This is a genomic window from Flavobacterium chungbukense (assembly GCF_020805785.1).
In the GTDB taxonomy this organism is placed as follows: domain Bacteria; phylum Bacteroidota; class Bacteroidia; order Flavobacteriales; family Flavobacteriaceae; genus Flavobacterium; species Flavobacterium chungbukense.
In genome coordinates this window covers 519,043-576,713 of record NZ_JAJGZV010000001.1, presented here as the reverse complement: position 1 = coordinate 576,713, position 57,671 = coordinate 519,043, and the positions used below count along the sequence as shown (strand labels likewise).

The following is a 57,671-nucleotide window of genomic DNA, read 5'->3' as shown; positions in this document are numbered from 1 at the left end:
AAAAATATCTATTGCTTTTTCTTATTTTAACCAGTGTCTCTTATGCACAAACTAAAAAAGAAATCCTAGTTGGAACCTGGCAAGGAATCGATGCTAATGGAGTAAAAAATAAAATGATTTTTACTTCAGATAATTTTATTTCAATGACTATTAATAATGAATTTATCGATGGAAAAAATTATATAATCAAAGGAGGAAAAAACGATGGAAAAATTGGTTTGTTAAAATATCAAATTGACGAATCTAAAATCCCCGTAACTTTGGATGTTATCGCTGTTGCTGTAGAAAAAGGCAAAGAAGTTGAAAAAGGCAGAATTCTAGCTATTTTAGATTTTAAAAGTAATGATGAAATTAAAATCAACCTCAGTCTAAATGGTGTCAGGGCTACTGAATTTAATGAATCTAATGAAGCATATACTATTTTGCTGAAACGAAGCTAAAGCCGAAAAATGCATGTTAAGCATAGTAGAATTTAGAAATACTGATTTAAAACAATTACAGAAGATTTTCTTAGAAGAAAGAAAAAGAACTTTTATATGGAATGATATTTCTGAATTTGAGTTAGATGATTTTATCAAACAAACGCAAGGAGAATATATTTTGACTGCCCTCTGGAATGACATTCCTGTTGGGTTTATTTCGATTTGGATGCCTAATAATTTTATTCATCATTTGTATGTAGACCATAACAATCAAGGAAAAAATATTGGCTCTGAATTATTAAAAGCCGCAATTTCAAAAACTAAATTTCCGCTTACTTTAAAATGTTTAGAGAACAATACAAAAGCAATTGATTTTTACACCAAAAAAGGATTTGTCGAAAAAGAAAAAGGACATTCGAGCAATGGAATTTATATTTTGTTTGAGTTAACAAAAGAGATAAAATAATTAAATATAAAAACGATGAGTCAGGAAATTCAAAATTACAACGATTCGCAAAGTTTAGAAGACAAAGAAATCTGCGATCTTCTTTATTCCATTATAAATAAAAATTTGGCTAAAGCCGAAAGTAAAATCTGGCACGCTCATCCGGTTTGGTTTTTAGATGGAAATCCGATTGTAGGATACAGCAAACTAAAAGGTTCTGTCAGATTACTTTTTTGGAGCGGGCAATCTTTTGACGAAGCACAATTGCAGAATGAAGGTTCTTTTAAAGCTGCTGAAATGCGTTATACCGAAATCAATCAGATAAATGAAGGAGATTTAAAACGATGGCTGGAAAAAGCAAAAGAAATTCAATGGGATTATAAAAACATTGTTAAACGTAAAGGAGTTCTAATTCGATTAATCACGAAACCTTATTAATAAAAACCACAATGAAATTTTTTCAATTATTTGCCTTCATTTTAATAACCGCCACAATCTCATCACAAACCAAAATGCGACCAATAAACGAACTTATAGACCAAAACGATTCTGGATGGAAATCTTTGCAAGAATGGGTAAAAACCGCCAAAAACAAAGTAGAAATTCTTCCCGCAGATCCGCAAAAGGCTAAAGATGCTTTGTATCAGACGCAAATTACCACCGCGTCACCAATGGGCGCGATTGTTTATAAAACGGGCGGTATTTTAATCGATAACGGCTGGATTAGGATTTTAGGTTCTGGAAGCGCCAAACTTAACCGCAGTCTTCCCGATTGGAACAAAGGAAAAACATTTAAAGAATTTGGAGAAGCACCTTCTTTTCTTTTAATTGCCGATGATGCTCTCGGCGGATTTTATCTTCTTAACGGAGGCGGTTTAGGAACTGACGTCGGCAAAATGTATTATTTTGCTCCTGATAATTTAGAATATGAACCACTTGATATTACCTATTCACAGTTTTTAGAATTCTGCTTTAACAACGATTTAGACAAATATTATTTAGGAAGCCGTTGGGAAAACTGGACAAAAGAAGTTGCTTCTTTGCAAGGCGATCAAGTCTTTAATTTTTATCCTTTTTTATGGACAGAAGAAGGAAATGATATCAATAAAGTACAAAGAAAAATTATCCCTGTCGAAGAGCAGTATAATTTAAATGTTGATCTAAGAAAACAGCTTGGGCATTAAAAATCAAATTATTAAACTTCTAACTTTTTAAATTATTCCGTTTGTTTTCTATTTCTATTTAATTTGTATTTTCGTACAAAAGAAACCATTTTAAATCTAAAGAATCTGAAATGAATATTCTAATTGTTTACGCACATCCAAGCAAGAAGTCCTACACCTTTCAGATTTTAGAAAGATTAAAATCGGTTTTGGCTGCCGAAAAATGGAACGTTGAAATTTCAGATTTATACGCTTCAAATTTTGTTAGCGATCTGTCTGAAGAAGAATACGAGAGAGAAGGTTTTGCAAAAACACAGCTTCCGATTCCGCAAGATGTTTTAAATGAACAGGAAAAAATAGAAAAAGCCGACTGCATTATTTTTTTGTATCCCGTTTGGTGGAGCGATTGTCCTGCTAAGTTAAAAGGCTGGTTTGACCGTGTTTATTCTGTAGGATATGCATACGGGCAGAATGAAACTTCTAGAAAAATAAAAACTATTCCGCTTGGACTCGTAATCTGCACGGCTGGACATCCGAATGATTTTCTAGGAGAAATTGAAATCGCTCAAAGTATGGAAAAAATTATGCTTGAAGACAGGCTTGGTAAACGTTTCCAAAACAAAGAAATGATCATTTTAGGCGGAACTTTGGAGCTTGAAAAAGTGATGGAAAAGCATTTTGAACTGATCAGTAAAATTCCTTTAAAAATTAAATCAATACAATAATTCCCAACTCTTAAATTAGTACAAATGATAGAAGAAGAAAATTCAGAAAAATCAGTTTTCGAAGAAATTCCAACCGAAAAAATCTATTCTAAAACAGCTGTAAGCGCTGCCACTTTTTTTGGCGGTCCATTGGTTGCGGGATATTGCATTGCAGAAAACTTTAAAGTTTTTAATGATTTCGAAAAAGCTCGAAAAACTTATATCGTTACACTAATTTCTATCATCCTAATAACAGTTATTGCTTTCAACATCCCTGAGAATTTTCCCAGTGTTATTTTTCCTCTAGTTTATTCGTTTATTACTTCTTATTTAATTCAGTTTTACCAAGAAAAAAACATTGAAAACCACCTGAATAATGGAGGTGAATTGTTTAGTGGCTGGCGAACTTTTTTTATTTGTATACTAAGTGCGGCAATTTTGTTAGGAGTAATTTACATTATTGCTTATTTATTAGTAGAAGCTTAAATCATGAGAACAAAAAGATGAATTTTCAAAAAATAAAAGTCTACCAATTATTTTGGATTGTTTCTATTTTGATTTTAATGATTGGAATTGCGCAAAACAATAAACCACAAGCCTCTTTAGATATAAACATACATGACACTTATTTTGTAGTAGGAAATATCGAAAGCACTGTTTTTCTGTTTATTTGCTATTTTTTAATGGGACTGGGTTATTGGCTTGTTCAAAAAGTCTTTAAAAAAAGACTTATCAAATCTCTAACTGTAATTCATAGTATTATTTTGATTGGATCTTTTGTTTTTTATTGGTTTATCTTCTTTTTCAATCCGCGATACCAAGTACACAGCAATTTCCCTTTATATGATAATTACTGGTCGATTAATACGGTTTTAGTTATGGAGTTCTTATTAATAATTTGTATAGCCACGCCAATTTATAGTATCAATTTGCTAATTGGTATTTTTCACATAAAGAAAAACACAATAGATTAACCTCGAAGTCAAAATCTAAAATCTGAATTCTAAAATCATTTCCCTTGTCCGAAACGCACCTTAAAATTGTCTTTTAAACACCTCAACTATTTGATTTTTAGATTGTACTTTTATTTATCATTTTCTAAATCAAAACATTATGAGTGCACAAGATTTTACAACAACGATAATAGTCAATAAATCTCCCGAAGAAGTTTTTAAAGCCATACAAAATGTTCGAGGTTGGTGGTCGGAAGAAATTGAAGGAAAAACGGCAAACGAAGGCGACGAATTTAACTATCATTATGAAGATATTCATCGCTGTAAAATAAAGCTGATTCAAGTTATTCCGAATCAGAAAGTTGTTTGGCTCATTGAAGAAAATTATTTCAATTTCACCAAAGACGATACCGAATGGACTAATACTAAAGCAGTTTTTGATATTTCAAAACAAGAAAATAAAACCCAACTTATTTTTACACATATTGGGTTAGTTCCAGATTATGAATGTTATGAGGTTTGTAAATCAGGATGGACCAATTACATTCAAAATAGTTTAAAAAAACTCATTGAAACAGGCAAAGGCGAACCTAATGCAACTGGAAAACCGCAGACAGAAACAGAAAGAAAGCTTTCTGAAAAATAATTCTTTTTCCATCTTACTAATTTAAGCTACGTCAATCATAGATTTGGCTACATCTATTTGCTTGATGCTGCGCAACTTTGTATCATCAAAAAAATAGTATTATGAAAATTATCATCACAGGTTCTTTAGGGAACATCAGCAAACCATTAGCGAAAACTTTAATTCAAAAAGGGCATCAAATTACCGTAATTGCAAGCAGTATTGACAGACAGCCAGAAATTGAAAATCTCGGCGCTTCGGCTGCGATTGGCTCTGTAAATGACGTTACATTTTTAACACAGACTTTTACAGGAGCAGATGCCGTTTATTGCATGATTCCGCGTGCGAATTATTTTGACCCAAATCTTGATTTAGATGCTTTTACTCGTACCATTGGAAATAATTATGCCGAAGCTATTTCTAAATCGGGCGTAAAACGTGTAGTCTTTTTAAGCAGCATAGGCGCACATTTAGAAAGCAATTCTGGAATTATTCAGCGTTATAACGAAATCGAAGCCGTTTTAAATAAACTTTCAGATGTTTCGATTACATTTATGCGTCCGACTTCTTTTTATTACAATTTACTGGCTTATATTCCTCAGATTAAAAATCAAGGATTTATTGCAGCAAATTATGGTGGAGATGAATTGATTCCGTGGGTTTCTCCAAACGATATTGCAGAAGCAATTGCAGAAGAACTTACCACTCCGCTTGACGGACAAAAAATACGTTATGTGGCAAGTGAAGAACTTTCTGGACATCAAACAGCAAAAATTTTGGGCGAAGCAATTGGAATTCCTGATTTAGAATGGAAATTAATCAGCGATGAAGAAGTTTTAAATGGATTAATCTCTATTGGAATGCAACCAAAAATCGCGAAAGGTTTGGTAGAAATGTACGCTGGACTTTATAACGGTTTGCTTGCCGAAGATTATTATCAAAATCGTCCAGCGGTTTTAGGAAAAACAAAACTGGCAGATTATGCAAAGGAATTTGCTATTATTTTCAATCAAAATTAAGTAACTTGTACTATGGCAAATCAGCAACCTCTCCGATTTAAAACTATAAGCGAATTTCATGATTTTCGAGATTTGCCAAAACCCGAACATCCTTTGGTAAGCGTTTACAATTTTGAAGATTTAAAATATCTTAATAGCGAAGAACCAAAAAGTTTAATGCTTGATTTTTATTCGATTGCTTTAAAAAGAAATGCGAATGCTAAAATGCGTTACGGACAGCAGGAATATGATTTTAAAGAAGGGGTTTTGATTTTTCTTTCGCCAGGCCAAGTTTTTTCTATTGAAGGAAATTCAGAAATGAAACATACAGGATGGTCTTTATTGATTCATCCTGATTTTCTTTGGAATACGCCGCTTGCGCAAAAAATAAAACAATACGATTATTTTGGTTACGCCGTCAATGAAGCGCTTCATCTTTCTGATAAAGAAGAGAATATGCTTATTGATATTATCAAAAATATTCAGCAGGAATATCGATCTAATATTGATAAATTCAGTCAAGATGTTATTATCGCTCAGATTGAATTATTTCTAACCTATGCTGAACGATTTTACAACAGGCAATTTATTACTAGAAAAATCAGCAGTCATCAGATTTTAGCGCGTTTAGAAAAATTGTTAGAAGATTATTTTACTGATGATTCTTTAAAACAAAAAGGACTTCCTACGGTACAATTTATAGCAGAAAACTTAAATGTTTCTCCAAATTATTTAAGCGGATTATTGAAGATGCATACAGGTCAAAGTACGCAGCAGCACATTCACAATAAATTAATTGAAAAAGCAAAAGAGAAACTTTCTACCACCAATTTATCGATTAGCGAAATTGCATTTGATCTAGGTTTCGAACATCAGCAATCGTTTAGCAAATTGTTCAAAACAAAAACAAACACTTCTCCGCTAGAATTCAGACAATCTTTTAACTAATTGCTTTATTTTTCATAAATTCGTTATTTAAAAACCGAATATTATGAATCCATTTTTAAGAAATACTCTGGCCGTTATTGCAGGTCTTGTTATCGGAAGCGTTGTCAATATGAGTATCATTTTAATCAGTGGTTCTATAATTCCGGCTCCAAATGGCGCAGATGTTGACACAACCGAAGGTTTAAAAGCAACCATGCATTTATTCGAACCAAAACATTTTCTTTTTCCGTTTTTAGCGCATGCAATTGGAACATTTGCCGGCGCACTGACAACCGCTTTAATCGCTACTAAACACAAAACAAAACTGGCATTCGGAATTGGAGCATTCTTTTTATTTGGCGGTATTGTGACCATTTTCACTTTGCCCTCTCCTATCTGGTTTAATTTTGTTGATTTGATTTTTGCTTACATTCCGATGGTCTATCTGGCTTCTAAAATTGCAGTAAAAAAGAAAATCTAAAATGAGCTCCCAAAGTGTAAAACCAGCAAAAAAATGCTACGAACATATTGGTGGCAAACTTGGCGAACTTCTTTTAGAGACGTTTGTACAAAAAAATTGGATTGCCAAAAAAGAACCTTCCGACAAGAATTTTTATATAACCGATTTAGGCGAAAAAGAGTTCGCTAAATTAGGTTTGGATCTCTCAAAAATTAAATCCGAAGTCATTTAATTTTATAAATTTCTTGCGCATTTCTGCAAATATTATAGCGCTTAATTCCTTACCTTAGTTTGCTTTTAAATTTTGAATTATGACTAAGAAAGAAATCGCAAAAAACTTCCTGACATTGGCAGCAAAAGGGCATTCTCACGAAGCTTTTCGATTATATGTCGGAAAAAATTTCAAGCATCATAACACGCACTTTAAAGGTGATGCCGAAACTTTGATGCTTGCCATGGAAGAGTCTGCCAGAACAAATCCGAATAAGATTTTTACAATCCATCATCTTTTGAGAGATGGAGATTTGGTTGCTGTTCATTCGCATCTCAAACAAACTCCTTCAGATATTGGTTTTGCTGTCGTTCATATCTTAAAATTCGAATCGGATAAAATCATAGAACTTTGGGATTTAGGTCAGCCAATTCCGAAAAATAATATTAATGAAAATGGAATGTTTTAATGTTTATTTTTAAACGCAAAGTTCGCAAGGTTTTTTTCTCAGTTTGTGTTTGCCAGCCGCAGAAGAACGCAAAGCTTTGCGAACTTTGCGTTTAAATTTCTCAACGAACGTCAAACATGAAACCTGAAACTTCAAACAAAAATAACCCTATAAACAACCAATGAACTCGATTTTTAAATTTTCATCTTTTCTATCCTTATTAATAATTTTTTCTAGCTGTAATTCAACAGCACAAAAGAAAGATGATTATACAAAAAACATTGATAGTGTCATTCAAAATAGCAATCCTGATTTTAACGGCGTTGTTTTGATTTCCCAAAACGGAAAAACTTTGTATTCAAAAGTGAAAGGTTTTGCCAATTTCGAAACCAAAAAACCTTTACAGATAGATACACAATTCGAAATCATGTCGAACAGTAAATTAATTGCTGCTGTTTTGCTTTTGTTAGAAGTAGAAAAAGGTAAAGTGGATTTGAATGCTCCAATAAAAAAATATTTACCTGAATTAAAGCAAACTTGGGCAGATTCTGTCACAGTTCATCAGCTTTTAAATCATTCACACGGAATTGTCGATTTACAAAAACCTTTAATTTTTAAACCTGGAACCGACTATAAATATGGAAATCTAAGTTTTAATCTTGTTGGAAAAATTGTAGAATTTAGTACTAAAAAAAAATATAGAGAAGTTGCAGAATCACTTTTTAAAAAATTAAAAATGAATCAGACTTTCTGTTATTCAAAAGATAAAGAACAAAATTTGGCGAAAGGTAATTTTTTCAGCAATACTAAATTCGAACCCAATAATTCTAGACAGATTACCGATGAAACTTTAGGCGCAGATGGCATAATTTCTACCGTTTCAGATTTGGCTATTTGGAATAACAATCTACATAAAGGGAAAATCCTAAAACCAGAAACTTATCAATTGTTAATTAAAAACACCATTCTGTCGCAACATAATTTCTTTGGAAAAGAAAAAGATGGTTACGGATACGGAATTCGAACTATAGAAAAAGAATCGGTTAAATATCTTGGACACACTGGCTTGGGAGATGGATTTTCTTCGGTAAATTTGTATTTTCCGGAAAGCTATGTGAGTTTAATTGTTTTAGAAAATCAGATGCCCGAAGATTCTAAATTGTTTTATGCTTCTGAATTTCAAATCAAAAATATTTTACTCAAAAGCGATTTATTAAGTAAAAAATAATTCAAAATGGCTAAAAACAAAACCACTGAAACCGTAAGCAGTGTCAACGATTTTATAAATGCTGTTGATAACGAAGCAAAGCGTAATGATGCCTTTCAACTTGTAAAAATAATCCAAGAAATAACGGGGTTTGAACCCAAAATGTGGGGACCAAGCATTATTGGTTTTGGAAGTTATCATTACAAATACGCCAGCGGCCATGAAGGCGATGCTCCGTTAGCAGGTTTTTCTCCACGAAAAGCGGCAACCACTGTTTATTTTTATTTACCAGAAGAAAATAGAGACGAACTATTGTCGAAATTAGGAAAACACACGTCATCAAAAGCGTGTATTTACATTAAAAAATTAAACGATATTGACATTGAAATTTTAATAAAGATAATTTTACTTTCAATAGAATACACTCAAAATTTATATCCTTCAAAATAAATGATCACATTTTTAATCTTATTATTTTTAATAGTTTTTGCTGTTTATAGATTTCTTCAGCATCCAAAATTTGGAAAAGCTCCTTCTGGCGAAAGACAGCTTTTAATTGAGAAATCGCTTCAATATAAAAATGGAAAATTCGAAAATCAAAGTTTTACTCCCGATTTAGCCGAAGGCGAAAGTATGGCTGGAGTTTTGTTAGAATTTTTCTTTAAGAAAGTAGACCGAAAAACTCCTACCGATTTAATTCCGTCAATCAAAACCAATTTAAAAGACCTTTCTCTTGAAGAGGATATTTTGGTATGGTTCGGCCACTCTTCGTATTTTATTCAATTAGCAGGAAAACGATTTCTGATTGATCCCGTTTTTAGCGGTAACGCCTCTCCTATTCCTGGTACAACAAAATCGTTTAAAGGCTCTGATATTTATGCGGTTGACGATCTTCCTGAAATTGATTATTTGTTAATTACGCACGATCATTACGATCATTTGGATTACGATACTATTTTAAAATTAAAACCAAAAACCAAGAAAATAATTACCGCTCTCGGTGTTGGTTCTCATTTCGAATTCTGGGGATTTCCAGCTGAAAATATTATCGAAAAAGATTGGTACAGTACCATTCAATTGGATGAAAATCTAACTATTCATACAACACCTTCAAGGCATTTTTCGGGAAGAAGTTTCAAAAGATGCAATACGCTTTGGACTTCTTTTGTTTTAGAAACTAAAGATTTTAAAATGTATTTGGGCGGCGACAGCGGTTACGATTCACATTTTGCCGAAATTGGCGAAAAATATGGTCCTTTTGATGTCGCTTTGATCGATAATGGCCAATACAACCAAAAATGGAAATACATTCACAATATGCCCGAAGATGTCATAAAAGCCATGAAAGATTTAAAAGCAAAAAGAGTATTTCCTGTTCATTCGTCTAAATTTGCTTTATCACTTCACTCTTGGGACGAACCTTTGAATAAAGTCACAGAATTGAATGGCTTAAGTGAAAATCCGATTCCTTTAATTACCCCAATGATTGGCGAAAAAGTGGAATTGAAAAATGAAAAACAAGAATTTAAACAATGGTGGCGTAATGTTCGGTAATTGGTAATTGATAATTGATAATTGGTAATTGATAATTGATAATTGATAATTGATAATTATTAATTGTTAATTGCAATGTCACCCTGAGCGAAGTCGAAGGGCATTCCTATTGGCAATTGGGCTTCGACTTCGCTCAGCCTGACAACGAACTCAGCACTTGAAACAAAAAAAATGAAACAAAAAATATATTATCTAGCAATTGCATTTCTCCTAACCGTAAATCTATTTGCTCAGAACACCTACGTCTTTTTAGGTTCATACAATCGTGATAAAACGGCTGAAGCAATTCAGGTTTATCAATTGGATACTTTGAATGGAAAACTGACCAAATTCACTTCGGTTAAAAATGTCGTGAATCCCTCCTATTTAACGGTTTCTCCAAACGGGAAATATATCTACGCTTGCACGGATACGAAAACACCAAATGCAGGAAGCATCAGCAGTTTTGAATTTAATCCTGCAACAAAATCACTTACTTTTTTAAATAGCCAAAGAAGCGGTGGTGAAAATCCAGTTTATGTTTCAGTTCATAAAAACGGAAAATGGATTGCAAATGCGAATTATACAGAAGGAAGCGTTTCTGTTTTTCCGATATTAGAAAATGGAAAAATCGATTCGATCGCGCAGAATTTTCAATATATGGACGGAAGTGTTAATAAAGAAAGACAGACTAGATCTCACGTTCATTCGGCTGTATTTTCTCCTAATTCTGATTATTTATTTTTGCCCGATTTAGGCGCCGATAAAATACGCTGTTATGCTTTTGACGAAAATCAGAAAAAGCCTTTGATAGAAACTAAAAACCCATTTACAAAAACGGATTTAGAAGCTGGACCAAGACATTTTACTTTTCATCCGAATCAAAAATGGGGATATTGTATTGAAGAAATGGCTGGACAAATAAGTGTTTATAATTATGAAAATGGTGTTTTAAATAAAATTCAGCGTCTTGCGACACATCCTGATAAAATAAAAGACGGTTTTGAAAGTTCTGACGTACACATTTCGCCCGACGGAAAATTTCTTTATGCTACAAATCGCGGAAAAGAAAATAACATTGCTATTTTCTCTATCGACAAAAATGGGCTTTTGAAAAATATTGGTTATCAATCTACTTTTGGCAAACATCCTCGTGTTTTTGCCATTGACGAAAGCGGTAAATTTTTAGTTGCTTCTAATGTTCAAACCGGAAATGTAATTGTCTTTAAAAGAAATCCTAAAACAGGATTATTGAAGAAAACTGGAAAAGAAATTAATATACAAGATGTTTCTTGTGTTCAAATAAAAAAGATTTAACTATTCTATTATCTTTTGTCATTCTGAACGAAGTCGAAGAATATCTCAAGCAAAAAAACTAACTAAAAACTAAAAAAATGACAGCATCAAACTTCAATTTAAAACCAGATATTTTAGAAAATGAAATCGTAAAACTAATTCCATTAGAAGAAAAACATTTTGAAGAACTATTTAAAGCAGCTTCAGATCCATTGATCTGGGACCAAAATCCTGTCAAAAATAGATATACAAGTGAAGGATTTAAAACTTATTTTGATATCATAATTACAAAAGGATCATTCTTAATTCTCAATAAAGAAACCAACGAGATTATGGGAACAACCAGTTTTTACGATTACAAACCAGAAGAATCGAGTGTGGCGATTGGTTACACTTTTATAACTAGAAAATATTGGGGCGGACCATATAACAAATCTTGTAAAAAACTATTAATTGACTATGCCTTTCAGTACGTAAATTCGGTACTCTTCCATGTAGGAGCAGAAAATTTCCGTTCGCAAAAGGCTGTTCTAAAACTTGGAGCAGAAAAAGTAAGAGATATGTTTATTACCGCAAATGGCGTAGATATGCCTTATTTTGAATATGAATTAAAGAAATAGTGAATTAGTGATTAGTAAAATCATTTCACATTTCACATTTCACATTCTACATTTTACATTTTACATTTACAAAAAAACAAAAAATGAAAAGAATAACAGTATTCTGTGCCTCTAGTTTTGGCACTGAAAAAGTATATGAAGAACAAGCGATTTTAGTTGGAAAAACTCTTGCTGAACAAAATATAGAATTAGTTTACGGCGGAGCAAATGTAGGTTTAATGGGCGCCTTTGCTGACGGAGCTTTAAATGCTGGGGGAAAAGTTATTGGCGTTCTTCCGAACTTTTTAAGATCGAAAGAAATTGCGCATCAGGGTTTAACCGAATTGATTTTGGTTGAAAGCATGCATGAAAGAAAAACTAAAATGAATGATTTATGCGATGGCGTAATTGCGCTTCCAGGTGGTTTTGGAACTCTTGAAGAACTTTTCGAAATGTTGACTTGGGCACAACTTGGACTTCATAAAAAACCAATCGCTATTTTAAACATTAACGGTTTTTATGATTCTCTTATCACGTTATTAGAAACAATGACTGAAAAAGGTTTATTGAAAGAAGTAAATCAGAAAATGCTTTTAGTTAGCGATACCATAGATGATTTATTAGAACAAATGAAAAATTATACTGCTCCAACTGTTGGAAAATGGATTGATAAAAAAGAAGTCTAAATCATTTTAGAACCACTTTTAGGTAAATTTTCACGTTTTTACTGCAACTATTTCATAAATTAGAGGTTGCAAGAAAAAATTGAGTTTCAGTTGTAAACCAACTTCTTACATCTAACTTATAACTTCTAACCTCAAAAAAAATGAAAACAGAAAACAACAAATTTGCAAAAGCAGAAATGCTAATACGGAAACCTGTTTCAGAAGTTTTTCAGGCTTTTATAGATCCTCAGATTACGAGTAAATTTTGGTTTACAAAAGGCTCAGGAAAACTGGAAGAAGATCAAAAAACCGAGTGGACTTGGGAAATGTATGGTTTTTCACTTTCCGTAAAAACGATAGTGCTTCAAGAAAATAAAAAGATTGTTATTGAATGGGGAAATCCTGACGAAATTACTTTGGTAGAATGGGTTTTCAATCCATTAAACGAACATGAAACTTTTGTAAGCATTACCAACTCAGGTTTTCAAGGAGATTCAGACAAAATAATCGATCAAGTTCGAAATTCTACAGAAGGTTTTACGCTTGTTTTGGCTGGCGCGAAAGCCTATTTAGAACATAATTTACTGTTGAATTTGGTTTTAGATCGATTTCCGAAAGGCCTTGCTTGATGTTTATTTAAACGCAAAGAGCACAAAGGTTTTTCGCAAAGTTCGCGAAGTTTTTTTGAGAGTCATCAAAATGATAAAGATCGCAAAGCTTATTTATATATTTTTTTGCAGACAAAGCTTTGCGAACTTAATACAAAGATTTCCCAAGTCACGTAATTAAAATACCTTAGCGCACTTTACGTTAAAAAAACTCACGTTACTGATGAGAACTTGAAACCTGAAACTTGAAACGAAAAAAAAAAAAAAAATGGAAGTTAAAAAACCTGAAAATATCGATGAATATATTGGCGCATTTCCGAATGACGTTCAGGAAATTTTGGAGAAAATCAGAATGACCATTCAGAAAGCTGCGCCAGATGCCAAAGAAAAAATCAGTTATTCTATGCCGGCTTTTGAACAAAATGGAATTGTGGTTTATTTTGCCGCCTTCAAAAATCATATCGGATTGTACGCTCTCCCAAGCGGGCACGAAGCTTTCGCTGAAGCACTTTCTAAATATAAATCTGGCAAAGGATCTGTCCAATTTCCATTGAAAGAAAAAATACCTTACGATTTGATTACTAAAATTGTCAAATTTAGAGTCAAAGAGAATTTAGAGAAAGTGAAAAAGAAATAGCTTAAATTTGAAGTATTACGGACCACAAACTCTTTTTCGATGAAAAAATTAAACCTTCTGTTTATCCTTTTTATTTTTCTTGTAAGCAATTTGAGTTTCGCTCAGGATGAATCTTCAATCGAAAAAGAAATTTTAGAACTGCACAAACCAACTAAAAAAATCCGAGATTCAATTATTGGACTGCAAAAAGGAATTTTTTCCAAAATAGAAATTGAAAAAGATTCTGTAACTAAGAATCAATTAATACTTCAACTAGATGATTTAGAGAATGCAAAAGATCAAAATGACATCAATGAACTAAAACTTGATTTTGTTTTTGCTAAAAATCACCCAAATTCATTGCGTTCCCTAAGCTTAATCAGAATACCTGTAAATCGCTTTATTGGAATGAATTTTTATGACACTTTTGTTGAAGTTTTTGAAAATTTTTCGTCCGAAATAAAGAACTCTGAGAAAGGTCTCGAAATGGCAGAAAAGCTGAGATATTTTAAACAAAGTAAAGTTGGAAGCAAAGCGCCAGAATTCTCTTTAAAAGATATTAATAATAAAACTATTTCGCTAGACGAATTTAAAGGAAAACAATATGTTTTAATAGATTTTTGGGCAAGCTGGTGTGGGCCGTGCCGCGAAGAATTGCCCTATATTAAAGAATTGTATCAAAAATATCATCAACAAGGTTTTGAAATAATTAGCATTGCAAAAGACGATAAAACAGATCTTTGGAAAAAAGCTATTTCAAAAGAAAAAATAGAAATCTGGAGACACATTTTTACTTCAGAAGACACCAAAAGTGTCACTACAGATTATTTTGTTAACGGGATTCCGCATAAAGTTTTAATAGACAAAAACGGCATTATTATTGGTAAATGGAAAGGCAGTGGAGAAACCAACAAGCACGATCTGCAACAGCAATTAAAATCTATTTTTGACGCCGAATAATACATTTCTAATGAACGACCTAACAGAACATTACAACCAACTTTTTGAAACTTCTGCTAAAACAATTACAGCAGGAAAATATTCTATAGATTTAGAGCTTAAAAACCAATCTGATTCTCGTTTTGGCATCACGTTGCTTATTCGCCCAAATGAGGAAATTAAAGCCAATATTGAGCATTTTATTCATGAATTAAAAAAAGTAGAACCTGAACAATATTTTTATCCTGATTCAGACATTCATATTACGGTTATGTCTATTATTTCGTGTTCGGAAAACTTTACTTTAAATCAGATTTCGCCAAAAGAATATATCGAAATTATTTGCAGAAGTTTGGTAGATGTAGACAAAATCAAAATTCATTATAAAGGCGTAACCGCTTCTCCATCAGCTTTGATGATTCAGGGATTTCCTCGTGATGAAACTTTAAATAATTTACGAAATAAACTTCGTGAAAATTTCAAAAATTCAGGATTACAGCAAAGTATGGACACTCGTTATTCTATCTTTACGGCGCATTCTACGATAATGCGTTTTCAGGAAAAACTCCATAATCCGAAAAAATTAATTGAAATAGCGCAAAAATTCCGCGATTATGATTTTGGGGAATTTGATGTCAAAAATTTAGAATTGGTTTACAATGATTGGTATCAGCGCAAAAGCACTACAAAAGTTTTGGGTGATTTTGGTTTGAGGTGATTTTTTTTAGCCACGAATTCACGAATTATTCTCTGATATAAAGTAAAATAAAATCGTTGGGATTTGTGAAATTAGTGGTAAACTTAAATCTGTATTTTATTTGAACTTACCAAAATGCCATAAAATTCCAGATGGATCGTGCAGAAAACATTCACTTCCCCACTCTAGATATTGTATCGGACTTAACTTTGCCCCTTCATATTTTTCTGGAAGATTTAGAGCAGAAAGTTCACTATAATATTGTTCAACATTCTCAACTTCAACAAAAATCATGGTATTGTCAATCCAGTCTTGTACGTAAGCATCTTGCAGATAAAAGGCAATTTCATTGGATTTAAAAACAGACATTTTTGCGTCTAAAACCGTTTCCTCGAAACCTAAATCACGATAGAAACTTCTTGAAATCTCGAAATTTTTAGAACCAATAAATGGTCGAATTGATTTTATGTTATTTTCCATTTTAGTTTAGTTTTCAATTTAAAAATCTATGTTATCCAATTGACAAAACCAATTGGGTTGACAATCTGTAATGACGCAGCCGCCTTGCTTAGAAGTGACTTTTTCCTCTTCTTCTTTAGAAATTATTTTGCCATTTTTATCCGTCGCATTACCGTTCTTATCTCTATATTTAATTTTCATAGTAAATCCATAAACAATCGGAATTACTTGATCATTCTTTTTACATACAGGACAAACATTGCCTTTGCCTTCGCTATATGGACAAATTGAAGCATAGGGAATTTCAACATGTTTAACTTCATTCTCTTTTAAACATACTCGATAAATAATATTGGTTGGATATGTTCTAGGTGAAATGGATAATCTTAAAGTATCTGTAGCTAAATTATTAAAGACAAAACTTAAATTATGATTTACTTTTACACTATCAATTCTATTTCCTGTCTTCAATATTATATAAGTTTTTTCAGAAACACTTTTATAATTTTCAACATCTTTTAAAATTAATTTCCCAGTAAGTTTCCCATTTTGAGAAAAACTCACAAACGAAATAAAAAGAAAGTGCAAAAAAAATTTAAGCCTCATTTGTAAAAGAATTACAAGTTTATATCATTATAAGAAATTAAAAACCATTTGTTGTTTATCAATTTAAATTGTCTTTCAACTTCGAAACCACTATCTGGAATCCAAAATCTTTCTATAATTAGAGAATCTGTTTTTATTAAGGAATGTTCATATTCTCCTATTTCTGTTTTTTCTGCAACAGGAATAGCAAGGAATTCCCAATTCTTTCTTGTCCAATTGTATTGTTCAAAGCCAGAAACATGTTTTCCTTCAATTGGAAAATCAACTCTTGAAACCTGAAAAATAGAATCTGAATGAAATTTTTTATTGAATTCTTCGAAGTTTTCAGCTGTTTCTGTTTTCTTAGATTCAAAACTATTTTTCGTTTGAGAATCTAGATTTGATTCTTCTACTTTATTTTTATTACAACTTAAAAAAAAGATGCAAAAAGCAGCAAGTGTAAACGTTTTACAGCTTTTCATAAAACTAGATATTTATCCTTTTTTTAAAATACTTCCCAAACCACGACCAATCTGTTCAATCGCTTCAATTCCTTTTGCTAAAGGCGAAGCGGTAAAATCTTCATAGGCGTCCATAGCACTTTCTTTTCTATCATCTTGCGGATAAACCAAAATAACATTGTTGTCATCAAAAGATTTTTCGAATTTCTGAGGCAGTTTGTCAAAAATAGATTGGTACGAAACAGAACCTTTTCTTGAGAGATTGAAAACAACTAAATCCGTTGATTTTATTTCATCTGAAATAGATTCAAAATCTTCCCAATCCGAAACATTTTTAAATCCTAATTTAGCATTTAGTTTCAAATTATTAGCAATTTGCTGAATCGTTTCGTGTGTTTTATATTCGGCATGAATCACAATCGGGATACTTAATTCTTGAGATAAACGGCTGACTTTTTGAATTAATAAATGAAACCCAATTCCTCTTTCTGAAAAAGGAGGACAAACAAAAACCAATCTTTTTTCTTCAATAAAATTCTTTTGAAATCGGCAGATAAATAAATTTTTATCCACATTATTGATAATAGAATCTACATTTTCACCGAAAATTTTATCCAAAAATCCTGTCTTTCTCGGCCATCCTACAATCACAATATCTGACATGATTTCTTTAGAAGTTCTTGCAATTCCACTCGCAGGATTATGATCGATTCTGGCAATTGTATTGATTTTCACTTCTGAAGCCGAAGCCTGAACCACAAATTTATCAACGGCTTTTCTATATTTTAAAATATTCTTTTCCGCCTGATTATTATTCGGAACAATCGTCAATAATGTAACCGGATTTGATGATTTTTTATCTTTAATTAAAAGTGCAAAATCCAACAAACTCGCGGCCGCAGAAGTTTTAGCCAGCGGAATCAAAATATGCTCATCTAAAATCTGATCTTTTTCAGCATCGTCGTGTGAAATTTCTTCTTCGCAGATCGCAATTTTCTTTGCCGCTTTTTCTGTTGCAAAAGAAGCCACAATACAAGTTATCAGAATTAATATAATGGTTCCGTTTAAGATATTTTCGTCTAAAATTTTAGCTTTAAATCCAACCAAAATTACAGCTAAAGTTGCAGCGGCGTGCGCACTGCTCAATCCGAAAATAAGCTGTCTTTCTGTTTTGCTGTATTTAAAAACAATTTGCGTAAAGAAAGCCGCAATCCATTTACCAAAAATCGCTACAACGCTCAAAGTTCCTGCGACAATCAATGCAGTCGGACCACTAAGAATAACACTGACATCAACGAGCATTCCTACCGAAATCAAGAAAAATGGAATAAACAATGCGTTTCCGATAAACTCAATTCTATTCATTAAAGCCGACGAATGAGGAATTAAAGGATTTAACGCCAAACCTGCCACGAATGCTCCAATAATCGGCTCTACTCCTGCTACTTCGGCCAAAAAGGCTGCAAAGAAAACAACAGAAAGCACAAAAATATAATGGGCATGTTTTTCACTTTCCAACTTCTTAAAAAACCATTTTGCAATTCTCGGAATAACCAAAAACATAATCGCCGAAAAAATCGCCAACGAAACTCCCAATTTAATCCAAAATGCTTGATTTAGGTTTCCTTGACTGCTTCCCATAATAACGGCAAGAATAATCAAAACGGCAGTATCTGTTAAAATAGTTCCACCGACAGTAATGGCAACAGCTTGATTTTTTGCAATTCCTAATTTGCTTACAATAGGATAAGCTACCAAAGTGTGCGTAGCAAACATACTTGCGGTTAAGAAACTGGCATTAAAGTCATATTTCAGTAAATAAAAACATACTGGAAATCCGATAGAAAGCGGAAAAATAAAAGTGAAAAAGCCAAATAATAAACTTTTATTTCGATTGGCTTTAAACTCGTTCATGTCCAATTCTAGTCCAGCAATAAACATGATATAAAGCAATCCGATAGTTGAAAATAGATCAACAGCTGAATTTTTTGCTAAAATATTTAATCCGTGAGGTCCAATGATGACTCCAGAAATAATCAGCCCGATAATACCTGGAATATTAATTTTTTTAAGCAAAATAGGTGAAAGCAGGATAATAAAAAGTATCAACGAAAAAATCAATACTGGGTTGCTTAGCGGTAATTCGAATTCTTGTAATAGATGTTTGAAAAATTCTATCATATGGTAACTTTATCTTCTTGTGGTATTCTAATTTGTAAAAAGACATTTTCAGAATTAAAACAAAATCCAGGAAGTATTAATATTAAGAATCGAGTCTTTTATAAACTCGTTCTTTTACAAAAATACCTAAAAAAGACGAACTTTTAACGGAAACTGCATATTAAGGATTTAAAATTATTTTGTTGCCGAATTATTAAAATTTAATATATTTTTTAATAAATACGCAAGATTAACATTCAAACATGAATCTTCATTGCATTATTCAATTATCTTTGTCTTAACAAAAAACGAACAATGGAAGAATGTATCTCTGTTTTTGATATGCTTAAAATTGGCGTTGGCCCTTCAAGTTCACATACTTTGGGACCTTGGCGCGCTGCTGAACGCTTTCTTGAAGAGCTGAAAGACGAAGCAATTTTAGACGATATTACACGAGTAAAAGTAGATTTATACGGGTCTCTTTCTTTAACAGGAAAGGGTCACGCAACCGATCTTGCTGTTATGTTGGGTCTAAGCGGACAAGATCCTGAATATATTCCGGTTGAAGATATTGCGGGAATTATCAAAAAAATTGAAACTACAAACGAAATCAATTTGGGCAACCAAAAAATGATTCCGTTCTTTTTTCTTCAAGACATTGTTTTCAATAAAGATTTTCTTCCTTTCCATGCAAATGGATTGAAATTTACTGCTTATAAAGCTGATAATTCAGAATATGAATCTACTTTCTATTCTATCGGAGGCGGATTTGTGGTGAAGGAAGAACGCACGAATGCTAAACTGAAAGAAGTTATAAAATGTGCATTTCCTTATCCGGTTCAAAACGCAGCTGAATTATTAGCCTATACGATTTCTGAGAACAAATCGATTTCTGAAATTGTATATGAAAATGAAATTTCGATGCGGCCGGAAGCCGAAGTGCATTCTGAATTAATGCGTATTTGGAATACAATGTTAGAATGCATGTACATCGGTTGTCATTCGGAAGGAATACTTCCGGGCGGACTTCACGTACGAAGAAGAGCTTTCGACATGCACCAAAACCTAATCGGATTATCTAATTATAACGATCCGCAAAGCTGGTTACAAGAAATTAGAAAAACTGAGGTTAAATTTCGTCAGATTTTAAAATGGGTAAGCTGTTTTGCACTTGCCGTGAATGAAGTAAACGCATCTTTAGGTCGCGTTGTTACAGCTCCAACCAACGGAAGTTCTGGCGTAATTCCAGCCGTTTTAATGTATTATATGGTCATTGAAAATCATGATGCAGGCGAAAAAGAAATCAAACAATTTCTGATGGTTGCAGGCGAAATTGGAAGTATCTTTAAAAAAGGTTCTACTATTTCTGCCGCAATGGGCGGATGTCAGGCAGAAATTGGTGTTTCGTCATCAATGGCCGCTGCAGCACTTTGCGAATTAATGGGCGGAACTCCTGCACAGGTTTTAATGGCTGCAGAAATTGCAATGGAACATCATTTAGGTTTAACCTGTGATCCAATTGGAGGTTTGGTTCAAATCCCGTGTATTGAAAGAAATACAATGGGAGCAATTAAAGCCATAAATGCTGCTGAATTGGCTCTAGAAACTGATTCGAAAAATGCAAAAGTACCTTTAGACAAAGTAATTAATACGATGTGGGAAACGGCAAAAGATATGAATTCTAAATATAAAGAAACCTCAGAAGGCGGACTTGCAATTGCTGTAAATATGGCAGATTGTTAAAATAAGTTTGCCGCAAATTTCACGAATTTCCACGAATTTTATTGAAGTGAATAAAAAAATAATTCGTGAAAATTCGTGAAATTCGTGGCAAAAAACAAAATCAACTTCATGAAAAAACTTTACTTTTTACTTTTTTTCTGTTCTGTTCTACTGCATTCTCAAGAACGTTATTTTCTAAATTCAGATACAAGACTTTATACTTCTCCAAACTTATCTGCTGATTTTTTGGGTTATTTTAAATATGGCGCAGAAGTTCGAGTATTATCTGAAAGTCAAAATGGATGGCAAAAAGTACAGTCTGATAATTTTAATGAAGGATTTGTACAAGAGAAATACATCGCTAAAAGGTTAAATGCCAAAGATGTAAAAATAAAAGACAAAGAAAATCCAATTTTAGAAGGTGGCGACGCTTATTACGGAGGAAACCATCTTTTTGTTTTAGCCGCAGGATTGAAAGCAAGAGCTTTACCAGATAAAAATGCAAAAATTAGAGAAATTCTTTTTACTGGTGATCCCGTTCCTGTAAATTATCTTCCTGTAAATTCTGATGAATGGGTAAATATAAATGGGAATTTTAATGAAGAATACGCCAAATATACTTTAAGAAAATTTCTGGGCGCAAGACCTAATTTCGATTCTTTATTAAAAGATTTTGACAAACTAGATATTAACGCTATTGGGGAACGTAAAACGCTAAGCGAAAGAATTGTAGAATTAGCATGGAATACAGATTACTCCTCATTAATTCCAGCTTACAAAAGATATACTGAAGTTGTAAAACAGATAAACGATCCCAAATTAATTGCTGAAACCGAATTAAATATGGATCTAGCAAAAGCTTTAGCCAATCATAAACTGCCAGAACAAATTATTGCCTTTACTCAGAAAGCTCATTATTCATTAAAAGGTTTTAAAACAAAATCAGTTTATATTTCTCAGACCGATTTGGTTAAAACTTTTGGAATTCCTCCAAAGAAAAACAAAATTGGAGATGAGTGTGGCATTTACTTAAGTGATTTGTTTTATTATTATCCAGACTTGGAAGTTTCTGTAAATGAAAAAGAAAACAAAGCCGAAATCATTAAAGTTTTTATTAATGAAAATAATAAATTCATCATCAATCCGAATGCAATTTTAGATCACACACTGTCTGAAAAAGCTTTCATTGAAAAATATGGAACCTATATTGAAGCATCGTTAAAATGGCCTCATCATTATTCTATCATAATGGAAGACAGTCAATTTAGATTAGAATTTAAAGATGGAAAACTATTTTCTGTCGAAATATTCTATTATTGCTGATTCCCGTTTTACAATTATTCAATACTTTTACAATATCAAAAAACAAAAAAAATGTCAGTAGCAAAGAAAGATTATAAAAGAATCACAACAAAGTCATTAATTGAAATGAAAAGTAATGGAGAAAAAATCTCTATGCTTACAGCTTATGATTATACAATGGCAAAAATTGTTGACACTGCGGGTGTTGATGTAATTTTAGTTGGTGATTCTGCATCGAATGTGATGGCGGGTCACGAAACAACTCTGCCAATTACCTTAGATCAAATGATCTATCATGCTTCGTCTGTAGTTCGTGCCGTCGAAAGAGCCCTAGTTGTAGTAGATTTACCTTTTGGAAGTTACCAATCTGACCCTAAAGAAGCTTTGCGTTCTTCTATCAGAATTATGAAAGAAAGTGGCGGACACGCAGTAAAATTAGAAGGCGGAAAAGAAATTAAAGAGTCTATTAAAAAAATATTACATGCTGGAATTCCAGTAATGGGACATTTAGGTTTAACTCCTCAATCAATCTACAAATTCGGAACTTACAGCGTTCGTGCAAAAGAAGAAGAAGAAGCTGAAAAATTGATTGAAGATGCTCAAATGCTAGAAAAAATTGGATGTTTTGGAGTTGTACTTGAAAAAATCCCAGCTGATTTAGCTAAAAAAGTTGCTGACAGCATTTCTATTCCAGTAATCGGAATTGGTGCTGGAGGTGGTGTAGACGGTCAGGTTTTAGTTATTCACGATATGCTTGGAATGAATAACGAATTTAGCCCGCGTTTCTTACGCCGCTATCTAAATCTTTACGAAGAAATGACAGGTGCAATAAGCCAGTATGCTGCAGATGTTAAATCAAGTGATTTCCCTAACGAGAAAGAACAATATTAATTTTTGAGGTTCTAAGTTGCTAAGATTCTAAGGGACTAAGTTTTTTTAGGCACAAAAATTCAAAGTAACAAAGGCTCAATCCCGAAGTTTCGGGACAAAGATTTTTTTTATGAATTGCCTCCAGCTTTAGCTGGAGGTTTATTTTTAAAACACATTATAGGCTTTTGCCAAATTTCATCAAACTAACTGATTGATTTTGAAAATACTATCTGATAAAAATAATTTGCAAATTCTTCACGAAGACAATCACATTATTGTGGTTAATAAACGTGTTGGCGATATTGTACAAGGAGATAAAACAGGTGACAAACCTTTGTCTGATGTTGTAAAAGAATACATTAAAGCTAAATACAACAAACCTGGAGATGTTTTTTTGGGTGTCATCCATCGTTTGGACAGACCAACAACTGGAATTGTGGTTTTTGCCCGTACTAGTAAAGCTTTATCACGAATGAACGAATTATTTAGCAATCGTGAAACTAAAAAAACATATTGGGCCGTTGTGAAAAATAAACCAAAAGAGGCTAAAGCTAAATTGGTGCATTATTTAAAAAGAAATGAAAAAAATAATACTTCAAAAGCACATTTAAAAGAAGTTCCTGACAGTAAATTGGCGAGTTTAGATTACACTATAATCAAAGAACTTCAGAATTACACTGCGTTGGAAATCAATTTGCATACTGGGCGCCATCATCAGATTCGTGCGCAATTAACAGCGATTGGATCTCCAATTAAAGGGGACTTAAAATATGGGGCAGACCGAAGTAATCCAGACGGCGGTATTCATCTTCACGCCCGAAAACTAACTTTTACTCATCCAGTTTCTAAGGAAGAAATTACAATTATTGCACCTACACCAGATGATTCGATCTGGAATGCAGTATGATTTTTATGATTTAATTGTTAATTTTTTAATTTTTATCGATTAACTTGCATAGAGTAAAAATCAAGCTAATCGGAAAATGGATTATAAAAGCGACATCGGATATCGAAAAGAAACTCTAAAAAAGTTATTATATAATATTCAGAAAAGCGAAGATTTAATTATAAAAGCTTTGTATGATGACTTTAAAAAACCAGAGTTTGAAGCTGTTGTCACAGAAACGCATTATGTGATTTCTGAACTAAAAGATGTTATTAAAAATATCCGAAAATGGGCAAAACCAAAACGTATTTTTCCCTCAATTCTCAATTTCCCTTCCAGCGATTATATTTACAAAGAACCTTATGGCAATGTTTTAATCATTGCTCCCTGGAATTATCCTTTTCAGCTGGCTTTATGCCCTTTGATTGCTGCGGTTGCAGCTGGAAATAAGGTAGTTTTAAAACCGTCTGAACTTACGCCTCACACCTCTGCCATTATTGCAAAAATTATAGAAAAAACATTTCACATCAATCACGTAGAAGTTTTTGAAGGCGGTGTAGAAGTTTCAAATAAATTATTGATGCAACGCTGGGACTATATTTTTTTTACCGGAAGTGTTGCCGTTGGAAAAATCATTGCAAAAGCTGCCGCAGAACATTTAACCCCCGTAACTTTAGAATTAGGCGGAAAAAATCCATGCGTAGTAGATGAAACTGCCAATTTAAAACTGGCAGCAAAACGTATTGTCTGGGGAAAATTTATCAATGCTGGACAAACTTGTATCGCACCCGATTATATCTTGGTTCAGAAAAACATGAAAGTTAATTTTATTACGTGTTTAATTGAAGAAATAATCAAAGCTTACGGAAAAAAGACAGACAAATCTCCTGATTTTGCACGAATTATAAATACCAAAAACTGGTACCGACTAACAAATATGATTCAAAATGAACATATTTTGTTTGGAGGAGAAAGTGATGCCAATAAACTTTACATCGCTCCCACTCTATTGGAAGAACCTGATTTAGATAGTCCGGTTATGAAGGAAGAAATTTTTGGTCCTATTCTTCCAATTCTTACATATGAGAATCTAAATGACATTGAAAACGTTGTGAGCCGTTATGAGAAACCTCTTTCATTTTATATTTTTAGTGAAAATAATTCGTTTGCTCAAAAATTAATTTCAAAGTACTCTTTTGGAGGAGGATGTATCAATGATACCGTAATTCATTTCTCCAATAAAAGGCTTCCATTTGGCGGTGTTGGTCATAGCGGAATTGGCGCATATCACGGCCAGCTTAGCTTTGACACTTTTTCTCATCATAAGGCTATTGTAAAAAAGGGAAATTGGCTCGATTTACCAATGCGATATGCACCTTACCAAGACAAACTGGCTTCTATAAAACGCATTTTAGACTGGCTTTAAAATAGTTAATCTTCTACGGAATGTTTTGTAGATTTTTATACGGATTTGATTTAAAATACTATATTTACGTCAAGATACTTATAAAATATTACAAGTCTATAAAACAATTTTACGCAAAAAATGAAATCTACACTTGATCAAATTGAGGACATTAAAAAAAATGGCTATTCACTTGATTTTGCTACAACTTTTGACCATGCCTTCGAAAACTATAAGAAAATAGCAGTTTATTCCGGACTTATCTTTTTTATCTTTTCGATCATTGTCGCCGTGGCTTATATGGGAACAATAACTGCCTTTTTCGGAATAGAAAATATCAAAAAAGACTTCATCGGAGAATATAGCAAACGAAAGTTATCTGGAGACGAACTTTTAATACATTCTCTTGGATTGGCTACATTGGCTGGTTTACTAGCACCTTTTATGGCTGGTTTTTTAAAAATGGCAGATTCTGCAGATAGAGATGTCGAATTTAATGTTTCAACAATTTTCAGCTATTATAAGGCTCCTTATTTCATACAATTATTTATAAATGCCTTTATTCCCGCTTTAATAGGAACAGGCATTTCCGAAATAGTTAAAAACATTGACAGCTCCTCTATAGGAAATACTATTGCAATTGCAATACCGTACTTTATATCCTACTTCATGTTTTTATCAATTCCGTTAATTGTCTTTGGAAAACTAAAAGGAATTGAGGCTATAAAATCAAGTTTTATCATTGTTACCAAAAAACCGCTTACCATATTTGCTTTTTTCATTCTAGGTTTTATCGGCTCTCTTGTCGGTCTTATTGGCTGTGGTATACTTGTACTTTTTACGATCGTCTTTAATTCCTCAATGATTTATGCAACATATTACGCGATATTTGGAATAAAACAAGAAGATTCAATTGATTCAATTGGAAATTCTAGTGTAGAATAAAATAGAAAAATCTTATTCATAAGAAGACTGACCAACTCTTTTTAAGAATTTTCAAAGGCTTTTTAGTAAACCAACTACCCCAAATTCTATGGCCGTGGACTATAGTTTTTTCAATTCGGTAATTTCAGGAATTTCTAGTATCGGAAATGCCTTAGATGCTATTATGGCAAGTTGGCAACTATTTTCTTCAGACATTATTTTCTACAATAACCCAAAACTTATTGTTTTAGGATTATCTCTTTTTGCTTTTCTTGCACTGCTCGTTTATCAGTTTTTTAGAATTAAATCTAAAATTGGATACTTCATTGAAAAAAAGAAAGAACAGGATACTGTTAGCAAAGAATATCAGTTATACATTTTATTTTTCGGAATTGCAGTAATTGTAATCGAAATTATAAATGAAATTTTCAAAATTAGACCCAAAAGTCTTTTAGTTTTAAATGTTTACATTGGTATCAGTGTACTGATTATTTATGCTATTACTGATAAAATAAAATGGTTACGCGATAAAATTCAACAAATTTTTATCTTTTGTTTTTTCATTTACATGAGCTATGTAGGCTCAAATATTATTTTACTTCGAAGCGATGTTGTTCCTATAATTGTTTTTCTAATATCTTTTTTCTTTTCGTATAACATTCTTAAACCCATACGAATATATTGGCTTTTTGTTGGTTTAGTTTTTACATTTCTAATTGTAACCGTAGCTTTTCATCTCATCCCAATAAAATCTTCTATTTTACTGATTAATTTCTGTATTCTAATATTCATAATCAACCAAGTAAAATATGCTGTTTTATTAAACAATCGCGATAACTTTAGGTTTGCAAATGAAATTGTTCATAAAGGAAACTCACTTACTATTGCTGTTAATCAAAAGGGCGAAATTTTATTTTGCAGCGAAACCATCATCTCTATTTTGGGTTATCAGCCAGAAGAAGTTATGGGATTAAAATTTTGGGAATTAACACAGGATTCTGAATTTACAGCAAAATTAAATCCCGTAAAAAACCAAGAAGACAAAATTTATATCCGAAAATTGAAATGTAAAAACGGAGAGTTTAAATACATTCAATGGAAAGACAAAAAATTCTCTGACGATTTGATAATAAGCATTGGTCAGGATGTTACAGAACAAATTCTTGTTCAAAACCAATACAAAAATCTAATTCAGACCGCAACAGATATTATTTTCGAGTTTGATACTGATGGTAATTTCACCTTCATAAATGAATTTGGTATTTCTATTTTAGGTTATTCAGAAAATGAAATTATTAAGAAACACTATTCTAATTTTATTCGAGAACAATACGTTAAAAATGCGGCGGATTTTTATTCCAATTTAGTTGTAAATGAAGCAAATAATCCCGTGATAGAAATTCCGATTTTGAAGAAAAACGGAAAAGAAATATGGATTTCTCAAAAAATTACCGTACGAAGAAATGAATTCGGGCAATTTGCAGGCTTTTCAGGAATAGCAAGAGATATTACAGAAAAAAAGAATATCGAAAAAGAGAAAAAAAGACGTCTCAAAAAAATTGAAGCTTACAATAATTCAACCAAAAAACTGTCAACAACCGATTTCAGTAAATACGACAAATTAAACATTGTAATTGATTTAATTTTAAAAGAAGCATCAGCAATAAGCAATGTCGATCGAGTGAGTTTCTGGAAATACGACAGTGATTTAATTACCTGCCAAAATCTTTATAGTCTTGACAATCAAAACTTAAATAATAAAAATATTCTAAACAAAGAATCGTATCCAATTTATTTTGAAACTTTAAGCAACAAAGCGATTATTAATGCTCCAGATGTTTTCAATAAATTAGAGACTTCTGAATTTCAAAAATTATACTTTACACAAAACAATATCAAGTCGATGTTGGATGTTCCTATTTTCTTAACTGGACAACTGGCTGGAGTTGTCTGTTTTGAAAGCACGGAAAAAAAACGAGAATGGGACAATGAAGATATCAATTATGCGAGAACAATCTCTGATGTTATTTCACTTGCCATTTCTTCACAAATGAGATTGGAGGCTGAAAGAAAACTAGAATTTAAAAGTAATCTTTTATCTGCGCTTTCGCTCTGTACCGAAAAATTTCTATTGAGCAAAACGACCGAACAAATGTTTAAGGAAACTTATAACATTATAGGAAGAGCTGCAAAAGTAGATCATATGTATTATTACGAAAAAGATCCGATTTACAATACGGTAAGCCAAAAATACAAATGGTCACGCGAGGGAGTTGCGCATCAGATTACACCGCTGCGCCATATGACCGAAGAAAATTTAAAAGAAATTTACGATGCCGCTCAACAGAAGAAAATTTTAAATACGTTGACAAGTCAGCTTGACGAAGGTTTCTTTAAAACGCTTTTAATTAATAATGAAATCCAGTCTATATTAATTTTACCGCTTTATATCAATGATCTTTTTACTGGTTTTATAGGTTTTGACGATTGTTTTAATGAAAGAAAATGGTCTGAAGACGAAATCAATATTTTTCAGGTATTAGCCAATAATATCTCGTCTGCCTTAGAACGCAATCGTAATGAAAGCAAAATACTTGAAAGTGAAGAGAAGTTTAAGTTAATAGCTAACAATATTCCTGGAACTGTTTACTTATCCAAATTTGATGCTTTTTCTACGAAGATTTTCCTAAATGACGAAGTTCTGAACTTAACTGGATATTCAAAATCAGAATTTATCGAAAATAATTTATCATTCCTTTCCTTGATTCATCATGATGATAAAGAAGAAGTAATCAACAATCAGATTGATAATTTACAAAACGGAATGCCGTTGCATAATGTTTATCGAATTCAGCGAAAAACCGGAGAATATATCTGGATTGAAGAATTTGGAGATGTAATAAAAAGAGATGATGAAATTGAATTTGTGGGTGGAATTTATTTTGACATCACCAATAAAAAAGAAATTGAAGATGCCATAAAAGCGAAACAATTGGCAGAAGCGGCCAGCAAATCTAAATCTGATTTCTTAGCTAATATGTCGCACGAAATTAGAACCCCGCTCAACGGAATTATTGGTTTTACTCATTTATTGATGAAAACCGAATTGGAAGAAATTCAGGAAAAATACATGACCACTATAAATCAATCGGCGCATTCGCTACTTGAAATTGTAAATGACATACTGGATTTTTCTAAAATCGAAGCAGGAAAATTAGAATTGTTTATTGATCTTTATGATATCAAAAAGGTTTTAGCACAGGTTTTTGATCTGATTGTTTACGAATCAAATCAAAAAAATCTGACTCTTGAACTGAATATTGATAGTGATGTACCAAAATTCATTTGGACCGATATTGTTCGAATCAAACAAATCTTAATTAATCTCCTTTCTAATGCGATAAAATTTACAACTGAAGGTTCTATCAAATTAAATGTTTCTGTTCTAGAAAAAAAGAAAAACAATTATCATCTGATTCGTTTTGCTGTGATTGACACTGGAATCGGAATTCTGGAAAAAAACCAAAAGAAAATTTTCAAAGCTTTTTCACAAGAAGATAGTTCTACAACGAGAAAATTTGGAGGAACAGGATTAGGATTAACCATTTCAAATCAGTTATTGGCTTTGATGGAAAGCCGACTACAGCTTGAAAGTAAAATAGATGAAGGAAGCACTTTCTTTTTTGATTTGAACTTAAAAACAAGTAACCAAAGCATTACTGATAAATACAATACAGAACTCAAAAATTTAAATATCGAATTGGACTCTGAAAATGTAGAGCGCGACGGTAATAAGATTACATTTTTAATTGTAGAAGACAATAAAGTAAATATGCTTCTTCTAAAAACTATCATTAAAAACCTTTATAATAATGCCTACATATACGAATGCGAAAATGGGTATGAGGCGATACAACAATTTGAACAAATTAATCCAACAATAATTTTCATGGACATTCAGATGCCAATTATGAATGGTTATGAAACAGCAAAAGCCATCAGAAACAGTCCAAAAGGTCGCGATATTCCGATAATCGCGGTAACAGCTGGAACAGAAAAAGAGGAAAAGAATAAATGTATTTCTGCCGGAATGGACGATTATATTTCTAAACCTATCATGAAAGGAATTGTTGAAGAAGCCTTAACCAAATGGCTTGGATAATTTAGTTTTCAGTCTCAGTCACAGATTTCAGTCTAAATCTCCAATTAAGACTTTAACTGCGACTAAAAACCAAACATAAATCTTTCAAATGTAAAATTTATCATAAAAAATCTATAAATTCGTACAACCTTTTAGATAATAAGTTTAAAAAGAATTCAATATGAAATGGCAAGGCAGAAGACAAAGTGATAATGTAGAAGATAGACGAGGCATATCTGGCGGAAAAGCCGTTATTGGCGGCGGAATAATCGGTATCATTATCCTTTTAGTAAATGTTTTTGGAGGTGAAAATGCTCAAATGATCACTCCTGTTTTAGAGCAATTGCAAGGAGGACAAAACCAACAGACTGAAACTACCGCCCCACTTAGCAAAGAAGATGAAGAAATGGGGAATTTCGTTAGAGTTATTTTGGCAGATAATGAAGATATCTGGAGTAAAATTTTTGCCGAGCACGGCATGACATACGAAAAACCAAAACTAGTACTTTTTAAAGGTTCTGTACAAACTGCTTGCGGTGGCGCATCATCGGCTTCTGGTCCTTTTTATTGCCCAGGAGATCGAAAAGTATATATGGACTTGGCTTTCTTTGAAGAATTAAAAAATAAATTTGGAGCAAAAGGAGGCGATTTTGCCATTGCTTATGTAATTGCTCATGAAATTGGTCATCACATACAAACTTTATTGGGAACATCTGCAAAAATGCGTCAAGACCAACAAGGAAAAAGTGAAGCTCAAGCAAATAAATTATCTGTGGCATTAGAATTACAGGCTGATTTTTATGCTGGCGTTTGGGCACATTATAATCAGGAAAACTTAGATTCAGGAGATATTGAAGAAGCATTAAGCGCAGCAAATGCAGTTGGAGACGATGCGATACAAAGCAAAATGCAAGGACATGTAGTTCCTGATTCTTTTACACACGGAAGCTCAGAACAGAGAATGTATTGGTTTAATAAAGGTTTTAAAACTGGAGATATTAAGCAAGGAACTACATTTGAAGAAATTAGATAGCATAATAAACCAAATATAATAACCACCAGAAAAGCCCAACTCCAAAGTTGGGCTTTTTTTATAAAAAACAATTCATTCCAGAGGAATGTCTCGTCGGTAGAATTAAATTTAGAAATTCGTTTATACGTTCCGTAGGAACGTTTGATTATTATCAAATTTATTTACATATAAACAAGTGTCGCTACAGAACACCAAACACTATAATACCTTTTTTTGCTACCGACGAAGTATTACTATGGAATATTAACAATTCTAAAGACAAAATCAATTACGCACCAGCATTAAGAAACATAGCCCGTGGTTTCAACCACGGGAACGTAAAGATTACACAACGCATATCCGGGGCGTTCCCGTGGTTGAAACCACGGGCTATATTTTTTAATTTTAATTATGATTTCAAAAAAATATAAACGCACAAAAAAAGCCTTGAATTTCTTCAAGGCTTTAAATCTGGGTGGCTGACCGGGTTCGAACCGGCGACCCGCGGCACCACAAACCGCTACTCTAACCAGCTGAGCTACAACCACCATTTTTCTGCTTAGCGAGTGCAAATATATAACAAAGGTTGAGTTCTACAAAGAAAAAAATGAAAAATTTTTATAAAAATTAAATCAAATTTTCTAAGCTATTGACTGCCAAACATCTTTCAACTGTAAAACCTTCTGCAAAATCTTTCCCAACCAATCTTCCAAGATCCTGCGCACGATAATTTAGACTCTCAAAGAAGTTTTTGCTCGTAATTGGCGTTGCAGGTTCTTTTGAATTTGGGTCGTAAAATTGAGTTTTATAAGCTGAAATCGCTTCTACTTTCTTTTTTTCGAATCCAGTAATATCAACAACGAAATCTGGTGTGATGTTTTTCCATTGAATATAATGATAAACCACTTTTGGTCTCCACGCTTCTTGTTTCTCTCCGTCAATCGAAGTTTCGATTTTCATTAATCCAGATAAAAAGCAAGAATCAGAAACTAATTTGCTTCCTTTTCCGTGATCGATATGGCGATCGTCAATTGCATTGCACAATACAATCTCAGGTTTGTATTTACGAATCATTTTTATGACTTCTAATTGATGTTTTTCATCATTAACGAAAAAACCATCACGAAGTCCTAAATTTTCACGCACAGCAACTCCCAAAATCTTTGCCGCATCTTTTGCTTCCTGATCTCTTGTTTCTGCTGTTCCGCGCGTTCCTAATTCACCACGCGTTAAATCAACAATTCCCACTTTTTTCCCAAGTGAAACTTCTTTTAAAATGGTTCCCGCGCAACCCAATTCTACATCATCTGGATGTGCACCAAAGGCTAATATGTCTAATTTCATAATTTTTAATATCAATGTCAAAAATCAATTTCAACTACAATTCTGAAAATCAAAATTGATCTTTTGTCTATTTTCTTTACTCTATTCTCTTTTTTCTATTCTCAAAACTCTCTTCATCGTCATCGATTTGTTGACGCTTTCTTCCCATTCTTTTTCAGGAATACTTTCTTTTGTAATTCCGCATCCCATGTATAAGATGGCTTTATTTTCCTGAATCTGCATACATCGTAAATTTACAAATAAATCAGAACTTGCATTATTTCCTGCCAAACTGCTGTTCAATTCTCCCAAAAAGCCACTGTAAAAAGTACGATCGTAATTTTCGTTTTCAATAATAAACGCTTTTGCTTTTTTCTTTGGCAAACCGCAAACTGCAGGAGTTGGGTGCAAAGTATCGATCACTTCTTCTAAAGTCGAATTGTCTTTTAGAACTCCAGAAATATCGGTTTTAATATGCCAGATCGATCCTGCTTTTAAACTATAAGGTTCAGAAACGACAACAGAAGCTGTAAATTCTCTAAGTCTCTTTACGATAAAATCAGTTACAAATTGCTGTTCGTCTTTTTCCTTTTGCTGCCAGACAATTTCAGTCTGCAAATTATCTTTTTGAGTTCCTGCTAATGCCATAGTTTCAAAAACATTTCCGTTTGCTTTTAAAAGTTTCTCCGGCGTTGCTCCCATCCAAAGTCCAATTTTTGGATGAAAAAAGCAATAACAAAAAGTAGCAGGATACAATTGAACCAAATGCTGAAACGTTTCTATAAACTCAAATTCAGTCAAAGAAACTTCTTCACTTCTTGACAAAACCACTTTTTTGAACTCTTCGTTTTTAATAGCGTTAATTCCTTGTGCCACTAAATACTCATACTGAAATTTAGCCTCAGGATCAAAACTCAAATCGTCAATTTCAATTGATTTAAAAGATGTATTTTCTTTTTCAGCAGTAATAATTTCAGATTCGTTTTCTGGAATTAGGATTAATTGTTTTTCATCAAAAGAAGCAAAAACAAATCCTTTTTCGCTATAATTCGAAACTTTATGTAAGGCATTATTTTGTTGTAAAATCCCAATAAGATTTGCGGTATTGGGTTTAGAATAAATCACAAAAGGCAAATTCTGTTTGTAATGTTGTTCTATTTTTGAGAAAAAATTATTCATATTTTAAAAGTTGAGCTTTGTATTCTAAAAGCTCTTTTTTAGTTTGAAAGAATGTTCTTGATATAACAATCTGATAATTGTTCAAAGATTCAGAAAGTAATTTTAGAACTTCTTCCAGATATTGATTTCCATTAAAATATTTCCAATCTTCCGATAAATATTTATTAAAGTCAGCTCTCATTTCGACTGTTATTACTTTTTTATAAATATCATCTTCTAAGATTTTTTCTATCTCATTTTTAAACTTTTCTTCTTCATTTTTCAGCTCACGCATATTCTTTTCTATAACATCAACCGTACAAGTTCTGTATATAAATTCAGAAGCGTTCATCATTTTGATATAATACTCGATTTTTTCATCGTAATTTTTATCAAGCAGAAAAATATCTCTATACTGTTTTTTTAGTTCCTCTTCTTTATTTTGATTCTTTGCCAGAGATAAAAAGTAGAAATAGATTTGTTTATCATTTTCAAGAACTTCTTCTTTAATTCTTTTCAAATCCAGTTCTAGTTGGGTTATTAATTCCTGCGCATTTTTAGAAGACATTTTATATCCATCGTAGGAAAATGATTTTATTTTAAAATTTCCAGCCGCAATTTCTTTTAAGGTATTGAGGTCATTTTCTAATGAAATAGAACTGTAAACCAAATCTACAGCCGAATTGCTAAATAATTCTTCAAGATTTTTATTTGAAGACACTGTCGTTAAAGAATCTACGTCAAAAACTTCAAGATTTTTATTGTCGTAATACTTGTTATAAATTTCATTAAATGAGTTTGCGAAAAAATCGTTTTTATATTCGCTAAAAAATTCTTCATTTTTATGAAATACAACTGCATCAGAATACGTAACCGACGAAAACAGTTTATTGGTAAATTTATTCTGTAATGCAAGTCCGTCTTGAAACAGCTCAATTGCTAATGATTTACTATCATTTGTTACATCAAGATTTAATCTTTCTAACTCTTTAATACGATCTTCAGTACTTGGATGAGTTTCCCATTTATTTTCAATAACCAATTTCGATTTATTAAATCGGTTTAGAAAATCGGAAGTTAATTGAGGTAAATCATTTTCGACTTGCAAATTACTATTTGTTGCAATAAAATTCATTACAAATGACTGCTGCGGATATAGATTTTCTGTTGCAATAGAATCTGGTATTTTTTTGCCATAATAATCTAAAACAGTATTAAAAGAATGATCGGCCAAATCCAATCGCAATAAAGATGTAATTAAAGGTCTAGATCCTGTAACACTTGCTGCGACAGCATCTGCATGAAATTCCATTTGTCTTGACAACGCACGATAGCTGATATTTACAACATTATAAACCTGTTGTAAAACCCACTGAATACCAATTACAATTTTTACGGCAAGCATAGTAAAAAAAGCAAAATATCCGTTAACACTTCCCCAGCTTTGAGCTATAGAATTATACGAATCATTATCATAAAGCATGTTATGAATAACCTGATTTACACTGTAAACATAACTGCCTACTTTCATGCTTTTTTGAGAAAAATGACCAAATTCATGTGCCAAAATAGCTTTAAGTTCTATCTCTGAAACCGAATTTACAAGTCCAACTCCAATCTGAAGATTTTTCTTGATGGGCAAGAACATACTCCAAAAAGTCGAATCATAAAAAACACAGGCATTTACATCTGAAGACAAATACACTTTTTTAGGAAAATCTGTTTGAACTTTGCCTACAATTTCATCAATAAAAGCAAACAATTTTGGTTCTTCTTCGCGAGTAATTTCAATCAAATGCGAGCGGTCAACTTTATGCTTTACGAATATGAATTTAAAAAGAAAAACTAAAACAAGTAATCCCATGCACAACAATCCAGCTCCAATCATGATAGTTATAAACATTGGTTTAGCTGCGATAATCCATATTCCGCCTAAAACCGCCAGAGCTGTAATTCCAATTCCGCAAAGAATTAAAAGAATGTAAACTAATAAAAAGAACAAAACAGAAAGAATCGCTTTTGTAGTCATCTTTTTGAAAGTAGTAGAAACTATGGCTTTGTAATTTTGATCCATTAAACTTTAAGAGGTTAGATTATTTAGGAATTTTAAATTTTCTTTCTGTCTAAAACCATATTGGTCAGTTTGCAAAGCGAAATCAAATTTCCAGCTTCATCGGTAATTTTAATTTCCCACAAATGAACCGTTCTTCCTTTGTGAATAATTCTGGCTGTTCCAAAAACATAACCTTCACGAATACTTTTTAGGTGATTTGCCGAAATTTCGATTCCTCTTACCTCCTGCTCTTTCGGATTGATGAAAAAGAAAGAAGCCGCACTGCCCACACTTTCTGCCAAAGCTACGGAAGCTCCGCCGTGAAGCAACCCCATTGGCTGATGAACACTAGGATTAACAGGCATTCTTGCAGTTAAAAAATCTTCTCCGGCGTCGATATATTCTATTTTCAGCGTTTCCATCAATGTGTTTTTAGAAAACTCATTGCATTGCGCTAAAATCTGTTCTTTTGTATAATTCATTAAAATAAACTTTAAAATCGTAAAATTAAAGAAAGATAAGACACAAATCGAAAATCCTCCCGAAATTTCGGGACTAAAATTTAAAAATCAACTTCAAACATGTAGGTTTTTTGTTATTTTTACAAAAACAATCAAAATCAATCTTTGGCTTGAATTTTTTTGCCACAGATTACACAGATTAACACAAATTTAAATATATAGCCACTAATTTTACGAATCTCCTCGAATTTCATTTCCATTTTAATTTGTGAAAATTCGCGAAATTCGTGGCGAAAAAATCTTTCTAATCCTTTTAATCTGTGGCAAAAAAAGAAAAACAATAATGCGTCAATACTTTATACTTCTTATTTTCGGAATATTTTTAGCAGCAAGTTCCTGTCGAACTGACTTTGATACTGTTGCCAGTTCTGGAAATTTAAAGTTTTCAAAAGACACCGTTTATTTGGATACTATTTTTAAAAATATTGGATCAAGCACTTATCAACTAAAAGTGTATAATCGAAGTAAAAACGATATTTCGATTCCAATTGTGCAATTCAAAAAAGGTTTAAGTTCTAAATACAGAATGACTGTTGACGGAATGAGCGGAACAAATGGAAAGGTCTTTAAAGATGTAACGCTTTTAGCAAAAGACAGTTTGTATATTTTTATTGAAACTACAGCAGATATTACAGACGCAAATTCGACTGATTTTTTATATACTGATGAAATCCAGTTTGACAGCGGCGCTAATCTTCAAGAAGTAGCATTGGTTACTTTAATTCAGGATGCGGTTTTCTTATATCCGAATCAGAATCCAGACGGAACAAAAGAAAAAATAAAAATTGACGGTAAAGATGTTGACGGATTTTATCTAAACGAAAATGATCCAGTAAACGGAAATGAACTTCTTTTTACCAAACAAAAACCGTACGTAATTTACGGATACGCGGGAGTTCCCGAAAATAAAACCATAACTTTTGAAGCTGGTGCATGCTTGCATTTTCATGCTAATTCTGGATTGTATGTTGCTAAAAATGCTTCGCTTCAAATTAACGGAACAGCTTCGACAACAGAAAAACTCGAAAATGAAGTTATTTTTGAAGGTGATCGTTTAGAACCACTTTACTCGGATATTCCTGGACAATGGAAATCTGTTATTTTCGAAAAAGGAAGTGCAAATCACATTATCAATCATTTAACTTTAAAAAATGCAATGACTGGTTTAGATTTTAGAAATCCAACTAATAGCGTAACTATAAAAAACACCCAAATTTATAATTGCGTGGAGTACGGAATTCTAGCTCAAAACAGTAAAATCATTGGCGAAAATATTGTAATCAATTACGCTGGTTTAGCCAGTTTATCTTGTGTATATGGCGGCGATTACAACTTTACACATTGTACTTTTAACAACAATTGGCCAAATCCTTCCCATTTTGCAGTAAATCTGAGTAATAGATTGACTGGCGCAACACCAGAAACAAATCCGCTAACTCAAGCTACTTTCAACAATTGTATTATTTATGGTTCTAATTTTAATGAATTCAATTTAAGTAAAAACACGACCTCCGCTTTTGTTTATCAGTTAAATAATTGTTTGCTGAAATTCGGAAGCACTTCAAATCCTGATTATCAATTTAAAACAGATCCAACACATTACAACAACATTATTCTAAATGAAAATCCGAAGTTTTATAATGTTTCTCAAAACAAGTTTAATATCGATAAAACTTCTGCCGCTTTCGCGAAAGGGAATCAGGCATTTATAATTCCGCTGGATATTTTAGGAATTACAAGAACTTCTCCGCCAGATTTGGGCGCTTATCAGAGTCAAGATTTTCCGAAGTAATTATTTTTTAACCATATAAGTAATTTAAGAAAAATAAGTTCTTTGTGAAGTTTGCTCGCAATCCCGATAATTATCGGGAGCAAAGTTGCTAAATTTTTCCACAAAGCGCAAAGCATTTCTATACAGTTTGTCATTTCGACGAAGGAGACTCGAGCGATAGCGAACAGGCGAAGCAAATCTTCGCGAGTAACTCCGTAAAGAGAATCCAATCTTTGTCTAGCTACTTGTGGAGATTTTCTCCTTCGTCGAAATGACACACAATGACTACATTTTTCTTTTTCTGATAAAAAAAACTTTGCGCCTTCGAGTCTTTGCGAGATTAAATTTTATCCATTCTGCAAATTCCTCGTATTTACTTTAGAAAAATTTGTAATTCAATTTTAAGATTCGCTTGCTTTTGACGAACTCTTTTTTTGACATAAAATCGAAAAGAAACAAACGTTTACAGAGAAAAATTGAAGACAGAAAAATGTTAAATTTTAGACGAGAAAATGAGCAAAAAAATTGCATTTTCAGTGTAAAAAAAGGGAAAAATAAATTATTAAAAAGGCACAGATTCTCTCTTTTTTTTTTGGTTTGAATTGACTAAATTTGCACCTCAATACAACAAACTACACAAATGATCCATTTCTTTGAAAACCAAAGCAAAACTGTTTTTGCCGTACAAACGCAAAACGAAATTTCAGCTCAAGACATTTCAAAATTAAACTGGCTTTTTGCCGACGCGAATAAGATTGAAAAATCTGCATTGACAGGTTTCTTTGTTGGCCCTCGCGCTACCATGATTACACCTTGGAGTACAAATGCTGTAGAAATTACTCAAAACATGGGAATTTCGGGCATTATCAGAATTGAAGAATTTCATCCTGCAACGGAAGATTTTTCTGATTTTGACCCAATGCTTTCTCAAAAATTCAACGAATTAGATCAAGAAATCTTCACTATCAACATTCAGCCAGAACCAATTCTGGAAATTGATGATATTGCAACTTACAACAAAGTGGAAGGTTTAGCTTTAAGCGAAGAAGAAGTTGAATATCTAAACAATCTTTCAACTAAATTAGGAAGAAAATTAACTGATTCTGAGATTTTCGCTTTCTCACAAGCGAATTCAGAACACTGCCGTCACAAAATTTTCAACGGAACTTTTGTTATTGACGGTGAAGAAAAAGAAACTTCTCTTTTTAAATTAATCAAGAAAACATCTCAGGAAAATCCTAACGATATAGTTTCTGCTTACAAAGACAACGTTGCTTTTGTAAAAGGGCCAAAAGTGCAGCAATTTGCACCAAAATCGGCAGACAAACCTGATTTTTACGAAATAAAAGAATTTGATTCTGTAATCTCATTAAAAGCAGAGACACACAATTTCCCAACAACAGTTGAGCCTTTCAACGGAGCTGCAACAGGTTCTGGAGGAGAAATTCGTGACCGTTTAGCTGGTGGTCAAGGTTCATTGCCATTAGCAGGAACTGCGGTTTACATGACTTCTTACTCTCGTTTGAAAGAAGATAGAAAATGGGAAAATGCTGTCGAGGAAAGAAAATGGTTGTACCAAACGCCAATGGATATTTTGATCAAAGCTTCAAACGGAGCTTCTGATTTTGGAAATAAATTTGGTCAGCCGCTTATTACAGGTTCTGTTTTAACTTTCGAACATTCAGAAAACGACCGTAAAATTGGTTACGATAAAGTAATCATGCAAGCGGGAGGAATTGGATACGGAAAACTGGATCAATCAATTAAAAAGAAACCACAAGAAGGCGATAAAATCGTAATCTTAGGTGGAGAAAATTATAGAATCGGAATGGGTGGTGCTGCGGTTTCTTCTGCAGATACTGGAGCTTTTGGTTCAGGAATCGAATTAAATGCGATTCAGCGTTCTAATCCTGAAATGCAAAAACGTGCTGCAAATGCCATTCGTGGTTTAGTAGAAAGCGATAATAACCCAATTGTTTCTATTCACGATCACGGAGCTGGTGGACACTTAAACTGTCTTTCTGAATTGGTGGAAGAAACTGGAGGTTTAATCGATTTAGATAAATTACCGGTTGGAGATCCTACACTTTCTGCAAAAGAAATTATCGGTAATGAATCTCAGGAAAGAATGGGATTGGTTATTGGTCAAAAAGACATTGATACGTTACAAAGAATCGCTGACAGAGAGCGTTCGCCAATGTATCAGGTTGGAGATGTAACGGGAGATCACCGTTTTACATTCGAATCAAAATCAAATGGTTCAAAACCGATGGATTATGCTTTAGAAGATTTCTTCGGAAGTTCTCCTAAAACGGTTATGACAGATAAAACTATTGATAGAAAATATGCTGATGTTGCTTACGACGCTGGAGATTTCGAATCATACTTAAAAGACGTTTTACGTTTAGAAGCTGTTGCCTCAAAAGACTGGTTGACTAATAAAGTGGACCGTTGTGTTGGTGGAAAAGTTGCTAAACAACAAAATGCAGGACCATTGCAATTGCCTTTGAATAATGTTGGGGTTATGGCTCTGGATTATTTAGGAAAAGAAGGAATCGCAACTTCTATTGGACACGCTCCTATCGCCGCTTTGATTGATCCGGTTGCAGGAAGTAGAAATGCTATTGCAGAATCGTTATCAAACATTGTTTGGGCACCAATTAAAGATGGTTTAAAAGGAATTTCATTATCTGCAAACTGGATGTGGGCTTGTAAAAACGAAGGTGAAGACGCTCGTTTGTACGCTGCTGTTGAAGGTTGTTCAGATTTTGCAATCGAATTAGGAATCAATATTCCAACTGGAAAAGATTCACTTTCGATGAAACAAAAATATCCAAACGACGAAGTAATTGCGCCAGGAACGGTTATTATTTCGGCTGGAGGAAACTGTACAGATATTAGAAAAGTGGTTGAACCGGTTTTACAGAAAAACGGAGATTCTATTTATTATATCAATTTGTCTCAGGATGATTTCAAACTTGGAGGTTCGTCTTTTGCACAAATCAGAAATACAATCGGAAACGAAACTTCTACTATTAAAGACGCTTCTTTCTTTAAAAATGCTTTTAACACAATCCAGGAATTAATCGGCGAAAGCCAAATTTTAGCGGGTCACGATATCGGTAGCGGTGGTTTAATTACTACTTTATTAGAATTGTGTTTTGCTGATGTAAATCTTGGAGCTAAAATTGATTTCTCAGCATTTGCTGAAAAAGACTTATTGAAAATCCTTTTCGCTGAAAATATAGGAATCGTTTTCCAGGCAAAATCTGATGCAGCTGTTGAAGCTAAATTAAGCGCCAACAATATCGAATTCTTCAAATTAGGAACAGTTCAAAGCAAAGCAAGTTTGGAATTTGGTCCCGAAGCTTCGGGATACAATTTGGATATTGCGAAGTACAGAGATATTTGGTTCGAAACTTCTTATTTATTAGATCAAAAACAATCTAAAAACGGAAGAGCTCAGGCACGTTTTGAAAACTATAAAAATCAGGTTTTAAATTATACTTTCCCTGCACACTTTACAGGAAAAAAACCAGAAATCGACAATTCTAAACCAAGACCAAAAGCTGCTATTATCCGTGAAAAAGGAAGTAATTCTGAGCGTGAAATGGCAAATGCAATGTACTGGGCAGGATTTGACGTAAAAGACGTTCACATGACCGATTTAATTTCGGGTCGTGAAACTCTTGAAGACATTCAGTTTATTGGTGCAGTTGGAGGATTCTCTAACTCAGATGTTTTAGGTTCTGCTAAAGGTTGGGCGGGAGCTTTCTTATACAACGAAAAAGCAAAAACAGCTTTAGACGAATTCTTTAAAAGAGAAGATACTTTATCTGTTGGAATCTGTAACGGATGCCAGTTGTTTATGGAATTGGAAGTGATTAATCCAGAGCATGAAGTTCATGGAAAAATGCACCATAACGAAAGCCAGAAACACGAAAGTATCTTTACTTCTGTAAAAGTTCAAGAAAATAACTCAGTTATGTTATCGACTTTGGCTGGAAGCACTTTAGGAGTTTGGGTTTCTCACGGAGAAGGTAAATTTAAATTGCCTTACGCAGAAGATCAATACAACATTGTTTCTAAATATGCTTACGAAGGTTATCCTGCAAACCCGAACGGTTCTGATTACAACACAGCAATGATGTGTGATAAAACTGGAAGACATTTGGTTATGATGCCTCATATTGAGCGTTCGACTTTCCAATGGAACTGGGCTCATTATCCAAAAGACAGAAATGACGAGGTTTCGCCTTGGCACGAAGCTTTTGTTAACGCCAGAAAATGGATTGAGAAAAACTAAAAAATATATTTTTATTAAAAGCGCCCGATAAATTCGGGCGCTTTTTTTTTATAGCCACGAATTACACGAATTTCCACGAATTAATTTTCCATTATTGATAAAAGCGAATTAATTAAAAATCTTTTTAATCCTTTAATCTGTGGCATAAAAAACAATTCGTGAAAATTCGTGTAATTCGTGGCAAAAAAAATATCCCAACGCTATCCCCACATCGTCAGAACATTATTTATTTTAATCTTTAAAAGCTGATGCAATTCCAGTTACAATATTAGCGGTTCCGAAAGCAAATAGTCCAGAAGCGATTGCCGTTTGTCCAGAGAAATATTGACTTTCGCGAACTATAATACTAAAAAATGTTCCGCCAGCTAATCCGGCAATTAAACCTAAACCAATTGTGAAAATAATCCACCAAGGTTCTGGTTCTGGAATTGGATGTTTCTTTAATAATTCGCGCCACCATCCAGGATACTTTGTACCGCACCAACCCATCGCTAAGAAAAAAGCAGTTTCCATAATAATTTAATTTTATGTAAAGCCTACTCTTTTGCTTTTCGGCTTCCGCATTATGACTGGGATAAAAGTAAGATTTAGTCTTTTGAATTATGTTATGAAATTTCCCGTTTTTAAAAGGGGAAAAATCCCCTTTTTTTAAACTCATAATTTTATTTAAAGAAAACCATTAATTAATGCTAAGCCTAATTTAATAATATCTTAAGGCGCTTTATTCGCTTGCATTTCATGTGATAAATAACTTTGTCATATGGAAATATGGAAACAAAATTTAATCGCAATAATTCTCTTATTTGGCATAAGCCAATCTTCTTTTAGTCAGAAAGTAAATTCTATAACTGGAACCGTTTCAGATGGAAAAGCTCCAATTGAATTTGCAGATGTTGTTTTAAAACCTTTAAACGATACCACCAAAACTACTGCCTATACTGTTACTGATGCTGCAGGAAAATTTACTCTAGAGAACATTACTCCATCTGATTATGTATTAAAATTTAGATTAATTGGTTTTAAAACAGTTACTCAAAAAGTAAAATATACTGGAAAACCAATTTCACTTGGAAATATTATTCTACAAGAAGATGCTAATCTCTTAAATACGGTAGTTGTAAATTCTCAAAAAAAACAAATTCAAAAAACTGCTGAAGGTTTTGTTTTTAATGCCGTATCGAATATTTCGCAATCAGGCGGAACAGCTATTGATATGCTAAAAAATATACCAACTGTTGCTGTCGATGCCGATGATGCTATTTCTCTTAGAGGAAAAACGCCTTTGATTTTAATTAATGGAAAAAATTCTGCCATTACCGATATGAATCAAATTCCGGCGAGCAGTATTGAAAGCATCGAAATTATTACCAGTCCAACTGCCAAATACGATGCCAATGCAGAAAGCGGTATTATCAATATTAAATTGAAGAAAAACAATCTAAATGGATTGAATGGTGCTGCGGTTCTAGGTGGCGGTTTTGGAGCTAAAGGAAGGATGAATAGTTCTGTTTTGTTGAATAAAAAAACAGACAAATGGAATTTGGGTCTTGCCTACGATAATCGTTTTGCAGGAAGAACTAAAAGCATAAAAGGAGAAAGAACGAATTATTTTATCGATGATGAGCATTTTATTAATCAGAAAAGACAAGACCAAAGAACAGAAGGTCTGCAGAATTTAAAATTCAATGCTGATTTTTCTCCAAATGAACGAAATACATTTTCGTTTGAAGCGCTTGGAAACCTGGAAAATAAAGACAATGATGAAACTTTAAAAACAGACGTTTTAAATAATTCTTCTCAGTTTTTTTCTGGAAATCAGCGTCATTCCATGGAAATACAGAAAGCTAAAGCGGCAGAAATGGCCTTCAACTATGATAGAAAATTTTCTGACGAACGAAAAAGCTTCAATGCCAGCATTACCACTTCATTCAATTTTGGACGAGAAAATACTGATATTGACACGAATCAATATGATGAAAATGAAACTGTAATTGGCGATGCATTTTTACAGCGAACTCACAACTATTCTAAAGAAAACATCTCGAATGCGATTTTAAATTATGCTTTTCCAATTTCAGAAAAAGCAATGATTGAAGCGGGTTACAAAGGAACATTTAGATTCTTTAATTCTGATTTTCAAAGTGCCGATTTTATTAATAATGAATACGTAATTAATCCTCTTACGAGCACTTTTTTTGATTTTAACGAACAGATAAATGCCGTTTACGGACTCTGGAATTCTTATTCTGGTTATAAAGAAAACCAAAAATGGAAATATAATATAGGTCTTCGAGCGGAGCAGGTTTCAAACAGCGGAAAGACAGAAAATGGAAGTGATCATTTTTCAAACAGTTATTTAAAGCTTTTTCCTTCGGCATCTGTACAACTTAATCTACAATCTGATGAATCTATAAAATTAGGTTACAGCAAACGAATTAATCGTCCCGATTTAGATGATTTGAATCCGTTTGTTGATATTACTGACGCTTTAAATCCGCATGGTGGAAATCCGTATTTAAAACCAGAAATTATTCATATTGCAGAGTTGAGCTACAATAAAGAATGGAATAAATATTCTTTTTCTGGAAATGCTTTCTACAGAAACGCTAATAATACGATCAGACAATATTCTATTCTTCAGGAAAATGGTGCCGTTTTATTGCAACCTCAAAACATAGGAAGCATGGTCACTTACGGATTAGAAACTATTTTTAGCTTTAAACCTTTTTCATTTTATGATGCCAATATTAGTTTGACTGCTTTTCAACAAAATATTAATGCGGATAATTTAGCAGAAACCGAAAATGTTGTCAACAGCGCTTTTAGCTGGTACGGAAAAATTATTAATAATTTCATTCCGTGGAAAGGCGGAAAACTTCAAATCATTGGAAATTACAATTCTGCTTTGGCAACTCCGCAAGGAAAAAGAATTCCGATTTATAATTTTGATATGGGATTTCAGCAAAAGTTAGGAAATGGAAATGCGAGACTTGGCTTAGTCGTAACCGATATGTTTAATACTTTAGAAAGCGGTTACAAAAACAATACATTATTATTTAGAAACAATAGAATTTCTAAATCTGATACTCGTGCCCTGATGGTAACTTTTGCGTACACTTTTAAATCAGATTTTAAAGAAAAATTACTAGAAAATCAGTTTTCTACGGAGTAAAAACTTACCAAAAATCAGTAAAAACTAAAAATTTCATTCTTGTATTTTTAAGGTTCGATTCTCTTGAAAATTTAATTTATATTCGCCGAACCAAAAATCGGTCATTAGATTTTTCAGCCCCAAAAACATTAAACCTACATAGAATGAAATTTTTAAAACTACTTTTTTTCAGCAGTTTATTTTTAACTGTATTCCAATCCTATTCTCAAATCAAAGTCGATCAGATTACTTACAAAGTTCACGATCATTATATTACTACTACAATCGGATATCCTGTAACGGGAACTTTTATGTCTGAAGGCAAAAAAGAACCTATTGTACAATTGAATCCAGATGGAAGCGGTATTTTTCAGTTTGAAGATTTAACAAAAGAAAATATCGTTTGGGGAATCGAATGTACCGAAGAAGGCGTTCCTACTTTTAAAGAAGGATTTAATAGCGCGACTTATACTTTTTGGTACAGAGATAAAAATAAAGAAGACTGGAATTACACGCAGTTTTCTATTCACTTCAATAAAAAGAAAATGTTCATCATGGGCGAGCGTATGAAAGATTACGAAGATTATAATGACATGAAGAAACCTTACAGTAAATAAATTTTTCTCTATTTTATACAAAATTTGCTATCAAAAAGAAAACGTTTTCGTTGAATTTTAATAGTACCCATAAAATTTACTATTTAATTTTATAAAATTAAAAATCATACCCAAATTTTATTTAATTTGCAGTAAAATTCAATATATTAAACATGGTTCCAATCACACGCCTTTTTGATTTTCCCTACTATCAACAAGAAACTTACAACCTTCCAGTCGCTCTTGCAACCAAAAAAAATGGAGCCTGGGAAAAGACATCTAGCCAAGAATATATTGCAAAAGCAAATGCTGTTTCGAGAGCATTATTACGCATGGGCGTTCAGAAAGATGATAAAATTGCCTTAATAACTTCAAACAATAGAACTGAATGGAATATTATGGATATTGGAATTTTGCAGACTGGTGCGCAGAATGTTCCCATTTATCCAACTATCTCAGAGGAAGATTATGAATATATTTTAAATCACAGCGGCAGTATTTACTGTTTTGTTTCTGATGATGAAGTATATCAAAAAGTACAAGCGATTAAAGCGAATGTACCGACTTTAAAAGAGGTCTATTCTTTTAATGAAATTCCAGGCTGTAAACACTGGTCTGATCTTTTGTTATCAGGTGAAGACGAAAGCAACCAAAATGAAGTGGAAGCGAGAAAAGACAGTATTCAAACTGATGATTTGGCTACTATTATTTATACTTCTGGAACAACAGGAAAACCAAAAGGCGTTATGCTTTCGCACAAAAATATTGTTTCGAATGTTTTAGACAGTGCGCCAAGAATTCCGTTTGATCCAGGAAAAAGCACCGCTTTGAGCTTCTTGCCTATTTGCCATATTTTTGAAAGAATGATTTTGTACATCTATCAATATTATGGTGTTTCGGTTTATTTTGGAGAATCTATTGACAAAATCAGCGATAACTTAAAAGAAGTTCGTCCAACTGTAATTACAGCTGTACCAAGACTTCTAGAAAAAGTATACGATAAAATTTATGCTAAAGGAGCAGAATTAACAGGAATCAAGAAAAAACTGTTTTTCTGGGCTATCGATTTAGGTTTAAAATACGAGCCATACGGGGCAAATGGCGCTTGGTATGAATTTCAATTAAAAATTGCCCGCAAATTGATTTTCAGTAAATGGAAAGAAGGTTTGGGAGGAAATTTAGATTTAATGGTTTCTGGAAGTGCAGCCTTGCAACCACGTTTGACTAGAGTTTTTGCTGCGGCAGAAATTCCGGTTATGGAAGGTTACGGTTTAACGGAAACTTCTCCGGTAATTGCCGTAAATGATCAAAGAAACAAAGGCTTTAAGATTGGAACAGTTGGAAAACCAATTCGTAATCTTGAAGTAAAAATTGCCGAAGACGGAGAAATTCTTTGTAAAGGTCCAAACGTAATGTTAGGCTACTTTAACGATCCTGAAAAAACAGCAGAAGCTTTACAGGATGGTTATTTCCACACTGGTGATATTGGTGAAATTGACAGCGAAGGTTTCTTAAAAATTACCGATCGTAAAAAAGAAATGTTCAAAACTTCTGGTGGTAAATATATCGCTCCGCAAATGATTGAAAATGCCATGAAACAATCTCGTTTTATTGAGCAGATTATGGTTATTGGTGAAGGCGAAAAAATGCCAGCAGCTTTTGTTCAGCCGAACTTTGAATTTGTGAAAGAATGGGCAAAAATCCATAAAATTACTTTAGGAAGTACAGATAAAGAAATCAGCGAAAATAAAGACGTTATCAAACGTATTGATGAAGAAATAGAAGGAATCAACAAGAAATTTGGACATTGGGAACAAATCAAACGTTTTGAACTTACTCCAGATGTTTGGTCAATCGATGGCGGACAACTTACGCCTACATTGAAATTAAAGCGTAAAATTATTAAAGAGATTTACAAAGATCTTTACGCTAAAATTTATGGTCAGAATTAAATCAAAATAATATAACCAAACGAAAACGGCTGTCAATTGACAGCCGTTTTTAATTTACGAGTATATCACTCAATGACAAATGTCATTCTCACTATTTTAATGTTTTGTTTTCTAGAAGAAAAAGTTTTTAAAATCTCGAAAGAAACTTCTTTTCTTAGACTTTTTTTCAGCCTTTTTCTTTTTCTCAAAAACAGCTTTAGTTTTCTCAATCTGCTTAACTGGTTTTATTTCTTCCGTTTTAGAGATCTCGTAAAACTTTTTGAAAGGTCTTGGATGAAAGTCAACCAAAATTGCTGCCATATTGATAGCGTCAATGTTTGTTGGATCTGTTTCCCCTTTAAAGAACGTCTCGATAGGTCTAAACTTATCTTTCTTCTCCTTAAATTTATTCTTTTTCGAATGATCGAACTCTAAACCCAAAAGGTTACTGAAAACATACAGATCCTCTTTTGTTGGGTTATTTTCGAAAATCAACCAGCACAAATCACGAAGTTTTCCACGAGAAGGTTTGTACAAATAATCAAAGTATTTCCCTTCTTTTTCGGTCTCGTATTTTTTTCTAATTGCTCTTTTGTATATTTCTAATGTATTGTTTTGCATGGTATTTTGATTTTGCAATTCTTGGGAATCTCAGGAAATCGAAGGCTTTTCTAAGAAATCCAATATCACATCAATTCAAAAGCACCATTGCTTTACCAGAGAAATATCTCTAAATGATATATATAATTTTCCTAAAATTCACCTTTCCATTCCATAGGTTAGTAAGCTCCAAATCCATCTCTCTGCTCGAGGCAAATGGCGGCTCACTAAATTCCACTTTATCTGTTTGACCACTATAGTATGACCTAAGTCCTATTTTTTGATTCATCCTTAAATTTTTATTGTTAAACTTTTTTTTAAGCTTCTGAGGTACTATCCCGAAGCCTCGGGACTGAGATACTAAGCTTTTTTAAACCTTTGTCCCTTTGTTGCTTTGTCACTTTGTTCCTTTGCCCTAAGACATAAAAAAAGCACCCGATTAAAGGTGCTTCATAACAAATACGATATTACTATCCTATTGCCTATATTGATGCACCGACATGTAAAAGCATTCACGATCCGAAGTCGCGGCTACTAATCCTGCGTTATGTATGTATAATTTAAAACTCATTTTATTTATTTTTTATATTGTTATTGCAATTGTCATTGCGATTGTTATTGTAATTGTTTCAATTTTGTCTGGCAAAGATATGATAGAAAAATTCATATTTCCAAATATTTTTTAAGATTAATTTTCTGACTATCAATCAGTTAAACCCAAAATAAAGACAAAGAAAATCCTCTCCGCAAACTGGTGCAGATCTCATTCTGTATCAAATGACTGTTACTCATTAGATTACTTTCCAAGACTATATCTCTCTATTTTTATTAATCATTAAACTTTTTGGTTAAATATTTTTTTAGTTTTTTTCGATTAGTATGTCATTTCGACGAAGGAGAAATCTTCGCAAGTAACTCCGCAACGAAAATCCAATCTTTGTCGAGCTTCTCGTGGAGATTTCTCCTTCGTCGAAATGACAAACAAAAACAAAAAAAAGCGTCCCGAAATCAGGACGCTTTTATATTTTTATGTTGAGTTGAACTCTAAAATCTACATTTCAATTCATAAAAATACATATTGCATCCAAACACCTCAACTGGAAAATCTCCGGCCAATTGTTTAATTTTTTTGCTTACTGAAAGTATCATATGTATTTTTCTGTTTATTAATTACAGATACAAATGTAGTATATTTTATATTAATTTAACAAAATGTACTGAAAATATATTTTTTATAACAAATTAACCTTTGTTGAGACAAGCCTTCTGAATCTGCTTCTCTGAAAATGGCGATAACGTTTCTGCCAGATTTCGGCTGGTTCTTAATCAGCTCAGGATTTTTTGCCTTAAATTGATATCGTCGCCAAACTCTGTATGCATTAAGAGCTCGAAGATTTCCTGCAAATACATGGGCTGTTCTTTGTAATCTCCCTCAAACAATTCATCTGAAAGGAAATTAATTACGGATGGCACTACATCACGATGTGTTGGTTTTTGATTTTCTTTTTGCATAATAGAAAATTTTAGATACGCGAATACCTCGCTTTAGGTGTGCAAAACATTCAAAGGAATGATTTAGGACAGTTTCCTGTTCCTTCACCATGACGAGGTATTCGTTTATGTTAACTTAAAAAAGTTTTAAGGATTTCTCCTTTGATTGTTTTGCATCGCAAAGATATACTTTTATTTTAAAAAGAAAGAAAAGTACTACTTTTATTTATATTCTATAGTTGTAAAATAATAATAGAGATTATTCGTGGGATTGTAATTATACCTCCTTAAGGTAAACGAATTTTTAATTTTGTCATTAATATTACTTAATCTTTTTTAATTCTTCGATTACATCATGTTTGAACTTACTAAAAGGTCTTTGATGATACTTTTTTTCATCGATTTCAATATTAAACACCAATCTATAAATTTCCTCTTCTGTCATAAGTCCTTTAAAGGTTTTATTAATCAAAATATCAATATAATTATCTGAATATTTATATCTTAGATCAACCAAATCTTTTAATTCTTTGCTGGCATTTGAGCTGTAAATTTCTTTTAAACTATTTGCTACTACTGTCTTTTCAATCTTAGACCCATTTTTAACTTCAATTTCAACCTTATAATCATTCAATGATAGATCGTAATTAAAGCCAAATTTAAAAGTTTCATGTTTTTCAATTATATAAGGATGAATGTAATTATCTAAAGCTTCTTTCCAATTGATATTAGGACTCCCTTTTATATGATTACATGAATGACAACTTGGAATCAAATTAAAAAATGACAAAGAAAGAATAGGATATTTTTCTTTTGGAAACCAATGATCTAATTCTGCACGAGTTCTGCTATCAATTAAATTCAAAGTGTAATTTCTGTTACAATATGTACATGTATCAAGATTCAATTTGTCGAGAAAAACTTTCGAATAGTTCTCTTGAAACCAATTTTCATAGCCTGTATTAATAAAAAACGATCTAATCTTTTTTTGATCTCTTTTAGAAAATTTAATCTGTTCGAAATTGCCTACCAAAGAAAGTAATTCTTTTGGCACTCCAGAAACCAACTTTTCAATATTATCATCTTTAAGCAAAAATACTTTTAATTTACTAGGCAAATCTGTTTGCATATGTATTTTACTATTACAAACTAGGCAAGTAGTATCTTTACAACTATATCCATTTTTTTTTGTTTTGCCTCCTTTTATTTTTCTAAGAAACCAACATTGAACGAGTTTACCATGAAAAATTTTTGCATCATCATATGAATAAATATGAAACATATTATATCTTTTTTAATTCAAAACCGAGTTTTTTTGCTTGTTCATTCAAAAGTTCAATTTCTTCCTTCTGAGAAAATTCTTCAGGAAATTTCCTGTAATATCTTTCTCTTAATTTTGTTTTAATTAGGGGCTCATCAATAATATTAATGATTTTATCTATATATTCTTTTTCAGATTTTGAAACTTGAATTGCATTTAATAAATCTATTATCTCATTAATTTTCTCTTTTGCAAAATCTCCCATTAATCCATTATTTATAAAGAAACTATCCGATAGCAAATCAGTAATATTTGCTCCAAATGAATTTTTATCGTTGATTGGTTGTGGGATTGCTACATGTATTCTTTCATTATTATGGATACTTTTCTCTACTTTTAAATATAAAATGTTTTGTTTTGGAATGTCTGATAGAATAAAAGGGGAATGGGTTATAAACAAGATATTTATTGATTTAATATTATTAATTTTTAATTTGTTTATTCCATCGATTAATTCTTTTATATATTTTCTTTGCATTTCAGGATGAGCATATAATTCGATTTCATCTAAAATTAAATTTATATATGGAAATTTATGAGGAAATTCATTTTCGTAAGTTGAATTAAGATTTATTAAGTGATATAAAATCGAATTCATACTATAGATTTGTTGTTTTTCACCAGAGCTCAATTGAGAAAATTTACTTTTATTTTCAAAGTTAAAGTCTCTTGTGAAAAATGACGGAGGTAATAAATTAATTATTTCTATACCAAAATCATAACTTAGCATCTTAATTTTTTCGCTATAAAGTTTAAAATTTATTGAATAATCTTTTTTTTGATGACTATTAATTAAATTACTCTTCTCATAAAATGGATAAACATCAACAACATTAGGAACATCTCTAAATTTATTTATAAAAATAAAATTAACTGCCTGACGCAATTTGTTTGTAATATGACTTTTATCTTTCTTAAGCAATTCTAACAATTCTGAAATTTTATTTACACTATCGGCATATGAGCGAAAATCAATACTATCATCATTAAATATAAGATGATTATAAATGTTGTAATTTACTGTAATTCGTTTTAATTTTTTAACTATATAGTTTAAGCAGACTTGCTCACTGAAGTTAATGTCATCTAAAAAATCTTCCTTATATCTGTAACGACTGTCTTCAACAAAACTTACATTGTAAAAAGAAATTAAACTGGATGTAAATTTTTTATAATAGTCACTTTGTTCATTCAAAAACATATCAGCTATAACGCTTAATTCATTTTGCTCCTTTAATGAAACGATAAGATTATCTACTTTGTTATTTAAAGTAACTTGCCGTAGATCTTCATTAATTATCATATTGTAGAATAAACGATCTCTAGCTAATCCGTTTTCACTATTAATATCTATATTTCCATTAGTTCTAAAGGGATTTATGACAATTGGTGTTTGATAGCCATCATTCTTATGAAATAGTTTTTCAACCCAAAGTCCCATGTCAATTGAATTAAGACCATATAAGGAATAATTAACAACTAAATTATAGAATAACTGAGAGTGTTTTTTTAATTCAAAATTATCTATTGTTAAAGACTCAAAACTAATTTTTTCTTTTTTCAAATTTTCAAATTTATAGAAATGTGAATTTAAAGATGTACTTTCTTCACTTTTAACAATTTGAAAAACCACATTATTTATTTCAAAATATATTTCAGCATAAACCCCAACTTCTATAAGACTTATGTTACTTATATAGCTAGTCAATAATCTAATTAATTCTTTCTCATTATCATCTAAATCTTTTCCGCTAAATCTTAAAAAATTAAATTCATCACTTTCAAAAAAAGTTATTAAATCATTTTTAAAATTATTTTTAGTTAGTTTTGGAAGCTTAACATCGTCATTGGAATTTGCGAGTATAATTTTAATAAGTGTTACAATTTTTAATAACCAATCATTTGCACTCAAAAATGAATCATCATTAAAATTTTTAAGCATTTCAATATTTTTCTTTTCTTCTAAATTAAAATTTAATATCTCATCAATACATAATTGAATTATTTCGAATCTTTTTGAATCTTTTAAATTCTCTATTTTTCTGTAATCTTCAATTTTTCGCTTAAAATATTTTTTTTCTTCTTCTGTTGATAGAATACCTTCTGAAATTGACAAATTATAAAAAAAGACATATAATAATTCAACGAGACTACTTTTACCAGATCCGTTTTTACCTACTATTGCAGAAATATTGATCTTTTCACCAAATAGGCTTTCATGAACATTTTGATCTAACTTTTCAATTTTAATTACATCTTTTGTTTCATCCTCATTTTTAAAATGAAATTGATAATCATTATAAATCTGGTATAACATATTTTGTTTTAAATTCTTTAAAAATTTTTTGTTACAACCTTTTAGTGGTCTTATTGCTATTAATTTAAAACTCATATATTTTATTTTAAAAATTTATCTAGAAAAGTAAATGTAACTAAATTGGTAAAACACTTAATTAAAGATATGTAGTTTTCGATAAAAACTTTAAGCATACTGCAAATTGTAGAAATAAAAAGAGTTTCCCTTCAAATATATATAAACAAAAAGCCTTCAAACCAAGTACAAACACCTGATTTAAAAGCCAACAAATAATCTTTACAATTAATATTAAATCCCAAAAAAGTTTTTAGAATTCCTACTCGTTTCCTCCGCCACTTTATCTAAAGTAATTCCTTTAAACTGTGCAATTGTTCCGGCAACATACGGCAGAAAAGCAGGTTCGCAACGGCGTTCGTGGTATTTCTTCAAGAGGTTGTTCGGGACATTTTTAGGAAGCATAAACGGCGCATCGGTTTCAATCATCATTCGGTCGAGCGGTACATACTGAATGACTTCTTTTAAATGACTGAAACGTTTGGCATCTGAAATTGCTCCAGTAAAACCCAGATAAAATCCGTTATCGAGATAGGTTTTGGCTTCCTGCAAAGTTCCCGTAAAACAATGCACAACGGCTTTGGGCAGTTTCGGCAGATAGTCTTTCGTAATATTCATAAACGAACTAAAAGCGCTTCTTTCGTGCAAAAACAAAGGTTTTTGTACTTCTATCGCCAATTCTAATTGGGCTTTGTAACATTCTTCTTGTTTGTTTCGGGGCGAAAAGTCACGATCAAAATCGAGTCCGCATTCGCCAACCGAAACTACGTGTTTCAGTTCTAATAATTTCCTGAGTTTCGAAATACTCTGCGCATCAAAACACTTCGCATCATGCGGGTGTATTCCCGCCGTAGCGTACAGGACACCTGGATACTGCCTCGCAATCTTCGCAGATTCTTCGCTATTTCGTACGCTGGTACCCGTGAGTATCATTTGCGATACATCGGCGTCGAGTGCGTCTTGTACGACATCGTCTATGTCGTTTTGGAATTGTTTGTTGGTCAAATTAATTCCGATATCTATATATGTTTTCATTTTTTTGTTTTTTGCCACGAAGGCACTAAGACACAAAGTTTTTTTTATTCTTTGTGTTGGTTATTATTGTTTTAAGTTGCTAAGGTTCTGAGATACTAAGTTTTCTTTTTAATCTCGCAAAGTCGCAGTCCCGAGGCTTCGGGAGCAAAGTTTTTGTTTCACGCTCCCGATAGCTATCGGGATTGCAGATTCCAGCAGATTTAAATTGATTTTTATAAATAATCTGCGAGCATCTGCTTAAATCTTTTTTAATCTGCGTGAAAAAATCTTTAACCACACAGTTTATCATTTCGACGTAAGGAGAAATCACACTAGAAACTCCGCACAGAATGTCGCCAATCTTTGTCGAATCCCGCGTGTGATTTCTCCCTTCGGTCGAAATGACATAAAATGACGATAATCAGTGTGATGAGAAACCTTAGAATCTTAGCATCTTAGAACCTCAGCATCTCAAAAGAAACTAATCTTCTCGGCTTCCATCATCCGCCATTCTCACTAATTTCGGGGTAAACTTCGCCACAACATCTACTAAATCTTGTTGCGCTTCCATTACCTGATTGATATCTTTATACGCCATTGGGGCTTCGTCAAGACCTGCTCCGATAAGCGTAACGCCATGATCTCTCAGGATCGATTTCATTTCGGTTGGCGTGATGTTTTTGATAGCTTGGGTTCTGCTCATTTGTCTTCCTGCTCCATGCGAAGCCGAATTGATGGCGTTCTCCTCGCCTTTTCCTCTCACCAAAAATCCCGGTGCGGTCATACTTCCCGGAATGATTCCCATAACGCCTTTTCCGGCTGGAGTTGCCCCTTTTCTATGTACTATCACTTCTTCGCCGTTCCAGATTTCTTTCCAGGCAAAATTATGGTGGTTTTCGACTTTGGCTAAAATCGTCGCACCCAATGCGCGTTCCATTTTGTTATGGATAATTTCGTGACAAGCCGAAGCGTAATCTCCCGCCAAATTCATCGCAAACCAATATTCTTGTCCTAATTGTGAATTCATATCTAAATACGCTAAGTTTTTTGCCACTTCTGGAAGTTTACATTCGTCTTTGGCGATTTTAGTATAATGTCCAGCAATTGTTGCACCCATTCCGCGTGAACCCGAATGTGTTAACAAAGCGACGTATTTTCCTTTTGGAATATTTAAAACCGCATCGTCTTTCGCAAATTCCATGATTCCGAATTCCACAAAGTGATTTCCACCACCCGAAGATCCTAATTGCGACCAAGCTTTATCTTTCAAATTCTTCACAAACGGATTCATATTGAAAGTTTCATTCTCCAAAACCGCATGATCTGATTTGTACTGACCGTGAAATCCGTGACCTGCTCCAAAAATAGAATTGGCAATTAATTCTCTTTTGAATTTAGCTTCGTTTTCAAAGTAAAAATCTTCTGGAATATCGTAAACCGACAACGCCATTCTACATCCAATATCAACTCCAACACCATACGGAATAATGGCATTTTTTGTGGCAAGAACTCCGCCAATTGGTAATCCGTAACCTTGGTGCGCGTCTGGCATTAAAGCTCCGGCAACGGTAACAGGTAGTTTCATGGCAACTTCCATTTGTTTTCTGGCTCCATCTTCGATATGATCTAATCCGTAAGCCGAATACGCATTCGGGTTTTCGTTTAAAGCAATGAAATCTTCTGGTTTTTCATTCGATTTTTCGATTAAAGCAACAGCCAGTTTGCTGAAGATTTTATCGTCTATATAGTTTTCTGGAGTCTCTAAGACGTTTTTGAAATTCGCTATCATTTCGTCTCTTGTGAATCCGTTTCTTTTGCTGTTTATTTTTAAGGCAATCCCAATTATTTTTCCTTCTGGGAATCCTAATTCTAATATATCTGTACCGTTTATTTGTGTTTTCATTTGTTTTTTATTTTAAAGGGACAAAGGTCCAGAGGTTCATAGGTGCAAAGGTTTTATACTGCTGCGCAGTTATTTTGCGTAGGTTTTTTTATTTCTCGCAAAGTCGCAGAGTCGCTAAGATTTTTCTTTTTTAAGCCACAGATTATGAGGATTAAAATTATTTTTTCTCATTTTATGTCATTTCGACGAAGGAGAAATCACACTAGAAATTACCCACAGAATGTCACCAATCTTTGTCGAATCCCGCGTGTGATTTCTCCTTCGTCGAAATGACAAATTTTGTGGTTACTATAACTCAAAGATTTTTTTCCGCTCCCGATAGCTATCCGGATTGCAGATTCTGCAGATTTTTAATAATCTTTTTAATCCTCATAATCTATGGCAACAAAACTTTACGTCTTCGCGCCTTTGCGAGATTAAATTTACCAATCTTTGCGGAGACGCACTGCAGTGCGCCTCTACAAAAACCTTTGTCACTTTGTTACTATGAATCTTTGCAACTTAATCCACCAACAATTGTGTAACAACCGCTGGATTCATCGCCCATTGCGCTGTATAAACCTCATCGGCAATTTCATTTTCGGTGATGGTTAAACCTTGAGCTTCCGCTTTAAGCTGTAACAAACTACCAATATTCAATTTGCTGTTTAGTTTTGACAACAACGCCTGAACTCCTTTGAAATCCAATCCGCCAACAACCTGACCTCCGAAAGTCATT

52 protein-coding genes and 1 tRNA gene (2 of these 53 only partly in view) are annotated in these 57,671 nt (G+C 32.7%); 36 read left to right on the top strand and 17 right to left on the bottom strand.

The genetic code is table 11. The annotated features are described in order from the left end of the window. The 23 genes from LL966_RS02455 to LL966_RS02345 form a co-directional block, all read left to right on the top strand. A protein-coding gene (locus LL966_RS02455) for a hypothetical protein (RefSeq protein ID WP_229349856.1) crosses the window boundary here: on the top strand, positions 1 to 440 show its 3' portion. 4 nt of this gene lie to the left of the window's left edge; the window shows 440 of its 444 coding nt (coding positions 5–444); the start codon falls outside the window, past its left edge; it ends in the stop codon at positions 438 to 440. Positions 441 to 453: 13 nt separating this feature from the next. Next, positions 454 to 888 (top strand): GNAT family N-acetyltransferase, encoded by a 435-nt coding sequence (locus LL966_RS02450; protein ID WP_229349854.1) that lies wholly within the window; start codon positions 454 to 456, stop codon positions 886 to 888. 15 nt (positions 889 to 903) lie between these two features. Further along, positions 904 to 1,305 (top strand): DUF1801 domain-containing protein, encoded by a 402-nt coding sequence (locus LL966_RS02445; RefSeq protein WP_229349852.1) that lies wholly within the window; start codon positions 904 to 906, stop codon positions 1,303 to 1,305. An 11-nt stretch (positions 1,306 to 1,316) separates the two neighbouring features. Beyond that, positions 1,317 to 2,051, top strand: a complete 735-nt coding sequence (locus LL966_RS02440) for a DUF2625 domain-containing protein (protein WP_229349850.1) — start codon at positions 1,317 to 1,319, stop codon at positions 2,049 to 2,051. 110 nt (positions 2,052 to 2,161) lie between these two features. Then, on the top strand, positions 2,162 to 2,755 hold the full coding sequence (locus tag LL966_RS02435; RefSeq protein ID WP_229349848.1) for an NAD(P)H-dependent oxidoreductase: 594 nt from the start codon (positions 2,162 to 2,164) through the stop codon (positions 2,753 to 2,755). Between the two features lie 24 nt (positions 2,756 to 2,779). Then, a complete protein-coding gene (locus LL966_RS02430) occupies positions 2,780 to 3,220 on the top strand; it encodes a hypothetical protein (protein WP_229349846.1) in 441 nt (146 codons plus the stop codon). 17 nt (positions 3,221 to 3,237) lie between these two features. After that, entirely contained in the window at positions 3,238 to 3,708 is a 471-nt protein-coding gene (locus LL966_RS02425; protein WP_229349844.1) for a cbb3-type cytochrome c oxidase subunit I, read from the top strand. A gap of 139 nt (positions 3,709 to 3,847) precedes the next feature. Further along, positions 3,848 to 4,333, top strand: coding sequence for an SRPBCC family protein (locus LL966_RS02420; RefSeq protein ID WP_229349842.1), 486 nt, complete (start codon positions 3,848 to 3,850; stop codon positions 4,331 to 4,333). 101 nt (positions 4,334 to 4,434) lie between these two features. After that, the gene (locus LL966_RS02415) at positions 4,435 to 5,331 is read left to right on the top strand and encodes an SDR family oxidoreductase (protein WP_229349841.1); all 897 of its coding nucleotides are present in this window, start codon (positions 4,435 to 4,437) and stop codon (positions 5,329 to 5,331) included. A 12-nt stretch (positions 5,332 to 5,343) separates the two neighbouring features. After that, entirely contained in the window at positions 5,344 to 6,258 is a 915-nt protein-coding gene (locus tag LL966_RS02410; protein WP_229349839.1) for a helix-turn-helix domain-containing protein, read from the top strand. A gap of 43 nt (positions 6,259 to 6,301) precedes the next feature. Next, on the top strand, positions 6,302 to 6,718 hold the full coding sequence (locus LL966_RS02405) for a hypothetical protein (RefSeq protein ID WP_229349837.1): 417 nt from the start codon (positions 6,302 to 6,304) through the stop codon (positions 6,716 to 6,718). A gap of 1 nt (position 6,719) precedes the next feature. Next, a complete protein-coding gene (locus tag LL966_RS02400) occupies positions 6,720 to 6,929 on the top strand; it encodes an ArsR family transcriptional regulator (protein ID WP_229349835.1) in 210 nt (69 codons plus the stop codon). Positions 6,930 to 7,008: 79 nt separating this feature from the next. Beyond that, a complete protein-coding gene (locus LL966_RS02395) occupies positions 7,009 to 7,377 on the top strand; it encodes a nuclear transport factor 2 family protein (RefSeq protein ID WP_229349833.1) in 369 nt (122 codons plus the stop codon). Between the two features lie 160 nt (positions 7,378 to 7,537). Continuing rightward, a complete protein-coding gene (locus tag LL966_RS02390; RefSeq protein ID WP_229349831.1) occupies positions 7,538 to 8,584 on the top strand; it encodes a serine hydrolase domain-containing protein in 1,047 nt (348 codons plus the stop codon). A gap of 6 nt (positions 8,585 to 8,590) precedes the next feature. Continuing rightward, a complete protein-coding gene (locus tag LL966_RS02385) occupies positions 8,591 to 9,013 on the top strand; it encodes a DUF1801 domain-containing protein (RefSeq protein WP_229349829.1) in 423 nt (140 codons plus the stop codon). Then, a complete protein-coding gene (locus LL966_RS02380; protein ID WP_229349827.1) occupies positions 9,014 to 10,117 on the top strand; it encodes an MBL fold metallo-hydrolase in 1,104 nt (367 codons plus the stop codon). It abuts the gene before it with no gap. Positions 10,118 to 10,288: 171 nt separating this feature from the next. Continuing rightward, positions 10,289 to 11,413 (top strand): lactonase family protein, encoded by a 1,125-nt coding sequence (locus tag LL966_RS02375; RefSeq protein ID WP_229349825.1) that lies wholly within the window; start codon positions 10,289 to 10,291, stop codon positions 11,411 to 11,413. Between the two features lie 77 nt (positions 11,414 to 11,490). Then, on the top strand, positions 11,491 to 12,012 hold the full coding sequence (locus tag LL966_RS02370) for a GNAT family N-acetyltransferase (protein WP_229349823.1): 522 nt from the start codon (positions 11,491 to 11,493) through the stop codon (positions 12,010 to 12,012). Positions 12,013 to 12,095: 83 nt separating this feature from the next. Next, a complete protein-coding gene (locus LL966_RS02365) occupies positions 12,096 to 12,677 on the top strand; it encodes an LOG family protein (protein WP_229349821.1) in 582 nt (193 codons plus the stop codon). Positions 12,678 to 12,817: 140 nt separating this feature from the next. After that, positions 12,818 to 13,285 (top strand): SRPBCC family protein, encoded by a 468-nt coding sequence (locus LL966_RS02360; protein WP_229349819.1) that lies wholly within the window; start codon positions 12,818 to 12,820, stop codon positions 13,283 to 13,285. A gap of 247 nt (positions 13,286 to 13,532) precedes the next feature. After that, entirely contained in the window at positions 13,533 to 13,901 is a 369-nt protein-coding gene (locus LL966_RS02355) for an iron chaperone (RefSeq protein ID WP_229349817.1), read from the top strand. Positions 13,902 to 13,940: 39 nt separating this feature from the next. Continuing rightward, positions 13,941 to 14,840, top strand: coding sequence for a TlpA family protein disulfide reductase (locus LL966_RS02350; RefSeq protein WP_229349815.1), 900 nt, complete (start codon positions 13,941 to 13,943; stop codon positions 14,838 to 14,840). 10 nt (positions 14,841 to 14,850) lie between these two features. Then, positions 14,851 to 15,537 carry a 2'-5' RNA ligase family protein gene (locus LL966_RS02345; protein WP_229349813.1) on the top strand — a complete coding sequence of 229 codons (687 nt, stop codon included), beginning with the start codon at positions 14,851 to 14,853 and terminating at the stop codon, positions 15,535 to 15,537. Positions 15,538 to 15,633: 96 nt separating this feature from the next. Here the strand turns inward: LL966_RS02345 and LL966_RS02340 are convergent, their stop codons facing one another. The 4 genes from LL966_RS02340 to LL966_RS02325 are packed head-to-tail and all read right to left on the bottom strand — an operon-like array spanning position 15,634 to position 19,202. Further along, positions 15,634 to 15,996, bottom strand: a complete 363-nt coding sequence (locus tag LL966_RS02340) for a VOC family protein (protein ID WP_229349811.1) — start codon at positions 15,994 to 15,996, stop codon at positions 15,634 to 15,636. An 18-nt stretch (positions 15,997 to 16,014) separates the two neighbouring features. Further along, entirely contained in the window at positions 16,015 to 16,581 is a 567-nt protein-coding gene (locus LL966_RS02335; protein WP_229349810.1) for a hypothetical protein, read from the bottom strand. 11 nt (positions 16,582 to 16,592) lie between these two features. Further along, positions 16,593 to 17,042 (bottom strand): hypothetical protein, encoded by a 450-nt coding sequence (locus tag LL966_RS02330; RefSeq protein WP_229349808.1) that lies wholly within the window; start codon positions 17,040 to 17,042, stop codon positions 16,593 to 16,595. Between the two features lie 12 nt (positions 17,043 to 17,054). Further along, complete coding sequence (locus LL966_RS02325) at positions 17,055 to 19,202, bottom strand: cation:proton antiporter (RefSeq protein WP_229349806.1); 2,148 nt, start codon at positions 19,200 to 19,202, stop codon at positions 17,055 to 17,057. Positions 19,203 to 19,496: 294 nt separating this feature from the next. On the opposite strand from LL966_RS02325, the gene LL966_RS02320 reads away from it, so the two are divergent. The 8 genes from LL966_RS02320 to ypfJ all read left to right on the top strand — a co-directional run bounded on the left by LL966_RS02320 (position 19,497) and on the right by ypfJ (position 31,464). Continuing rightward, on the top strand, positions 19,497 to 20,924 hold the full coding sequence (locus LL966_RS02320) for an L-serine ammonia-lyase (RefSeq protein WP_229349804.1): 1,428 nt from the start codon (positions 19,497 to 19,499) through the stop codon (positions 20,922 to 20,924). A 108-nt stretch (positions 20,925 to 21,032) separates the two neighbouring features. Continuing rightward, complete coding sequence (locus LL966_RS02315; protein ID WP_229349802.1) at positions 21,033 to 22,226, top strand: SH3 domain-containing protein; 1,194 nt, start codon at positions 21,033 to 21,035, stop codon at positions 22,224 to 22,226. A gap of 51 nt (positions 22,227 to 22,277) precedes the next feature. Continuing rightward, positions 22,278 to 23,096 carry a 3-methyl-2-oxobutanoate hydroxymethyltransferase gene (gene panB / locus LL966_RS02310; RefSeq protein WP_229349800.1) on the top strand — a complete coding sequence of 273 codons (819 nt, stop codon included), beginning with the start codon at positions 22,278 to 22,280 and terminating at the stop codon, positions 23,094 to 23,096. Between the two features lie 196 nt (positions 23,097 to 23,292). Beyond that, a complete protein-coding gene (locus LL966_RS02305) occupies positions 23,293 to 23,982 on the top strand; it encodes an RluA family pseudouridine synthase (protein WP_229349798.1) in 690 nt (229 codons plus the stop codon). Between the two features lie 76 nt (positions 23,983 to 24,058). After that, complete coding sequence (locus LL966_RS02300) at positions 24,059 to 25,387, top strand: aldehyde dehydrogenase (RefSeq protein ID WP_229349796.1); 1,329 nt, start codon at positions 24,059 to 24,061, stop codon at positions 25,385 to 25,387. A 120-nt stretch (positions 25,388 to 25,507) separates the two neighbouring features. Further along, a complete protein-coding gene (locus tag LL966_RS02295; RefSeq protein ID WP_229349794.1) occupies positions 25,508 to 26,311 on the top strand; it encodes a hypothetical protein in 804 nt (267 codons plus the stop codon). Positions 26,312 to 26,399: 88 nt separating this feature from the next. Then, the gene (locus LL966_RS02290; protein ID WP_229349792.1) at positions 26,400 to 30,452 is read left to right on the top strand and encodes a PAS domain S-box protein; all 4,053 of its coding nucleotides are present in this window, start codon (positions 26,400 to 26,402) and stop codon (positions 30,450 to 30,452) included. Between the two features lie 160 nt (positions 30,453 to 30,612). Next, entirely contained in the window at positions 30,613 to 31,464 is an 852-nt protein-coding gene (ypfJ, locus tag LL966_RS02285; protein ID WP_229349790.1) for a KPN_02809 family neutral zinc metallopeptidase, read from the top strand. A 453-nt stretch (positions 31,465 to 31,917) separates the two neighbouring features. On the opposite strand, the gene LL966_RS02280 is transcribed toward ypfJ, so the two are convergent. From LL966_RS02280 to LL966_RS02260, 5 genes are all read right to left on the bottom strand, one after another. Then, positions 31,918 to 31,991: transfer RNA gene (locus LL966_RS02280), tRNA-His, on the bottom strand. 79 nt (positions 31,992 to 32,070) lie between these two features. Continuing rightward, entirely contained in the window at positions 32,071 to 32,787 is a 717-nt protein-coding gene (bshB1, locus tag LL966_RS02275; RefSeq protein ID WP_229349788.1) for a bacillithiol biosynthesis deacetylase BshB1, read from the bottom strand. A gap of 81 nt (positions 32,788 to 32,868) precedes the next feature. Beyond that, complete coding sequence (locus LL966_RS02270) at positions 32,869 to 33,945, bottom strand: chorismate-binding protein (RefSeq protein WP_229349787.1); 1,077 nt, start codon at positions 33,943 to 33,945, stop codon at positions 32,869 to 32,871. Next, a complete protein-coding gene (locus LL966_RS02265; protein WP_229349785.1) occupies positions 33,938 to 35,998 on the bottom strand; it encodes a M48 family metalloprotease in 2,061 nt (686 codons plus the stop codon). Before LL966_RS02265 ends, LL966_RS02270 begins: the two co-directional genes overlap by 8 nt. Before the next feature lie 32 nt (positions 35,999 to 36,030). Further along, on the bottom strand, positions 36,031 to 36,459 hold the full coding sequence (locus LL966_RS02260) for a PaaI family thioesterase (protein WP_229349783.1): 429 nt from the start codon (positions 36,457 to 36,459) through the stop codon (positions 36,031 to 36,033). 322 nt (positions 36,460 to 36,781) lie between these two features. On the opposite strand from LL966_RS02260, the gene LL966_RS02255 reads away from it, so the two are divergent. Beyond that, positions 36,782 to 38,290: a hypothetical protein gene (locus LL966_RS02255; RefSeq protein ID WP_229349781.1), complete on the top strand. Its 1,509-nt coding sequence runs from the start codon at positions 36,782 to 36,784 to the stop codon at positions 38,288 to 38,290. 619 nt (positions 38,291 to 38,909) lie between these two features. Next, a complete protein-coding gene (gene purL / locus LL966_RS02250; protein WP_229349779.1) occupies positions 38,910 to 42,575 on the top strand; it encodes a phosphoribosylformylglycinamidine synthase in 3,666 nt (1,221 codons plus the stop codon). Positions 42,576 to 42,806: 231 nt separating this feature from the next. Here purL and LL966_RS02245 read toward each other — a convergent pair whose 3' ends face one another. Next, positions 42,807 to 43,088, bottom strand: coding sequence for a hypothetical protein (locus LL966_RS02245; RefSeq protein WP_229349777.1), 282 nt, complete (start codon positions 43,086 to 43,088; stop codon positions 42,807 to 42,809). A 247-nt stretch (positions 43,089 to 43,335) separates the two neighbouring features. On the opposite strand from LL966_RS02245, the gene LL966_RS02240 reads away from it, so the two are divergent. The 3 genes from LL966_RS02240 (at position 43,336) to LL966_RS02230 (ending at position 48,274) form a co-directional block, all read left to right on the top strand. After that, positions 43,336 to 45,747, top strand: coding sequence for a TonB-dependent receptor domain-containing protein (locus LL966_RS02240; RefSeq protein WP_229349775.1), 2,412 nt, complete (start codon positions 43,336 to 43,338; stop codon positions 45,745 to 45,747). Between the two features lie 143 nt (positions 45,748 to 45,890). After that, positions 45,891 to 46,343 (top strand): hypothetical protein, encoded by a 453-nt coding sequence (locus LL966_RS02235; protein WP_229349773.1) that lies wholly within the window; start codon positions 45,891 to 45,893, stop codon positions 46,341 to 46,343. Positions 46,344 to 46,495: 152 nt separating this feature from the next. Then, complete coding sequence (locus LL966_RS02230; RefSeq protein WP_229349771.1) at positions 46,496 to 48,274, top strand: AMP-dependent synthetase/ligase; 1,779 nt, start codon at positions 46,496 to 46,498, stop codon at positions 48,272 to 48,274. Positions 48,275 to 48,385: 111 nt separating this feature from the next. Here the strand turns inward: LL966_RS02230 and LL966_RS02225 are convergent, their stop codons facing one another. The 7 genes from LL966_RS02225 to LL966_RS02195 all read right to left on the bottom strand — a co-directional run. Beyond that, positions 48,386 to 48,874 (bottom strand): hypothetical protein, encoded by a 489-nt coding sequence (locus LL966_RS02225; RefSeq protein ID WP_229349769.1) that lies wholly within the window; start codon positions 48,872 to 48,874, stop codon positions 48,386 to 48,388. Positions 48,875 to 50,179: 1,305 nt separating this feature from the next. After that, positions 50,180 to 50,365 carry a hypothetical protein gene (locus tag LL966_RS02220; RefSeq protein WP_229349767.1) on the bottom strand — a complete coding sequence of 62 codons (186 nt, stop codon included), beginning with the start codon at positions 50,363 to 50,365 and terminating at the stop codon, positions 50,180 to 50,182. Positions 50,366 to 50,666: 301 nt separating this feature from the next. Further along, positions 50,667 to 51,626 (bottom strand): HNH endonuclease, encoded by a 960-nt coding sequence (locus LL966_RS02215; RefSeq protein WP_229349765.1) that lies wholly within the window; start codon positions 51,624 to 51,626, stop codon positions 50,667 to 50,669. Between the two features lies 1 nt (position 51,627). Then, positions 51,628 to 54,057 carry a hypothetical protein gene (locus LL966_RS02210; RefSeq protein WP_229349763.1) on the bottom strand — a complete coding sequence of 810 codons (2,430 nt, stop codon included), beginning with the start codon at positions 54,055 to 54,057 and terminating at the stop codon, positions 51,628 to 51,630. A gap of 213 nt (positions 54,058 to 54,270) precedes the next feature. Continuing rightward, positions 54,271 to 55,071, bottom strand: coding sequence for a TatD family hydrolase (locus tag LL966_RS02205; protein WP_229349761.1), 801 nt, complete (start codon positions 55,069 to 55,071; stop codon positions 54,271 to 54,273). A gap of 460 nt (positions 55,072 to 55,531) precedes the next feature. Further along, positions 55,532 to 56,953, bottom strand: a complete 1,422-nt coding sequence (locus LL966_RS02200; RefSeq protein ID WP_229349759.1) for an RtcB family protein — start codon at positions 56,951 to 56,953, stop codon at positions 55,532 to 55,534. Positions 56,954 to 57,454: 501 nt separating this feature from the next. Continuing rightward, on the bottom strand, positions 57,455 to 57,671 hold the final stretch of the coding sequence (locus LL966_RS02195; protein ID WP_229349758.1) for a hypothetical protein. Its footprint extends 2,024 nt past the window's final position; 217 of the gene's 2,241 nt are visible here — the last part of the coding sequence; its start codon lies off the right edge, out of view — the gene reads right to left on this strand; the stop codon is at positions 57,455 to 57,457.

Bases quoted from the DNA above. Each gene is read 5' to 3' on its own strand.
- LL966_RS02450 (WP_229349854.1), top strand. From the start codon at position 454: ATGTTAAGCATAGTAGAATTTAGAAATACTGATTTAAAACAATTACAG.
- LL966_RS02445 (WP_229349852.1), top strand. From the start codon at position 904: ATGAGTCAGGAAATTCAAAATTACAACGATTCGCAAAGTTTAGAAGAC.
- LL966_RS02440 (WP_229349850.1), top strand. From the start codon at position 1,317: ATGAAATTTTTTCAATTATTTGCCTTCATTTTAATAACCGCCACAATC.
- LL966_RS02435 (WP_229349848.1), top strand. From the start codon at position 2,162: ATGAATATTCTAATTGTTTACGCACATCCAAGCAAGAAGTCCTACACC.
- LL966_RS02430 (WP_229349846.1), top strand. From the start codon at position 2,780: ATGATAGAAGAAGAAAATTCAGAAAAATCAGTTTTCGAAGAAATTCCA.
- LL966_RS02425 (WP_229349844.1), top strand. From the start codon at position 3,238: ATGAATTTTCAAAAAATAAAAGTCTACCAATTATTTTGGATTGTTTCT.
- LL966_RS02420 (WP_229349842.1), top strand. From the start codon at position 3,848: ATGAGTGCACAAGATTTTACAACAACGATAATAGTCAATAAATCTCCC.
- LL966_RS02415 (WP_229349841.1), top strand. From the start codon at position 4,435: ATGAAAATTATCATCACAGGTTCTTTAGGGAACATCAGCAAACCATTA.
- LL966_RS02410 (WP_229349839.1), top strand. From the start codon at position 5,344: ATGGCAAATCAGCAACCTCTCCGATTTAAAACTATAAGCGAATTTCAT.
- LL966_RS02405 (WP_229349837.1), top strand. From the start codon at position 6,302: ATGAATCCATTTTTAAGAAATACTCTGGCCGTTATTGCAGGTCTTGTT.
- LL966_RS02400 (WP_229349835.1), top strand. From the start codon at position 6,720: ATGAGCTCCCAAAGTGTAAAACCAGCAAAAAAATGCTACGAACATATT.
- LL966_RS02395 (WP_229349833.1), top strand. From the start codon at position 7,009: ATGACTAAGAAAGAAATCGCAAAAAACTTCCTGACATTGGCAGCAAAA.
- LL966_RS02390 (WP_229349831.1), top strand. From the start codon at position 7,538: ATGAACTCGATTTTTAAATTTTCATCTTTTCTATCCTTATTAATAATT.
- LL966_RS02385 (WP_229349829.1), top strand. From the start codon at position 8,591: ATGGCTAAAAACAAAACCACTGAAACCGTAAGCAGTGTCAACGATTTT.
- LL966_RS02380 (WP_229349827.1), top strand. From the start codon at position 9,014: ATGATCACATTTTTAATCTTATTATTTTTAATAGTTTTTGCTGTTTAT.
- LL966_RS02375 (WP_229349825.1), top strand. From the start codon at position 10,289: ATGAAACAAAAAATATATTATCTAGCAATTGCATTTCTCCTAACCGTA.
- LL966_RS02370 (WP_229349823.1), top strand. From the start codon at position 11,491: ATGACAGCATCAAACTTCAATTTAAAACCAGATATTTTAGAAAATGAA.
- LL966_RS02365 (WP_229349821.1), top strand. From the start codon at position 12,096: ATGAAAAGAATAACAGTATTCTGTGCCTCTAGTTTTGGCACTGAAAAA.
- LL966_RS02360 (WP_229349819.1), top strand. From the start codon at position 12,818: ATGAAAACAGAAAACAACAAATTTGCAAAAGCAGAAATGCTAATACGG.
- LL966_RS02355 (WP_229349817.1), top strand. From the start codon at position 13,533: ATGGAAGTTAAAAAACCTGAAAATATCGATGAATATATTGGCGCATTT.
- LL966_RS02350 (WP_229349815.1), top strand. From the start codon at position 13,941: ATGAAAAAATTAAACCTTCTGTTTATCCTTTTTATTTTTCTTGTAAGC.
- LL966_RS02345 (WP_229349813.1), top strand. From the start codon at position 14,851: ATGAACGACCTAACAGAACATTACAACCAACTTTTTGAAACTTCTGCT.
- LL966_RS02340 (WP_229349811.1), bottom strand. From the start codon at position 15,996: ATGGAAAATAACATAAAATCAATTCGACCATTTATTGGTTCTAAAAAT.
- LL966_RS02335 (WP_229349810.1), bottom strand. From the start codon at position 16,581: ATGAGGCTTAAATTTTTTTTGCACTTTCTTTTTATTTCGTTTGTGAGT.
- LL966_RS02330 (WP_229349808.1), bottom strand. From the start codon at position 17,042: ATGAAAAGCTGTAAAACGTTTACACTTGCTGCTTTTTGCATCTTTTTT.
- LL966_RS02325 (WP_229349806.1), bottom strand. From the start codon at position 19,202: ATGATAGAATTTTTCAAACATCTATTACAAGAATTCGAATTACCGCTA.
- LL966_RS02320 (WP_229349804.1), top strand. From the start codon at position 19,497: ATGGAAGAATGTATCTCTGTTTTTGATATGCTTAAAATTGGCGTTGGC.
- LL966_RS02315 (WP_229349802.1), top strand. From the start codon at position 21,033: ATGAAAAAACTTTACTTTTTACTTTTTTTCTGTTCTGTTCTACTGCAT.
- panB (WP_229349800.1), top strand. From the start codon at position 22,278: ATGTCAGTAGCAAAGAAAGATTATAAAAGAATCACAACAAAGTCATTA.
- LL966_RS02300 (WP_229349796.1), top strand. From the start codon at position 24,059: ATGGATTATAAAAGCGACATCGGATATCGAAAAGAAACTCTAAAAAAG.
- LL966_RS02295 (WP_229349794.1), top strand. From the start codon at position 25,508: ATGAAATCTACACTTGATCAAATTGAGGACATTAAAAAAAATGGCTAT.
- LL966_RS02290 (WP_229349792.1), top strand. From the start codon at position 26,400: ATGGCCGTGGACTATAGTTTTTTCAATTCGGTAATTTCAGGAATTTCT.
- ypfJ (WP_229349790.1), top strand. From the start codon at position 30,613: ATGAAATGGCAAGGCAGAAGACAAAGTGATAATGTAGAAGATAGACGA.
- bshB1 (WP_229349788.1), bottom strand. From the start codon at position 32,787: ATGAAATTAGACATATTAGCCTTTGGTGCACATCCAGATGATGTAGAA.
- LL966_RS02270 (WP_229349787.1), bottom strand. From the start codon at position 33,945: ATGAATAATTTTTTCTCAAAAATAGAACAACATTACAAACAGAATTTG.
- LL966_RS02265 (WP_229349785.1), bottom strand. From the start codon at position 35,998: ATGGATCAAAATTACAAAGCCATAGTTTCTACTACTTTCAAAAAGATG.
- LL966_RS02260 (WP_229349783.1), bottom strand. From the start codon at position 36,459: ATGAATTATACAAAAGAACAGATTTTAGCGCAATGCAATGAGTTTTCT.
- LL966_RS02255 (WP_229349781.1), top strand. From the start codon at position 36,782: ATGCGTCAATACTTTATACTTCTTATTTTCGGAATATTTTTAGCAGCA.
- purL (WP_229349779.1), top strand. From the start codon at position 38,910: ATGATCCATTTCTTTGAAAACCAAAGCAAAACTGTTTTTGCCGTACAA.
- LL966_RS02245 (WP_229349777.1), bottom strand. From the start codon at position 43,088: ATGGAAACTGCTTTTTTCTTAGCGATGGGTTGGTGCGGTACAAAGTAT.
- LL966_RS02240 (WP_229349775.1), top strand. From the start codon at position 43,336: ATGGAAATATGGAAACAAAATTTAATCGCAATAATTCTCTTATTTGGC.
- LL966_RS02235 (WP_229349773.1), top strand. From the start codon at position 45,891: ATGAAATTTTTAAAACTACTTTTTTTCAGCAGTTTATTTTTAACTGTA.
- LL966_RS02230 (WP_229349771.1), top strand. From the start codon at position 46,496: ATGGTTCCAATCACACGCCTTTTTGATTTTCCCTACTATCAACAAGAA.
- LL966_RS02225 (WP_229349769.1), bottom strand. From the start codon at position 48,874: ATGCAAAACAATACATTAGAAATATACAAAAGAGCAATTAGAAAAAAA.
- LL966_RS02220 (WP_229349767.1), bottom strand. From the start codon at position 50,365: ATGCAAAAAGAAAATCAAAAACCAACACATCGTGATGTAGTGCCATCC.
- LL966_RS02215 (WP_229349765.1), bottom strand. From the start codon at position 51,626: ATGTTTCATATTTATTCATATGATGATGCAAAAATTTTTCATGGTAAA.
- LL966_RS02210 (WP_229349763.1), bottom strand. From the start codon at position 54,057: ATGAGTTTTAAATTAATAGCAATAAGACCACTAAAAGGTTGTAACAAA.
- LL966_RS02205 (WP_229349761.1), bottom strand. From the start codon at position 55,071: ATGAAAACATATATAGATATCGGAATTAATTTGACCAACAAACAATTC.
- LL966_RS02200 (WP_229349759.1), bottom strand. From the start codon at position 56,953: ATGAAAACACAAATAAACGGTACAGATATATTAGAATTAGGATTCCCA.